This window comes from Pseudomonas gingeri (assembly GCF_013385425.1).
GTDB classification, from domain to species: Bacteria; Pseudomonadota; Gammaproteobacteria; order Pseudomonadales; family Pseudomonadaceae; genus Aquipseudomonas; species Aquipseudomonas gingeri_D.
The window spans coordinates 409,250-464,420 of record NZ_JACAQA010000004.1 but is presented as its reverse complement, the minus strand read 5'-3'; the positions used below and the strand labels follow the sequence as shown (position 1 = coordinate 464,420).

Here is a 55,171-nt window from a genome sequence, read left to right as displayed (position 1 = left end):
GGGAAATTAAACCACCACATCCCCTCCTGTAAGCCCCTGTTTGTGATGGTCAGCGCCAACGAGGGTTGGGCCAATGAGTTGATCCCCCGCAAGTCCGGCTGGGATGAATACATACCCAGCAGCACATCGACCCCATCGCCCACGGTTCTGTTGGCACTCGAAGCCCCCGCCGTCGCTGAGCGGACGGCGAGCTGGGGCATCTATGTAGCGGGGGTAAACGGTGAAATCGTGACCCAGTGCGGGCCCGCTGGCGTTGAAAGCAGCATCATCAATATCGAAGGCAATAGCCGTTTTCCCTACAGCGGACCTGGCGCACGCCATGGACAGCTTCTTTACAAGTGGGGGGAGAACGGTACGGCACTACCCGTGTGGAATATCAATGAGCTTGGCGCTGATACCCATAGCGGAAATTTATTCATGAGGATCAACGACTACGACATGACGGACAATCAATACGAGATCTACGCCATGGTCAACTGATCAGCGCTCCACTAGCCCGCGAAACCTTCGTCTCGCGGGCTAGTGCTCTGCGGCCCCAGCCGTTTCCCCTGCACCGGCAGGATCAGCCCTTGCCTTTCCACCGATCCACGGCAATCACCACCAGCGATATCACCACAAACGCCACCAGCACCATCACGGCATTGATAAACACCTGGGGATAACCCAGCTGGTCCACGTCGATAAAGGGATAGGGGTAAGAGCCGACAAAGTAGCCACGCACCAGGGCGTAAACGAAGTAGAGCGCCGGATAGATCAGCCACGGCCAGAAATCCCGCCATTGCAGGGTGCCCTTGGGCACGCAGAACCACCAATAGATCACAAACAGCACCGGCATCACGTCGTGCAGCAGCTCATCGGCCACCCACTGCAGGCCCTGGGGGTTCCACGTATGGCGCAACAGCAGGTTGTACGCCAGCCCGACCAGCACGATGGCGGCGGTCACACCGCCCTGGACCTTGGGGTTGAGAAAGAACCGCCGAAACGGCGAATCCCCTGATGTGGCCGCGCAGGTCAGCACGATCGCCACCAGGATATTGGTCAGCACCGTGAAATAGCTGAAAAAGATATCCACCCCGCCCAACAGGCTTTTGTCGCCCTGCCAGCGCGACATCAGGATCAGGTAGAGCTGGAGGGCTAATGCAAGCCATCCCAGCAGGGCCGCGATCTTCACGGCAATACCGCCCGTGCTCTGCGTTAATACCATTTCGTTGCTCATAAGCTGACTCCTGGCCACGCGGCACCTGCGACGGCAAAGCCCCAATCGATTGGACGCTTATAAACAGGCTGTCTATTGAGCAAAACCCTAGAAGAAAGCAGGACAAGACTCTACTGTCAGAAATGACAGTCCTGACCAGCGGTCATCGTCGTTCAACGCTGGCCTCGCCAGCGATCCACCGCAATCAGCAGCACCGACAGCAGCACGAATACCAACACCACCAGCCCGGCATTGATAAACATCCGGGGATAACCCAGCTCCCCCACATCGATGAAGTCATAAGGGTAGGCACCAATCAGGTATCCGCGCACCAGAAGGTAAACGCAGTAGACCAGCAGATAGATCAGCCACGGCAACGCATCCCGCCATAACAAGCGACCCCTTGGCGCACAGAACCACCAATAGAGCAAAAACAGCATCGGCATCACGTCGTGCATCAACTCATCGGGGACCCACTGGAACTCTTGGAAACTCAACGGAACGCGCAACAGCAGGTTGTACACCAGGGCAACAAGAATCATGCCGACCGCCGCGCCACCCTGAACCGAGGGCTGGAGAAAGAAACGCCGCAGGGTCGAATCTCCCGAGGTTGCCACGCAGGTCAACACCAGCGCCGCCAGGATATTGATCAGCACCGTGAGATAACTGAAGAAGTCATCCAGTCCACCCAACAGGCTCCCCGCGGCCTGACAGTTCTGGTAGAGCTGGATGCCCAATGTCGCCCAGCCCAGCAGTGCCGCGCCCTTCAGGGCAATCCCAGCCCAACCCCTGCCATCGCTCATGAGCTTGGTTCCTGACTCTCGTAACCTCTGCGATCCCAAAGATCCCCGTCGGCCGAGCACTCGATACAACACAGTGCCTTTGAGCATGACCCTAGAAGAACGCGAGATAAGGCTCTACTGTCAGAAATGACAGTCCTGACCAACGGCGCCCCCGCTCGCAGACACTTTGGAAAAGCGCTACCGACTGATAAGGCTGGTGCGGCGCGTTAGCGGTCCCTGGAAGGCTTGATGGATCAACCCCCCGAATACGACTTTGCTCTTTCATTCGTATGAAGTTTCCTAGAAAATCCTGACCGCTTGCGCCTGCCAAAACACGTGGCTAGTCTTCGTTGGTCACTGCCAATTCGGTGATCGGGTTTAGTCGCCCACTGTTGAGTTAAGGCGCATAGCGCCATCGTCCTGTTCAGGCGCTTTTTTGTTGCCTGCACTTTATGGTGGCTGTGCGCAGGGCGCCCTCGGGCGCGCCGGTTCCTTAGCTCGCCGGTCGACTAACCTGCGTACAGCTGCCACCCCCATCGTTTAGTCGCGACTCGGTAGCAGTTCAACCCATGTTGAGAGAGCTAGACCTATGTCGAAGATTACTCCCGATCCCCCCATCAACCCGCTGTACAAGCACGACAAGACCAGCGACCGGGTATTCGCCCATTACAACCTGCCGCCGCTTGAACCGCCTGAGCCTTACAAACTGCCGGAGAGCCTGTATCGGATCCGCACGGATGTGCGCGCGGAAGAATCGCTGAGCGCCGCCTATGAGCTGCTCGAATCTGCCGCCGCGACGGCCTATGAATCCGTGGAAAACCTGAGCGGCGCCAACCGCAAGGTGGTGCTGGGCGTGGTGCACCTGATCGAGTTGGCGAAGGCGTTGGTGGATTCGGCGTTGAATGAGCGTGCCGTAGAGCACCCATAAGATTTGTAGTGTCTGGGCCGGCCTCTTCGCGGGCAAGCTCCGCTCCCACATTAGATTTGTGTCGTGCACAACATCCAGGCTCAACGCAAATACTGTGGGAGCGGAGCTTGCCCGCGAAGAGGCCAGTAGCCGTTATGCAAACACTCAGGCAACTACACCTACACAGACAACACCAAATCGCAGCGACTCACCCTAGTGCTGAATAACCTCACCCCGCATCGGCGCCAGCCGTGCAATCAGGCGATTCTGCACCGGCACCGGAATACCCTGGGTATCCATCGCCGCAATCAGGTCTTCCACCAGCGCATTAAAATCGCTGCGGCTGACGTTCTGGCCCTTGTGGCTCTCGGCCATGGTATCTCCGGTGTACACGCAAGGCCCACCCGCTTCCACGCAGAACTGCTCGACCAACTTGTCCCGCAAACGCTGGATATCGATCTTGCGAAAACGCTCGACGATCCGCGGATCGTGGGCAATGTTCAACAGCATGCCCTCGACAATCCGGGTAATCCCCGCCCGCTCGCCCAGGTCACGATAGAGGCTGTCATCCTTGGGTGGCTGCTGGGCACAACCGGCCAGCAGCAGAACCACCAGCAGCAGTTTCAGGCCACGCATCAGAAACTCCCCTGCACGGACAGATAGGTGCCGTTCTGGTTATCCAGGGTCGCGATCTCTCCGAGCTTGGCGTAAGCCAGGACAAAGGACACATGCTTGTTGGGGAAGTAGCCGACAAACAGATCAGCCCAATCGCTCTCACCGGAAAACGACAGGTTGTCCGGCTTCTGCCGATACTCCACGCCCATGGCCCAGCGCGGGTTGAACAGCACCGCCACCGAGCCTTCCTTGAGCAGGCTGCGGGTATCGCGCCGATCGCCGCCGAAGCCCATCAGCCCCAGCTCGTTGGCCCGACTGTAGCGCACGCCGCCGTTGACCAGCAGGTTGTAACCGAAGGCCGCGCCCATGAACAGGCGGCTGACGGCCAGGTAGCCCTCCACATCCTGGTCACGCTTGGCGCCCACCAGTTGCGGAATCTCGAAGTTGGTCTGGTGCTTGTACTCAAGCCCCAGGGACACCTGGGGCAAGCGGTCGTAGATCACATCACCGAACAGGCGCACCTTCAGGCCAAGGATGTCCTGCCCCAGATGATCTTCCGGCAGGCTCAGCTTGCTGACCAGCGACCCGAGGTCGAAGCGCTGGCGGGCAAAGGAAACCTCCACGCGGTTGTCGTAGGACGACGCGACCCCGGCCACATCGAGCCGATAATCCGGGAGATTGACCGTGGTGGCGAACGCGGTGGCGCTCCACTCGTTCTGCTCGCCATAGCCGGTCAGCACCGCCCAGGGCGTGATCCCGCCGCCCGCCGGGCCTTCGAGGCTGCTGGCCCCGCCCGTGGCGATCAAACGGCCGTTGTCGGCCAGAACCGGTTGCGCTCCCAGGCAGGCCAGGCCGCAGAGCAAGAGAGATAAACGCTTCATGGCCGTCAATGAACCACAACGGACGGTGAACCCAAAGGTAAGGCAACCCAGGCCTCGAACGCTGCCGCGGTCAACGGGCGGCTGATCAGGTAACCCTGGGCGGTGTCACAATGCCAGCGCTCCAGCAGACGCAAGCTATGTGCATATTCGACGCCCTCGGCGACCACCTTCAGCCCCAGGTTGTGGCTCATTTCGATGGTCGAACGGACGATCACCGCATCCTCGCTGGTTTCATCCAGGTCGCGGACAAAGGATTGGTCGATCTTCAGTTCCTGCACCGGCAGACGCTTGAGGTGGGCCAGCGACGAGTAACCGGTGCCGAAGTCATCCACCGACAGGCTGATGCCGCACTCGCGCAGCCGGTGCAGGACCTTCAAGGCCTGCTCGGGCTCGCGCATCACGGCGCTTTCGGTGATCTCGAAAATCAATTGTTCGGCCGGCAGCCGGTATTGCTTGAGCAACGCCGAAACCCGGTCGGTCAGGTCGGGGCCGAGCAGGTCCTCCGCCGAAATATTCAACGACAGTTGCAAGCGCAGGCCCCGCTGGTTCCACTCCGACAACTGGCGTATGCCCTCCTCGATCACCCAGTGGGTGAGGATCTGGATGCTGCCGGTGCGTTCGGCCAGGGCGATGAACTCCGCCGGCGAAACCATGCCGAACTGCGGGTGTTGCCAGCGCAACAGGGCTTCGGCCTGACGCACGCGACCCTCACGGATATCCAGCTTGGGTTGATAATGCAACAGCAGCTCGCCGTTGGCGGCGGCATGGCGCAGGTCGCGAATCAGGGTGACCTGGCGGCGATGCGCGAGGTCGCGCCCCTGTTCGTAGATCTGGATGCGGCCGGGAATCTGCTCGGCATCTTTCATGGCGATGGCGGCGCGGCTGAGCAGCTCTTCGGCGGACAGGCCATCCCCCGGGAAGGCGGCAATCCCTATCCGGCAATCCAGGGCCACTTCATGCCCGGCAATCCGCTGGGGCTTGAGCAACAGCTGCTGGAGCTTGTCTGCGGTGGCGACCGCGCCGTCGCTGGCGGTACCCTGCAACAGCAGCAGGAACTCGCCGCCGATCAGGTGCGCGACGGTATCGCCGGCACGCAGGGCGCCCAGCAGGCGCTGGCCGACCTGTTGCAGCATCAGGTCCACCGCGTCGGGACCACCGGCTTCGCCGATCGCCCGCAGGTTGTCGATCTCCAGGTAGACCAGGGCCACCGACCGCCCGGCGCTGATCGCACTGCCCAGGCGTTCCATGGCCAGCGCCCGGTTGGGCAGCCCGGTGAGCCCGTCGTGCAAGGCATTGTGCGCCAGTTGCTGCTCGCGCTCGGCAATGCCGCTTTGCATGGAGTTGAAGGCGGTGGCCAGGAGTCCCAGCTCGTCACTGCGCTTGAGCGGCACCGGGGTCTGGTAATCGCCCTGGCCGATCCGTTCCGCCGCCTGGGCCAGCGCCCGCACCGGTTGCGAAACGCTGCGCGCCAGCAACAAGGCACCGGCCAGGGACGCCACGAGCGAGATCAGGGCGATCAGCAGAATGTTCTGGTCGAGGGGCGCGAATGCCTGCATCGCCGCATCCAGTGGACTTTGCAACAAGGCGATGACCTGGTTGTCATTTTCATCGGCGGTGCTGGCCAGCATCAGCGTCTTGCTCAGGAAACTGTGCTGCTCATATTCGGTCAGTTGCTGGATGTGTTTATCGGCGCTGGCGAGCATCAAGTGTTCAATGCTCTGCGCCATGGCCGGCGACTGGGTGCTCACCAATTGCCCGGGCTGCTGCATATCCACGGTCAGGAACGACACTTCCAGGTTGCTCAACGAACGCAGCTCGCGGGCAAACTCGGTGTCCATGGAAAAGCCCATCACTACCCGGGCGATCGGCAAGGGCGCCAGCACCGTTGCTTCCACCAGCAGGTGCGGATGGCCCTGCAACGGCACGATCAGGGTCGACTGCTTGGCCCGCCGCGCTTCGCGCAACGCGTGGTCATAACGGAACTGCGAACCTTCTGGCATATCGTCCAGGGTACTGGCGAGGACCTTGCCGTCCATGCTCAGGAGGATCATGTCAGTGGCGTTGATGCGCTTGCCGTGGTTGATCAGCACCGAGCGGATGGTCGCCGAATCGCCGCTGGCCACGGCATCGCGAAAGCCGAAGTCCGACGCCAACAGTTGCACGCCATCGCTCAGGCGTCGGCTCTGGACATCCAGCAGGCGTTCGAACACCCGGGTACCGAGCTGCAATTGTTCGCCAGCCTGGCTGCGGATCGCGCTGTTGGTGGCGGCCTTGACGCTGAAATACAGCGCGCCGACCACCACCAGCAACAGCAGGATCAGGACGCAGGCGACCCGCGCCTGAAAGCTACTTCGCAGTTTCACTGACAGCTTTATTGAAGGCATCGCCGAAAGCACTCGGAGCCGGCGCCGCGGGTGCATCCGGCGACAGGGGTTGGATCGACAGGCTGAAGCGTTGCTTCAGGTCCGTGGCGGACACACCGATTTCGCCTCCTGGCTGCGGCAGCATATCGGCCACCTGGGGATGCCAGAGCGTTATGTGGTAGCGGCCGGCCGGCAGTTTGTCGAAGCGGATCAAGCCCTTTTTATCACTGACCGCAAACCAGGGATCGTCGGTCACATAGACATAGCCAAGCATCCAGTCATGGATGTTGCAACCCAACACCACGATACCCGGCTTGTCGAACAGCACCGGGTCCGACGGCGTGCCTTCGTAAAGACGCAGCTCGAAGCGCTTGGGCGCCGAGAAGGAATAGACCTGATGGCGGATATTGTCACTGTTGGGAAAGCGGATCTGGGTGCCGGTATGTACCGCCAGCACATGGGGGGCGTACTGTTTGTCGCGCTGGTCCATATCGGCCTTGAGGCTGAAGATCGGCGGCGGCACATCGCCCTGCAAGGTCAAGACCGCGTTCGGCAAGGGCTTGCCGTCCTGATCGACGATCTCGGCCTGGAAACCGGCGGCCACACCCAGGCCGCTCGACAGCAGACATGCAACAAACAGAAACAATCCGGTCAACGAAGTTGGGCGGGCCATGCAGCAACTACTCATCAGTGTGTGATCGTGGGGGCCGACCTTGGCATGAAAATGTTCCGCGAATGCAGATTACCGGGGGTTGCAGAGAAGAGCACGCGGCAAATACGGCCATTAGCCACTATCCTGGCACAGCCGACGACCAACCGCTTGATCGGCAAAACCTTTACATGCAAAACACTTCTGTACAACGCTTATTGATCAACTATCGGCCGACTTTCGCAAAGCTATACTCCCGGCCATTGAAACCACCGGCGGCTCGCCCCATCTAACTGGCATATATCACTGTGCAGGTGCCCCATGAGCGAGCAGCAGGAATTCCCTGAACATCCGACCCTAGAGGCCGACACCGAACACACCCTTGACGACGCCAACGCCGCGAGCGCCTCCGGCACCGGCCTGGCCCTGCCCGGGCAGAACCTGCCGGACAAGGTCTATATCATCCCGATCCACAACCGCCCGTTCTTCCCGGCCCAGGTGCTGCCGGTGATCGTCAACGAAGAACCCTGGGCCGAAACCCTGGAACTGGTGAGCAAATCCGATCACCACTCCCTGGCGCTGTTCTTCATGGACACGCCCAGCGAAGACACCCGCCATTTCGACACCAAGGCCCTGCCCGAGTATGGCACTCTGGTGAAAGTCCACCACGCCAGTCGCGAAGGCGGCAAATTGCAGTTTGTCGCCCAGGGCCTGACCCGGGTGCGCATCCGCACCTGGCTCAAGCACCATCGCCCACCGTACCTGGTGGAAGTCGAATACCCGCACCAGCCGAGCGAGCCGACCGATGAGGTCAAGGCCTACGGCATGGCCCTGATCAATGCGATCAAGGAGCTCTTGCCGCTCAACCCGCTGTACAGCGAAGAGCTGAAGAATTATCTCAACCGTTTCAGCCCCAACGACCCGTCGCCGCTGACCGACTTCGCCGCCGCCCTGACTTCGGCCACCGGTAACGAGTTGCAGGAAGTGCTCGACTGCGTACCGATGCTCAAGCGCATGGAAAAAGTCCTGCCGATGCTGCGCAAGGAAGTCGAAGTCGCGCGGCTGCAAAAGGAAATCTCCGCCGAGGTGAACCGCAAGATCGGCGAGCACCAGCGCGAGTTCTTCCTCAAGGAGCAGCTCAAGGTCATCCAGCAGGAGCTGGGCCTGACCAAGGACGACCGCAGCGCCGACGTCGAGCAGTTCGAACAGCGCTTGCAGGGCAAGGTCCTGCCGGCCCAGGCGCAAAAGCGCATCACCGAGGAAATGAACAAGCTGTCGATCCTCGAGACCGGCTCGCCGGAGTACGCCGTCACCCGCAATTACCTGGAGTGGGCCACCGCCCTGCCCTGGGGCGTGTATGGCGAAGACAAGCTCGACCTCAAGCACGCGCGCAAGGTCCTCGACCAGCACCATGCCGGCCTGGATGACATCAAGGCGCGGATCCTCGAATTCCTCGCGGTCGGCGCCTACAAGGGCGAGATCAGCGGTTCCATCGTGCTGTTGGTGGGGCCGCCGGGGGTGGGCAAGACCAGCGTCGGCAAATCCATCGCCGAATCCCTCGGGCGGCCGTTCTATCGCTTCAGCGTCGGCGGCATGCGCGATGAAGCCGAGATCAAGGGCCACCGCCGCACCTATATCGGCGCCCAGCCGGGCAAGCTGGTGCAGGCCTTGAAAGAGGTCGAGGTGATGAACCCGGTGATCATGCTCGACGAGATCGACAAGATGGGCCAGAGCTTCCAGGGCGACCCGGCCTCGGCGCTGCTGGAAACCCTCGACCCGGAACAGAACGTCGACTTCCTCGACCACTATCTGGACCTGCGCCTGGACCTGTCGAAAGTGCTGTTCATCTGCACCGCCAACACCCTGGATTCGATCCCGGGTCCGTTGCTGGACCGGATGGAAGTGATTCGCCTGTCGGGCTATATCACCGAGGAAAAAATCGCCATCGCCAAGCGCCACCTGTGGCCCAAGCAGCTGGAAAAAGCCGGTGTCAGCAAAAGCAGCCTGAGCATCAGCGACGGTGCCTTGCGGGCGGTGATCGACGGCTACGCCCGGGAAGCCGGGGTCCGTCAGTTGGAGAAACAACTGGGCAAACTGGTGCGCAAGGCGGTGGTCAAGTTGCTGGACGCGCCGGACACGGCGATCAAGATCGGCAACAAGGACCTTGAAGCCTCGCTGGGCATGCCGGTGTTCCGTAACGAGCAGGTGCTCTCCGGGGTCGGTGTGATCACGGGGCTGGCCTGGACCAGCATGGGTGGCGCCACCTTGCCGATTGAAGCGACTCGCATTCATACGCTCAACCGGGGGTTCAAGCTCACCGGGCAACTGGGTGAGGTGATGAAGGAGTCGGCGGAGATCGCCTATAGCTACGTCAGTTCGCATCTGAAGCAGTTTGGTGGCGATCCGGAGTTTTTCGATAAAGCCTTTGTGCATTTGCATGTGCCAGAGGGCGCGACGCCGAAAGACGGTCCGAGTGCCGGGGTGACCATGGCCAGTGCGCTGCTGTCCCTGGCGCGCAACCAGCCGCCGAAAAAGGGCGTGGCCATGACCGGTGAGCTGACGCTGACCGGGCATGTGCTGCCGATTGGCGGGGTGCGGGAAAAGGTGATTGCGGCGCGGCGGCAGAAGCTGTTCGAGCTGATCCTGCCGGAAGCCAACCGTGGGCACTTCGAGGAATTGCCGGATTACTTGAAGGAAGGCATTACCGTGCATTTCGCCAAGCGCTTCTCGGATGCGGCGAAGATTCTCTTCTAAACAGCAGGCATCTGGCTCGCCCGTGAGATTTCCAGCGTTCTCACGGGCCTCTTCGCGGGCAAGCCCTGCTCCTACAGGATTATGTCGTGCACAAGTTTTGCGTTCGACGATGAACTGTAGGAGCAGGGCTTGCCCGCGAAGCTTTTGGCGGCAAGCACCGCGTCTACAGGACAGTACTCAGTCTTGCTTCACAGGCATTAGTGCAACCCCAGCTCCACAGGTTATGCTCGGTCATCGCTGTAACAACTGGAGACACTATGACCCCGACTCGCCTGCTGCTGCCGTTAAGCCTCGCCTTGCTCGCCGCCTGTGCCCAGCAACCGCGCCAGAACGTGACGCTGGAAAAACAAAGTGACTGCCCGATGCAACTCAAGACCGGGCAGAACATGATCCTCAGCCTGCCCAGCAACCCCACCACCGGTTTTCGCTGGGCCATCCAGGACTCGGCCGGCGGCGTGCTGAAAAGCCTCGGCCCGGAGGTCTACCACAATCCCGACGACAACGGCCTGGTGGGCAGCGGCGGACAATCGACCTGGCGCTTCCAGGCCTTCGCCGCCGGCACCGGGCGCCTGCGCCTGACCTACCAGCAACCCTGGGAACCGGAAGCCACGCCGGCACAAAGCTTCGACTGCCCGATCACGGTGAACTGACATGCCTTGGCTGATCCTCGCCCTGATGGGGGCTACCGCGTTCCTCTATGGCGTGAGCATCGAGCTGCCGATGTTGTGCCTGCTGACCAAGCCGGTACCGGTACTGGTCCTGCTCGGCTGGTTGCACGATGCGCCGGTAACCGATTATCGCCGCTGGATCGGCCTGGGTTTGATCTTTTCCCTGCTGGGAGACGTGCTGCTGGCCTGGCCGGGCGATCTGTTCGTGTTCGGCCTGGGTGCGTTTCTCGTCGCGCACCTGGCTTATCTCAAGGCTTACCTGGGCGACTGCCGTCGGTTAGCGCCATTGCCCTTGTTGCTGGCCCTGCTGATCGGCGTCGGGTTGCTGGGGATCCTGATGTCCAAGGGACTGGGCGACCTGCTGATCCCGGTCACGATTTATGCGCTGGCCATCAGCGCCATGCTTTGGCGCGCCCTGGCCCGCCTGGGTACCGATGTGCCCAAGCGCTCCGCGCTGTTGGCGGCGGCCGGCGCCCTGACCTTCGCCTTCTCCGACAGCCTGATCGGTATCGATCGTTTCGTGGTCAAGTTCGCCGCCGCGCCCTACCTGATCATCATTGCCTACTGGCTGGGACAATGGGGCATTGCGGCCTCGGCCTTCAGCCAGAAGCCGCGCTGAACGCAGCCTGCTCCTCTACTCCTCTACTCTTCTGCCCTTCTGCCCTTCTGTAGGAGCGAGCTTGCTCGCGATGAACGCAAGGACACCACTGGCATCCAGATACCCCGCGTTATCGTTGACGCCCATCGCGAGCAAGCTCGCTCCTACAGTTTTAGTTTTCGGGGCGTGCAGGCTTGGCGTTTTATCCGACAAAGCGCGCATCGCGGCGCCAACTTGGCTAAAATGCCGGCCTTTTCAGCATCCGCCGGAACCGTCGTGAGCAAAGAACCCGATCGCCTTTTCGCCCAGCCCCTGGCCCAGGTGCCGGACTTCGCCTTCAACGAAGACGTGGTGCGGGTCTTCCCGGACATGATCAAGCGCTCGGTGCCCGGCTACCCGACCATTGTCGAGAACCTCGGCGTGCTCGCCGCGCAGTTCGCCCAGCCCCACAGCGTGCTCTACGATCTGGGCAGCTCCCTCGGCGCAGTGACCCAGGCCCTGCGCCGTCACGTACGCAGCGACGGGTGCCGGGTGATCGCGGTGGATAACTCCGCGGCCATGGTCGAACGCTGCCGCCAATACCTCAACGGCCAGGACTCGATGTTCCAGGAGCTGCTGCCGGTGGACGTGATCGAGGGCGATATCCTCGCCCTGGAATTCCAGCCGACCTCGGTGGTGGCGCTGAACTTCACCCTGCAATTTATCGCCCCCGAACAGCGCCAGGCCCTGCTCGGGCGTATCCGCCAGGCCTTGCTGCCCGGCGGCGCGCTGATTCTCTCGGAGAAACTGCGCTTCAATGATCCCGAAGAACACGCGCTGCTCACCGACCTGCACGTCGCCTTCAAGCGCGCCAATGGCTACAGCGAACTGGAAATTGCCCAGAAGCGCAGCGCCATCGAAAACGTCATGAAACCCGACAGCCTCGAAGAGCACCGCGAACGCCTGCTGGCCGCAGGTTTCTCGAAAGTCGTGCCCTGGTTCCAATGCCTTAACTTTGCCTCGTTGATTGCCCTGCCATGATCGATCTGTCTCCCCTCGCCCGCCGTCTGGCTGGCACCCCTTTGGCCGAATGGGCCAACGGCCTGCAAGCGCAACTCGATGCCCGCATGGAAAAAGGTCATGGCGACCTGGAACGCTGGCAGAGTGCGCTCGATGCGCTGCCGAAGATCCAGCCGACCCAGGTCGATCTGCTGAATGGCCTGACCCTGGACACGGATTGCGACGAGGCCACCCGCGCGCAGATGCGCACGGCGCTGATGGGCTTGTGCCCGTGGCGCAAAGGCCCGTTCGATCTGTTCGGCGTGCATGTCGACACCGAATGGCGCTCGGACTGGAAGTGGTCGCGGGTCGCCCCGCACCTGGACCTCAAGGGCAAGCGCATTCTCGATGTCGGTTGCGGCAACGGCTACTACATGTGGCGCATGCTCGGGGCCGGCGCGGACACGGTGGTCGGCGTCGATCCGAACTGGCTGTTCTTCTGCCAGTTCCAGGCGGTGCAACGCTATTTGTCGGAGCCGTCGGCCTGGCACCTGCCGTTCCCATTCGAGGACCTGCCGGCCGAGCTGGAAGGCTTCGACACGGTGTTTTCCATGGGCGTGTTCTACCATCGGCGCTCGCCCATCGAGCATTTGCTGGCGCTCAAGGATTGCCTGGTCAAGGGCGGCGAACTGGTGCTGGAAACCCTGGTGGTGGAAGGTGACGAGCATCAGGTGCTGATGCCGGAAGATCGTTACGCGCAGATGCGCAATGTCTGGTTCCTGCCGTCAGTGCCGGCGCTGGAACGCTGGCTGCGGCGCGCCGGGTTCAGCGATGTGCGCTGTGTCGATGTGAGCGTGACCACGGTGCAGGAACAGCGCGGGACCGAGTGGATGAAGTATCAGTCGTTGAGTGACTTCCTGGATCCGGAGGATCACAGCAAGACCATCGAAGGGCTGCCGGCGCCGATGCGGGCGGTGATGGTCGCCCGCAAGTAGGCGGTGTCAGATCTGACGCCTTCGCGGGCAAGCTCCGCTCCCACAGGTTTTGTGTCGTACACAATATTCCGATTCGACTCAAATACTGTGGGAGCGGAGCTTGTCGGGACGCCGCACCGCCGCGAAAGGGCCCTCAAGACAGGCCCCCACAACAACCCTACTCAGGACTTGCTTCTGCGGGCCTTGAAGAACTCGCTGAGGATCGTCCCGCACTCCTCAGCCAGGACGCCGCCTTCGAACAACACCCGGTGATTGAGAAAGTCCTGGGTAAAGAACTGCCCCTGGCTCTGCACGATCCCCGCTTTGGGTTCCAGTGCACCATAGACCACCCGTGCAATCCGCGAATGCACGATCAACCCGGCGCACATGCTGCACGGCTCCAGGGTCACGTACAGCGTACTGCCCGGCAGCCGGTAGTTGTCGAGCGCCTGGGCGGCGGCGCGGATGGCGACCATCTCGGCATGGGCGCTCGGATCGCTGCCACTGATCGGGCAATTGAAACCGCGTCCGATGATCTCGCCGTCCTGCACCAGCACCGCGCCCACCGGCACCTCGCCCAACAGCGCGCCCTGGGCGGCCAGCTCCAGGGCGTCACGCATGAAGTCCTGGTCGCGGCTGCGGTCGATGATCGGCGCCGGCCGTATCTGACGCATCAGGCCACCTCGATGGCGGCCATCAGGCCGGTTTCCATATGGTCGATCACATGGCAATGGAACATCCACACCCCCGGGTTATCCGCCACCAACGCTACCCGCGCCCGCTCGTTCTTGCCCAGCAGGTAGGTGTCGGTGAAGTATGGCGTGATCGCCTTGCGGTTCGAGGCGATGACCTTGAAGCTCATGCCATGCAAGTGGATCGGGTGCTGATACTGGGTCATGTTCTTCAATTCGAAAATATAGCTCTTGCCCTTCACCAGCTTGGCGATGGGTCGGTCGGCGCAGGTCTTGTCGGTGATGTCCCAGGCCTTGCCATTGATCTGCCAGAGACTCGGCGGCTGGCCATTATCGACGTTCACCGAAACCGAGCCAACCCATTCGAAATTGAAGTTGAGCTTTTCTGCGTTCGCCAGGTCCGGCTCGGCTATCGGATTGGCCGGCAAGGCCTTCGGCCAGTCGGTCGCCATGCCGCTGTCGGCCACCGAACGAAAGGTCGCCAGACGCACCGGACCGTTACGCAGCGATAGCTCTTCACCAGCCGCCGGCGCCTTGATCGCCAGGCAGATGCGCATCCCCGGTCCCAGCCAGTATTCCTTGCCCAACGGACGCGGCTCCACCGGGTTGCCATCCAGCGCATAGATCCGCGCTTCGACACCGGGGATATTGAGGCGGTAAGTCAGGGTGTTGTCGAGGTTGAGCAGGCGAACCCGGGTGATCTGTCCGGCCGGTAAGTCGACCACGGCTTGCGACACGCCATTGACGGTCGACAGGCGCCCCGCCGTGCCCCCACGCGCGGCTTCACGGGGAATGCTGAAAGGCACGAAGGCGCCAGCGTCATCGACGTGCCAGCTTTTCAGGCTCAAGGTGCGTTCGTGCTGGAAACCGCTGGGCTCGCGCTCTTCGACGATCAGCGGGCCGACCAGCCCGCGCCCCAGTTCCTCACTGCTGTTGACGTGGGGGTGATACCAGTAGCTGCCGGCGTCCGGGACGCGGAACTTGTAGTCGAAGTATTCACCGGGCAATACCGGCAGTTGCGACACGTAGGGCACGCCGTCCATTTCCAGCGGCAGGCGGATACCGTGCCAGTGAATGGTGGTGGCCACCGGCAGGTGGTTGATAAAGCGCACCCGCAGCCACTCGCCCTGACGCACCCGCAACTCGGTGCCCGGCGCCGACGGGCCGAAAGCCCAGGCCGGGGTTTGATGCCCGGCCACCAGCTCGACGTCCAGGGGCGCGGCGATCAGCTCATAGTCATGGCCGGCATCGGCGTCGGCCATTTTCCCCAACCAGTAACGCGATGCACCGCCGGCGCCAACGCCCACCACTGCAAGACCGGCCAGTCCACCGAGTATCTGTCGACGGGTAAAGGACATGAACGCAACCACCTCACCTATTCAGCCGCGCACCAGGGCGCGCAAAAGGCGAATACGATACACCCGCAGTTGCGAAACCGTAAGAAAATCAGTCCAGGCCCAGCAACAAATGGGTCACGCCACCGGCCAATATCATCACCCCGGCGACACCCGCCGCCCGCAATGCCGACTGATCGATCCGGGCACTGTCATTCAAGGCCACACGCAGGCGTGTCAGGGCCACGCGCTGGTGGGACTTGAGATTGCCTTCGCCACCCAGGGCCGCGACGATCTCCGGGCGCAACGCCTCTTCTGCCGTGGCAACCGGCGTACTCGGTTGATCCGCCACCAGGTCCGGTGTCAGGGCTTTCCAGAATGCCCGCTGAAATTTCTCGAACATGTTCAGTTCTCCAGGACCCGCGGCTGCAGCGCCGTGGTGTGTTGATGATCGAGCAGGGCTTCACGCACCTGCCCGGCGTTTTCCAGGCCAAGAATTCGTTGGGCCAACACTTGGCACTCCGTCAACTCGACCTCGCGGACCGCCGCCTTGATCGCCGGAATCAGCGGTACGCTGACCGACAGCTCATCCACGCCCAGGCCCAGCAACACCGGCACCGCCAGCGCCTCGGAGGCCAGCGCGCCACACACGCTGACCGGCTTGCCATGGGCATGGGCGGCTTTCACGGTGGTGGCGATCAGGCGCAATACCGCCGGGTGCAGGCTGTCGGCCTGGCTCGCCAGTTGCGGGTGATCACGGTCCATGGCCAGGGTGTATTGGGTCAGGTCATTGGTGCCGATGGAAAAGAAGTCCACCTCGGGGGCGAACAGATCGGCCATCAGGGCCGCCGCCGGCACTTCGATCATGATCCCCAGTTTCGGCAACGCCTTGAGGCCCAGGGCCAGGGCCTCATCCTCGAGGAACTGGCGCGCCTGCCGCAACTCGGACAGTTGGGTAATCATCGGCAGCATGATGTGCAACTGGGTCAGGCCGGCACAGGCGAGAATCCCCCGCAATTGCTGACGCAGCAGTTCCGGGCGTTGCAGGCACAGGCGAATCCCGCGCATACCGAGGAAAGGGTTGGCTTCAGTATCCATCGGTACGTAGGCCAGGGGCTTGTCGCCGCCGACGTCGAGGGTCCGCACCACCAGGTTGCGCTGCGGCCCCAGAGCCCGGGCAATAGCCGAATAGGTCGCGGCCTGCTCCTCGACACTCGGCGCGCTCTGGCGCTCCAGATAGAGAAACTCGGAACGCAGCAAGCCGACCCCCTCACCGCCCAGGGTCAACGACTGCTCCACCTCTTGCAGCGAGGCGACGTTGGCGGTCACCTCGAAATGGTGACCGTCACGGGTACGCGCCGCCTCGGACGCCTGCTCCTTCTCGCGCTGGTGACGCTGGCGTTGCTCCTGGCGCTTGACCAGCAGGCGTTGCACATCCGCCTCTTCCGGCATCAGGTGCAGGCGCCCGAGGTCGGCATCGAGCAGCACCTGGGTACCGGCGGGCACCTTCAGGACCTCAGCGGGCAAACCACAGAGCGCCGGCAAACCGAATGCCCGGGCCAGGATCGCCACATGGCTGGTCGCCCCACCACCGACGGTGACGAAGCCGAGGACCCGACGGGTATCGAGTGCGGCCGTTTGCGACGGGGTCAGTTGCTCGGCAATCAGGATGGCGTCGTCCGGCATCTCGGTGACCCGCTCCTCGACCCCGAGAATCAGCCGCAGCACACGCTGGCCGACGTCCTTCAAATCCAGCGCGCGCTCCGCCAGCAAGCTGCTGCCCAGGCGTTCGAACAGCGCGCAGGTGTCCTCGGTGACCTGGCGCCAGGCGAACGCCGCGCTTTTACCCTGGGCGAGCAGGACCCGGGCCTGCTCCAGCAGGCTCGGGTCTTCCAGCAATTCCTGATGCGCGCGGAAAATCTGCGCCTGGGCGCTGCCCTCGGTGTTGTCCCGCAGCCGCTGCAAGGCCTGGGTCGCCTCGTCCAGAGCCCGTTCGAGCGATGCGCGCTCATGGGGCTCGTCGGAACCGAATTCCGGAACTTCCAGCCGCTGTTCAGCCACCTGCACCACCCGACCGAACGCCGAACCCGGCGAAGCACAAACGCCGCGCAACAGGCTCGGCGAAGACGCCTCGACCACCACGGGGATATCGATCACCGCCGCAGGCTCGACCGACTCACCACACCCCTCGGCCAGCAAGGCCGCCAACGCGTCGATGGCGGCCTGGGCATCCTCGCCCACCGCACTGACCTGCAACACATCGCCACGCACCGTCTGCAAGGCCATGATCGCCACCAGGGACTTGGCATTCGCGCTGTCCTGGCGCCGATGCACCACGATGCTCGCGGCAAAACCCTTGGCCGCCTGGGCCAGCACCGCCGCCGGACGGGCGTGCAGACCGTTGGCGTTGGGCAAGGTCACCGGGCTTGAGAACAACGCCTCGCCTTCCTCTTCCACCACCGGGCCCGCCGATGCGCCGTTGTGCTCGATCCGCAACAGTGGCGCGCCGCTTTCAATCAAACCACTGGCCGGAGCCAGCCGGGTGAACGTCTCGCCACTGACCACCAACACCAGGGTCAACAGACTGCGGGCGTGCAAGGCGATGTAGTCGACATCGAACTCGATCAACGCCTGCCCGGCCGTCACCCGCTCACCTTCGCGGACCAGGGCGGTGAAGCCCTTGCCCTGAAGCTGCACGGTGTCCAGGCCGATATGCATCAGCACCTGCACACCCTGGTCGTCGGTAATGCTGATGGCATGGCCGCTGGCCTGGACATTGCTCACCACCCCGGCCAACGGTGCGCAGAGCACCGAAGACGTCGGGTCGATGCACAGGCCATCGCCGATCATGCGACTGGAGAACACCGGATCAGGCACCTGATCCAGTTCGATCAGCACCCCGGACAGGGGCGCGAGCAGTTCCAGGGAAGAGGTTGCGGTCATGACATCACCTTTATCATTGTTCTTTGAAGCGCCGGCGCGGCGAAGGCCACGCCAGCATAGGACTTATTCCCACCAATACTCGACCTGCACACCGAAATTGGAGCCATGCAGGGCGCTGCCGAAACTACCGGTATCGGACAACGCCGACCCCGCATCGAACTGATTGGCCGCACGCTGGGCCGCCGCGTTCCAACTGGCATAGGTGTAGTAGAGGCGTATCTCGGGCCGAGTCCAGAAATCCGGACCTCTGGGTGACCAGGTAGGGGCGAAGGTAAACTTGCTGAGCTTGCGGGTACCGCCCGGCGCCTCGATCTGGTCATGGCCCAGTTCGGTCACCAACTTGAACTGCTCGGTAATGGCGTAGGTCGGACGTACCCCCAGGGAGATCCAGTTCTGGCCCTGGCCGTCGGGACGAATGTCCTTCTGGTACACGGCCTCGATCTGCCCGCCGAATTGTCGGGTGATCTGCCAGTCGAAAAACTCGACCGCGCGGTAGCTCTTGTTGCTGGTGTCCAGGGTCGGATCGCCGGTGTAGCCCAGCCCGGTACCCGGCCCCTCGCCGTATTGCAGGGCGAACTTGTTCTTGCCGCCGAGGAAGTTCTTCTGCACATGCTGCGCGGTGATGGCCCAACCCTGATGGGTATCGCGGCGATTCGGCGCGTCGAGGTAACTGGCACCGAGCTCCACTTCGCCATCGGTATTGGTCTTGAAGCCGGCGACGTTGAAGTCGTGACGATTGATATAGTCCTTCTGGTACAGGTTGTCCTTGCGCGAGAAGGCATAGCTGTATTTCAGGTCGCCGATCTTCACATTCTCGATACCACCGCCCGTGGCGCTCTGGTTCCAGTAGTAGAAGTCGGAGATATGGATGTCGTTACGCTTGTAGTAACGCCGCCCGGCCCACACCGAGCCGCCATTGAGCGAGGGCAGGTTCGACCACTTGGCGAACATCTGCGGCATCCGCACCGTGCCGTTGTCACCGTCGAAACTGGGATTGTGATCGTACTTGTTGTACAGCGACGCCATCCCGTCGACGCTGACCACCGACCCGTCATCGAGTTTCAGCACGTCCTGGCGCAACTCAAGCTCCCCGTACTGTTCACACTCGTTACCCAGGCGATACTTGGATTGCGCACCAGGCAAATGGAAACAGCTTTGCGAGCCGCCGCCGGTCGAACCGCCCAGGCCGCTACGCAAGTAACCGGCGAACTCCAGGGCCTGGGCCGAGAATGGCAATCCCAGGCATACACAAGACACCACAAGACCGCGATTTATTGTTGTTTTCATTGGCTCCCCCATTATTTTTATTCTGTAGTGCTTGTTGATTATCGGGCGCGGCTCTCCCGCGCACGATTTGATGCGAACGGCATTTAATGAATGAAACGTCTTACTTTTCTGACAGGTGCAATACAAAAGATTCGTAAGGTTTCAGCGACAGATATCGGCTACGCGGCACGTCGTCGATGTAGTTGCCGATCACCAGACGCTGGCTCTGGCCGTCGATGAAAACGCCTTCGGGCAACGCCATTTCGCAAGGCTCGGCATAGAAGTTGTTCACCACCAACAGTCGCTCGCCCTGCCCTTCCCGCACATAGGCCCAGACCCGTGGATGATCGGGCAACAACTGGCGGTAGACGCCGTCCACCATCAGCGCTTCGCTGCGCCGCAAACCGACCAGGTCGCGGTAGTGATGCAGCACCGAGCCGGCATCGTCGAACTGCTTGTCGACGTTGATCCAGGCCGCATTCGGCGGCACATCGATCCAGGGTTGGGCCGTGCTGAAACCGGCATTCGGCTGCGCATTCCATTGCATCGGCGTGCGACTGTTGTCGCGGGATTTCTGCATGATCGCCGCCATGCTCCGGGCTTCGGACTCGCCGGCCTCGCGCTTGAGCCGGTAGATGTTCAGGGTCTCGACATCGCGGTACTGCTCGATGGACTCGAAGCCCGGATTGGTCATGCCCAGCTCTTCGCCTTGATAGATGTACGGCGTGCCCTGGAGGAAATGCAACGCGGTGGCGAGCATCTTCGCCGACACGTCCCGGTATTCACCGTCATGACCGAAGCGCGAGACCACCCGCGGCTGGTCGTGGTTACACCAGAACAGCGCATTCCAGCCACCACCGGCCTGCATGCCGGTCTGCCAGTCGGAGAGGATGCGCTTGAGTTCGAGGAAATCGAAATCGGCGCGAACCCATTTCTCCATGTTCGGATAATCGACCTTCAGGTGATGGAAATTGAAGGTCATCGACAGCTCGCGGGACTGCGGATGCGAATAGCGGATGCAGTGCGCAAGGCTGGTGGAGGACATTTCGCCGACATTGATCAGGTCATGGCCTTCGAAGACTTCGCGATGCATTTCCTGCAGGTAATCGTGCACGTTCGGACCGTCGGTGTAGAAACGGCGGCCGTCGCTGGCGTCCTCGGGAAAGTCGGCGGGCTTGGAGATCAGGTTGATCACATCCAGGCGGAAACCACCGACACCCTTGTCGCGCCAGAAGCGCATCATCTTGAACACTTCCTGGCGTACCTGGGGATTGTCCCAGTTCAGGTCGGCCTGGGTGTGGTCGAACAGGTGCAGGTAATACTGGCCGGTCTGGGCCTCGTACTCCCAGGCATTGCCGCCGAACTTCGACTCCCAGTTGTTCGGCTGGTCGCGCCAGATGTAGAAGTCCCGGTACGGGTTGTCGAGGCTGCTGCGGGCCTGGCGGAACCATTCGTGCTCGATGGAGGTGTGGTTGACCACGATATCGAGCATCAGCGTGATGCCACGCTTGCCGGCTTCGGCGATCAGCAGGTCGCAGTCGGCCATGGTCCCGTAGCTCGGGTCGATGGCGTAGTAGTCGCTTATGTCGTAGCCGTTGTCACGCTGCGGCGAACGCAGGAACGGCGTGATCCACAGGCAATCGACGCCCAGCCACTTGAGGTAGTCGAGCTTGTCGACCACCCCCAGCAGATCGCCGGTGGCCTGGCCTGAGTGGCTGTAGAAACTTTTCGGGTAGATCTGGTAGATCACCGAACGCTGCCAGTCTTGCATGGGGATTCCTTGGTAGTGCCAGTGGTAGCTGTGTGGTGTTTTGCGGCGTCAGCGCGAGCACCCTCGCGCTGACGCTGCCGGATCAGGCGACGCGGTAGCCGGGCCGGACGATTTTCAGGCTCAACCCGCAGGTCAGCACGAACGGCACGACCATGGCGATGACCATGCCGACGATAAACATCGGGATGTATTGCGGAATAATCGAGATAAAGCCCGGCAGGCCACCCACGCCGATGGCCGAGGCCTGGACCTTGTTCAGCGAGAGGAAGATGCTGCCCAGCGCCGAACCGATCAGCGCGGCATAGAACGGAAACTTGTAGCGCAGGTTGACGCCGAACATCGCCGGCTCCGTGATGCCGAAGTAGGCGGAGATCGCCGAGGTCGACGCCATGCTGCGGTCCCGTGCATTGCGGCTCATGTAGAACACCGCCAGTGCCGCGCTGCCCTGGGCCAGGTTGGACATGACGATCATCGGCCAGATAAAGGTGCCGCCCTGGGTGGCGATCAGTTGCAGGTCCACCGCGAGGAACATGTGGTGCATGCCAGTGATCACCAGTGGCGCGTAGAGCAGGCCGAAGATCGCGCCGCCGAGCACCGGGGCCACATCGAACAGCATGACCACGCCTTCGGTGATCAGGATGCCCAGGTGACGGGTCACCGGGCCGATGACCGCCAGGGCCAGCACGCCGGTCACGACGATGGTGGTAATCGGCACCACCAGCAGTTGAATGGCATTCGGCACCCGCGCCCGCAGCCATTTCTCGATGACGCTCATGACATAGGCGGCCATCAGGATCGGCAGGATCTGCCCTTGGTAGCCAACCTTCTCGATCCGGAACCAGCCGAAGATGTTGAAGTACGGCAGGCTCTGGCCGTCCAGGCCGGCGACCGCCTTGCCGTAGTTCCAGGCATTGAGCAGGTCGGGGTGCACCAGCATCAGGCCGAGCACGATGCCGAGGATTTCACTGCCGCCAAACCGCTTGGCCGCCGACCAGCCGACCAGGGCCGGGAGGAACACGAAGGAGGTGTTGGCCATCAGGTTGATCAGGCTCCACACACCATCCAGGGACGGATAGGCCTCCAGCAGGGTCTTGCCGTCGATGAACATGCCCTTGGCGCCCATGAGGTTGTTCACCCCCATCAGCAGGCCGGCAATGATCAGCGCCGGCAGGATCGGCATGAACACATCGGAGAACACCCGCACCAGACGCTGTACCGCGTTGATCTTGTCGGCGCTCTTCTGCTTGACGTCGGCGATGGTCGAGGCGGCCAGCCCGGTGATTTCGCGCAAGGCGGCGTAGACCCGCTCCACTTCCCCCGGACCGATGACGATCTGGAACAAGCCGCCGGTGAAGAAGGTGCCTTTCACCAGGTCGATATTGGACAACGCGGCCTTGTCGACCAGGCTCGGGTCCTTGAGGGCCAGACGCAGACGGGTGACACAGTGAGCGGCCTGCTCGAGGTTTTCAGCGCCACCGAGGCCTTGCAGCAGCTCGCGGGCGATATTCGGATAGTCGTGGCTCATGCTTTTCTTCCACTGTTTCTTGTTATTGGAGGGTGTTGGCAGCACACAGGAATGAAAAATACTCGTCTGTACGAGTTAAAGCAATAACTCGTACAGACGAGTTATGGATTTATCGGTAAAAGATCCGACAAATGGACAAAGTTTCGGCCTGCCCTTAAGGTTCAGGATCACAGCACATAGCGTCGGCTACCCTGTTGGCGAGTACTTTCGATCCAGAGCGACCAGCATGAGCAAATACAACCAGATCTACAGTGATCTGCTTGCCAGCATTACCACAGAGCAATTGGAAAAAGGCGCCCGACTGCCGTCGGAAACCGAACTGATGGACAGCTACCAGGCCAGCCGCGGCACCGTGCGCAAGGCCATCGAGCAACTGCAGGAACGCGGTTTCGCCCAGAAGATCCATGGCAAGGGCACCTTCGTGCTGTCACGCAGCCCGATCGAGTTTCAATTGGGCGGCATCGTCAGTTTCCAGGAGGCCCACTCCAGTCTTGGCAGCAATATTGGCACCGAAGTGGTGGAGTTCAGCGAGATCGCCCTTGAGGGCTCGCTTCAGGAACGCCTGGATGCCGAACCGGGCAGTTCGGTGATTCGCATCAAGCGGGTGCGGCGGATCGACGGCAAGCGGATCATCCTCGACATCAACTATTTCGTCGCCGACCTGATCCCCGGCCTGACCCGGGAGATCGCCGAACAGTCGATCTATGCCTATATCGAGAAAACCCTGCAACTGAGCATCAGCTTTGCCCAGCGCACCATCGAGGCGGCCCGTTGCAGCCGGGACGATGTGCTGCACCTGGACCTGGATGGGGCCAGCCATGTGATCGTGGTGAAGAACCAGACGTTTTTGCAGGACGGCCGGCAGTTCGAATACACCGAGTCGCGGCACACCCTGGACAAGTTCTACTTTTCGGATGTGGCAAGACGCTGAGCCGTTGATGACGGGGAATTCATGACACCAGCGCCATCCACTCGGGGTTGACCACGCCGAGCTTGCTGGTGGCTTTGGTGAGATTGATGTCCTGGGCCGCCCGCGCGGTTTCAATCATAAGAGGCTCAAGGTCATATCCCCGACCTTCGAGCCAGCCCAGGACTTCCGCCAGGTGCCAGACGGAAGCGCTGCCTTCGTGGACCGCCAACGGAAATGACGCGCCATGACTGAGCATGAGCTTGCGCATGTTCTGCCGCGAAACACCGACGATATCGGCGATATCTGAAAGGCCGACCAGATCCGGCACGACCTCGATAAGTCGGGCATCGGGGATAGCGCGCTTGACGTCCTGCAAAGCGCTAAGCAATGCCTGAGCGGCGCTGTCGGCATCCCGGGAGAACTTCAGCGCCAGCCTTCCAGGGATTCCGCAGCCGATCAGTGAGTCATCGCAACCGCACTCAAACAAGAGCTCAATCAATACATCCGGATCGTTGTTCTGCTCCGAGAGCTGGTACCTCAGGGTGAATTCATACTCCATGGTTCTACTCCTTGGGAGAAGCGATCAGGGGATCGCCATTAGCGTGGTTGATGACACAACCATCAACCACCCGCTGCAAATTGCGGGCATGACTGATCAGGTCACGCGGCGTACTCCATATGCTGGTGATACAGTGATCCTGGCAACGGCACAGCCCACTGTTAAGCGGGCAGTACATCCTGCCCCAGGCATGCGAACCACCTACTTTGATTCGCCAGCCAAATTCCTCTGCATAACGCAGTACGTTCTCGATCTCCTTGATCGGGTGTCTTGTTCTAGCCATCCATAGCCTCCAGTCTTGCGCCACGCGCAATGGTTGTCAACTGACAACCAAATCCATTTGTCGACAAAAAATGACACTCCCGGCACTTCAGTTCAGTGCCGGTTTCTTGAGTGTAGGGAGGGATGGCGTCGAGGCTCAGCGAGGTATTTACGAGGTGTTGCGAGGGCTGGATGAACGCTTCAAACCGCATCCCAATAAGGAGGGCTCCCAAATGCCTCACGAAGCCAGTCCGCCAGCGCCCTGAGCTTCGCCGAGGGGCGCTGACCGTCAGGATGTGCGATATAGATGAACTCCTGCTCAGCCTCTATGCCGATATCGATCTTCACCAGGGAGCCGGCCTTGAGAGCCTCGCCGACAATGAACTGCGGCAGCAAGGTAATGCCCAGACCGGCCACCGCCGCATCCCGCATCAGGTCCCCATTGTTGAGCACCAAATCGGACCGGCCATGGACGATGAGGGTGTGTCCTTGCTGCATGAAACGCCAATCCGCACCACCGCGATTCGAGTAGAAAATACCTCGATGCCCTTCCAGCTCAGCAGGGGTGGTCGGTTTGCCATTGCGCGTCAGGTATTCCGGCGACGCGACAAGGACACGCCGGCTGGTGGCCAACGTCCAGGCCACAAGATAGCGGTCCTGGATCACGCCGTGCCGCACGATGGCGTCAAACCCGTCAGCGGAGGGGTCCACCCGACGATCATTCAAATCCAGCGTGATCTGTATATCCGGGTGCTGCGCCATAAAGGGGTACAAGGCCGGCCCAAGATGCATTCGCCCAAATGTCACAGGAGCCGAGATCCGCAGCGAGCCGGAAAGCGTATCCCGGCGCTTGGACATGGCGGCTGACGCCTCCTCGACCTCCTTTACGATTCGGATTGCGCGCCGCAGAAACTCATGCCCGTCTTCAGTCACTGAAATCTTGCGGGTCGTTCTCTGCAGCAGGCGGGTGCCCAGTTCTTTTTCGAGCTCGGCAATTCGATCGCTCACCACGGATCGGGATACACGGAGCCTGAGAGCGGCCTCAGTCAGGGACTTGCATTCGGCGACCATCACAAAGGTCGCAATTCCATCGAGCTTCATGATTGTTCGGTTTTTCCGAAATCCTGATCAGGAATTCGAAGGCTACTCCTTCGAATTGCCCGGGGCCACACTGGCGTCACTCCCTCGGGCTAACAGTGATTGCCAAGTGGCCATCCCCGCAGGGTCAGGAGTCCATCATGCTCAAATACTTTGCCGCGACTGCGATCGCATTGGCTCTGGCCCTGCCGGCAGCCGCCGAAGTCCGGCCATTCCCCAAGTCCTTCCACGCCCAAGAGATTCAAGCCAACGGCGCGACCCTCCATGTCGTGACTGGCGGACAAGGCTCAGCGGTCGTACTGATCCACGGCTTTGGCGACACTGGCGATATGTGGTCTCCGTTGGCGGCCGAGTTGGCCAAGACCCATACCGTGGTCGTACCCGACCTGCGTGGCATGGGGCTGTCGTCTCATCCTGAAGGGGGTTACGACAAATGGAACCAGGCGGCGGATATCCGCGCCGTGCTGGGCAAGCTGGGGATCGACCATGCCGCGATAGTCGGGCATGACATCGGCACCATGGTCGCCTACGCCTATGCTGCTCGCTACCCGGACAAAACTGATCGCCTGGTCGTGATGGATGCCCCGGTACCGGGTATCCCACCGTGGGATCAGATCGTACGGATGCCTGCGCTGTGGCATTTCAATTTCGGTGGGAAGGATGCCGAACGCCTGGTTGCTGGTCGCGAACGCATTTATCTGGATCGATTCTGGAACGAGTTCGCTGGCAATCCCGCGAAAATCGACGAAGCGACCCGCCAGCACTACACCCGGTTCTATGCTCGCCCAGGTGCAATGCATTCGGCATTCGCGCAGTTCCTGAGTATCAACCAGGACGCGGAGCAGAACCAGAAGGTGATGGGCAACAAGCTGAACATGCCGGTGCTGGCAATAGGGGGCGCCAAGTCCTTTGGCGCGAACGAAGCCATCGTGATGCGCAATGCCGCCACCGATGTCACCGAGGTGGTGATTCCCGATGCGGGTCACTGGCTGATGGAAGAGGCGCCGGTGCCGACGATTGCGGCGATCAGAGGCTTTATCAAGTAAGGCCTTTGCCTCTCACCCGATGGGAACCCATTTTCAAAGAGATAACGCGCGCGCCTCAAACCTCGCAGCGGCACGCTTGATCCGACGAGCCTTCTCCTGGCGAACTATTAGGATTTTCCTAATAGTTGCGTCAGCCTGGATTTCCCTCTCGGGATAGCATGTTGTAAAAATCAGCAGACGCGCCGCTCTGCCATCAGGCCACGCCGTTGAATCACCGCGAAGACATCATTGACGTCCTGCAACAGGATTCGACTGATGTTGGCGATAGAAGCAATGTCGCGTGGATCGCTGTCATTCAAGCTACAACAAGAAAAAAGACTCAGGATATTACCCAAGGCACCGATGCGCTCGCTGACGCAGGCATGCAGGTCGACCAAGGGCGCATGGCTATCGAGAAACGAAATGGGTGGCAACTGTGCGCGGGTTCGCAGACCGGTAATTCCAACCATAAACCCGGCAGACCCGAAGGTCTCCCACGCACAGTCGCCATGGAAGCTTATTGGAGGCGAGAGAAAACGCCAACAACAGGCTTGCGGCGCTGCTGGTTAGAATGTGTACGGACTGCGAAATCCGTTCGCTGATTTAGCAGCGAAGCACAGACTATAAGCGCCTATCAGCTCACCAGGCGATCAGAGTAATGAGTGCAATTTTGTCGGAGTGTGATGCCTCCAAAGACCATCAGACTTGAATCCCCGAAGCATCCGAGCACAAATGAAAATGCCAGTCAGCGTGACTGACTGGCATTGGGCTAAAGCGCCTATTCTTCACCCCACTGACGCGAGGATGAAGCCATCATTCCCACTCAATCGTCGCCGGCGGCTTGCTCGACACGTCGTAGGTAACGCGGGAGATGCCTTCGATTTCGTTGATGATCCGGCCGCTGACGGTTTCCAGCAGCTCGTACGGCAGGTGCGCCCAACGGGCGGTCATGAAGTCGATGGTTTCCACCGCACGCAGGGCCACGACCCAGGCGTAACGACGGCCATCACCGACCACACCCACCGATTTCACCGGCTGGAACACCACGAACGCCTGGCTGACCTTGTGGTACCAGTCGGCCTTGCGCAGTTCTTCGATAAAGATATGGTCGGCGCGACGCAGCAGGTCGGCGTATTCCTTCTTCACTTCACCGAGAATCCGCACGCCCAGGCCCGGGCCCGGGAACGGGTGGCGGTAGACCATGTCGTACGGCAGGCCGAGCTCCAGGCCAAGGCGACGGACCTCGTCCTTGAACAGCTCGCGCAGCGGCTCGACCAGCTTGAGGTTCATCTCTTCCGGCAGGCCACCGACGTTGTGGTGGGACTTGATCACGTGGGCCTTGCCGCTTTTCGCGCCAGCCGACTCGATCACGTCCGGGTAGATGGTGCCCTGGGCCAGGTACTTGATGTTGTCCAGTTTGTTGGACTGGGCATCAAACACGTCGATGAAGGTGCGACCGATGATCTTGCGCTTCTTCTCCGGATCGGACTCGCCGGCCAGGTTGTTCAGGAACTGCTCTTCGGCGTTGGCGCGGATCACCTTGACGCCCATGTTCTCGGCGAACATGGCCATCACTTGCTCGCCTTCGTGCAGGCGCAGCAGGCCGTTGTCGACGAAGACGCAGGTCAGCTGGTCGCCGATGGCCTTGTGCAGCAACGCCGCAACCACCGAGGAGTCAACACCGCCGGACAGGCCCAGCAGGACGTTGTCGGTGCCGACCTGGGCACGGACGCTGGCGATGGCGTCTTCAGCGATTTTCGATGGCGTCCACAGTGCTTCGCAGCCGCAGATATCGAGGATGAAGCGCGACAGGATGCGACCGCCCTGCTTGGTGTGGGTCACTTCCGGGTGGAACTGCACGCCGTAGTAACGCAGGTCGTCGTTGAACATGCCGGCAATCGGGCAGCTCGGAGTGCTGGCCAGGATGTGGAAGTCTTCCGGCATCCGGGTGACCTTGTCGCCGTGGCTCATCCAGACGTCGAGGCCGAACAGGCCGTCGGCGTCGACGTGGTCTTCGATACCCTCGAGCAGGAGGCTCTTGCCGACCACATCAACGCGGGCATAACCGAATTCACGCAGCTCGGAACCTTCGACCTTGCCGCCCATTTGCTCGGCCATGGTCTGCATGCCGTAGCAGATACCGAAGACCGGAACGCCCAGGTCAAACACGGCTTGCGGGCAGCGAGGGCTGTTGGCTTCGTGCACGGACTCGGGACCGCCGGCGAGGATGACGCCTTTTGGAGCGAATTCGCGAATCGCTTCGTCGTCCATGTCGAACGGATGCAGTTCGCAGTACACGCCGATTTCACGCACGCGGCGGGCAATCAGCTGGGTGTACTGGGAACCGAAGTCGAGGATCAGGATGCGGTGGGCGTGAATGTCGAGGGCCATGAGTCATTCTCGTCAGTGAAGTCAGAAACAACACGGGGCTGTCATCAACAGCCCCGGTTCAAATTCGTCAATCGCCTCCCGACCTCGGCCAGGAGGCGATCACTATCAACCTACGCGATAGTTTGGAGCTTCCTTGGTGATCTGCACGTCGTGAACGTGAGATTCGGCCATGCCGGCGCCGGTGATACGCACGAATTCAGGCTTGGTGCGCATTTCTTCGATATCGGCGCTACCGGTGTAGCCCATCGAGGAGCGCAGGCCGCCCATCAGTTGATGGACGATGGCGCTCAGGCTGCCCTTGTAGGGGACGCGCCCTTCGATGCCTTCCGGTACCAGCTTCTCGGCACCCGCGGAGGAGTCCTGGAAGTAGCGGTCGGAAGAACCCTGGGACTGCGACATCGCACCCAGCGAACCCATGCCGCGATAAGCCTTGTAGGAACGGCCCTGGAACAGTTCGATTTCGCCCGGCGCCTCTTCGGTGCCGGCGAACATCGAGCCCATCATCACGCAGGAAGCACCGGCCACGATGGCCTTGGACAGGTCACCGGAGAAACGGATGCCGCCGTCGGCGATCAAGGGTACGCCAGTGCCTTCAAGGGCGGCGGCGACGTTGGCGATGGCACTGATTTGCGGTACGCCGACACCGGCGACGATACGGGTGGTGCAGATCGAGCCAGGGCCGATACCGACCTTGACCGCATCCGCGCCCGCTTCGGCCAGTGCCTTGGCGGCAGCGCCGGTGGCGATGTTGCCGCCGATCACCTGGACCTCAGGGAAGTTCTGCTTGACCCAGCGCACGCGGTCGATCACGCCCTTGGAGTGACCGTGGGCGGTGTCGACCACCACCACGTCGACACCGGCATGGACCAGTGCGGCCACACGATCGGCGGTGTCTTTACCGGTGCCGACCGCGGCGCCGACACGCAGACGACCCTGGTCGTCCTTGCTGGCCAGCGGGTAGGCCTTGGATTTTTCGATGTCCTTGACGGTCATCATGCCCTTGAGGGCGAACTTGTCGTCGACGATCAGGACTTTTTCCAGACGGTGCTTGTGCAGCAACTCGCGGACTTCGTTCTTGTTCGCGCCTTCACGGACAGTGACCAGACGCTCTTTGGGCGTCATCACTTCGCGAACCGGGACATCCATGCGGGTTTCGAAACGCACGTCACGGGAGGTGACGATACCGACCAGGTCGCCGTCATGCAGCACCGGCACGCCGGAGATGTTGTGCATGCGGGTCAGTTCGAGCAGTTCACGCACCGTGGCATCGGCCTCGATGGTGATCGGGTCCTTGACCACGCCGGCTTCGAACTTCTTGACCTTGCGCACTTCGGCAGCTTGCTGCTCGATGGTCATGTTCTTGTGGATGATACCGATACCGCCTTCCTGGGCCATGGCAATGGCCAGACGGGCTTCGGTCACGGTATCCATGGCGGCGGAAACCAGCGGAATATTCAGCTCGATGCCACGGGTAAGGCGGGTCTTGAGACTGACTTCGTTAGGGAGTACCTCGGAATAACCGGGCACTAGGAGAATGTCGTCGAAGGTCAGAGCTTCTTGGCTGATACGCAGCATCGCGGGGGCTCCCGAGCGGGAAAATGGAAGCGCGCCATTATACTCAGATGACCCCCTGGGCTCAATGTAAACCTTGGCTTATTTAAAGCTCCACTTTTACCCAGGCCACCGGCTGATCCAGCCAGTCGGCGAACTCGTCGAGAAAGCTCTGCTTGAAGCCGGCTTCGGCCCAGTTGTTGAAGATAAATCCGAGGTTGGAAAAAGCGCACTCCTGCAGGAACAGAAAGCCGTTGATATCGTCTTCATGGCCGCACAGCGGGCAGATAAAGTTCTCGGTGCGCCCCGGCATCCACTCTTCGAGGCTGTCGAACAACGCCTCGCCGACTTCCTTGCGGCACTCGGCGCAGCCCGCCTCTTCGAGAAAGCCCTTGGCCGGGGTATAGATGCAGCGCTTGGTGACGATCTCCAGACCGTTGATCGGCTCATTGAACGGCAGCGCATCCGGGTGCAGGACCACGCTGGCGGCGCCCGGGGCGATGGCATGGGCCATGCGGTTGCCGGTGCGACCGCAGGTGCTCAGTTGCTCCTCGATGATGTTCTTGCGCACCAGCCAGCGCACGACGGCCCGGGCCCGGGGTTCATGGACCGGCAAGGTGGAAATCTTCGGGACGATGATGCTTTGCGAATTCATGGGGACGGCCTGGAGCGTTTGCGACCCGGCAGCTTAATCCCTGAAACCCCGAGGTCAAGTGCTGAAGTAACGGGTGATCAGGGCAATTCCACTGGCCAGCACCAACCAGGTCACCAGGCGCACGAAGGCCTCACGCGATAGCCGGCGGGTCAAACGCCTGCCGATCCAGAGACCCAGCGCCATTGCCGGCAGCAAACAGACCGCCAACATCAATAAGGGTAGCTCGGCATAGACCCCGGCGATCACGAATAGCGACAGACGCACCACCGTGCTGCAACTGATCAACGCACTTTGGGTGGCGCGGGCCGCGTCCTTGGGCAAGCGGCTGTTGAGGTAGATCGCGTAAAGAAAGCCGCCGCTGCCAAACAGCGCGCCGAACATTCCGCCCACCGTGCCCATGGGCACCGCCCAACCCGCCGCCAGTTGGGTCGGTCGCGCCTTGACCAACAGGCTGTAGACCGCATAGGCGCTGATAAACAAGCCCATCAGCAGCAACAGGATGTCGGACTTGAGGTTCAACAGGAAGATCACCCCCAGGGTGCAGCCCACCGCCATGCACGGCAGCAACCGCAGCAACTCGGGTTTGGCGACATCCTTGCGCGAAGGCAGCAGATTGCCAAAGGCCGCGACGAAATCCAGCAGCACCAGCAAGGGCACGATTTTCGACAGCGGCATAAACAGGATCAGGATCGGCCCCGCCACCAGCGCCGTGCCAAAACCGGCCACGCCGAAAACGATATAGGCCAAGGCCACGCCCAGCTCCACCACCAGCCAATCGGTGGCACTGAACGGCCACTGGTTCAATAGGGCAACAAGACTCATGAAGAACACTTCCACAATGGGTTCGATTGACTTTAGCCAGTGGCGAGCCTTGCGACTAATATATTCAAAGCCCGCCACCCATCTCGAAAAGGCATGACTCGTGATTTCCACCCGCCAACTGCGCTACTTCGTTGAAATCGCCGAATCCGGCAGTTTCAGCGCCGCCGCCGAACGCCTGTTTATCGCGCAGTCGGCCTTGAGCCGGCAGATCAAGGAACTGGAAAATCATTTGCAGACGCCCTTGTTCGAACGTACGGCGCGCCAGCCAAGACTGACCGCGGCAGGCGAGGCGTTTTATCCGCGGGCAAGAAATCTGTTGAGCGAACTGAACAAGGCCAGCGAGTTGGCGACCCAGGTGGGCAAAGGACAACTGGGAACCTTGCGTCTGAGTCATTCCAGCACGGTGCCGATGAGCGGTCGATTGCTACGGGCAATCAGTCATTTTCTGGAGCAGAGTCCGGGGGCGTCGATGGATATCGTCAAGCTGTCCTCCGAAGCCCAACTCGAAGAACTGGCCGAGGGGCGACTGGACATCGGCCTGCTGCGCCTGCCGGTACTGCGCCAGCGCGAGGGTGTGCAGATCCTGCCGCTGTTCAGCGAGCGCCTGCTGCTGGCGGTGCCGCCGAATCATCCGTTGGCGGGCTCGACCGAGGGCATCGACCTGGCGGTGCTGAAGGACGAAGCCTTTATTTCCATTCCGCATCCGCAGCGGGGTGGCTTGAGTTATCTCTCGGCCGAGCTGTGCATGCGCCAGGGTTTCTTTCCCCGGGCGGCGCGGGTGGTGTCGCGCAAGACCACTCAATTGCAGTTGATCCAGGCTGGGTTCGGTATTGCGCTGCTGCCCGAGTCGATGCGGGACATCGCACCGACGAATATCCATTTCCTGCCCCTCAAGGACCCGGATTGTCAGAGCACCCTGGCCTTGGCCTGCCGCCAGGAGCCGACGCCGCTGGTGGCGCAGTTTGTCGAGAGGTTCAGCGAAGATCTGCGACGCCCTTGAAAACACCGCGAAACTCATAGGAGCAGGGCTTGTGTGGGAGCGGAGCTTGCCCGCGAAGCTTTTAGCGCCCTCGCGGCCGCCTTCGCGAGCAAGCTCTGCTCCCACATTAGATTCGGGCAGGAGACAAAATCTGCGTTCGACGACATAACGTAGAGATTGCCGGTCGAATGCCTTTATCATGCCCCCCATGATTAAAGATCCCTTTTCACGCCTGGGCCTCGACCGCGAAGTCCTCACTGTCAGCCAGCTCAACGGCCGCGCCCGGGTGCTGCTCGAAGATGTGTTCAGCAATATCTGGGTCGAAGGCGAAATCTCCAACCTCGCCCGCCCGGCATCCGGCCATATCTATTTCACCCTCAAGGACAGCGGCGCCCAGGTGCGTTGCGCACTGTTCCGGCAGAACGCCGCCCGGGTGCGCCAGGCGCTGAAGGACGGTTTGGCGGTCAAGGTCCGGGGCAAGGTCTCGCTGTTCGAAGGCCGTGGCGACTACCAACTGATCCTCGACACCGTGGAGCCGGCCGGCGATGGCGCCCTGCGCCTGGCCTTCGATGCCCTGAAGGAAAAGCTCAGCGCCGAAGGCCTGTTCAGCGCCGAGCGCAAGGTCCCGTTGCCCGCCCATCCGCAACGCATCGGCATTATCAGTTCGCCCACCGGTGCGGTGATCCGCGACATTATCAGTGTCTTTCGCCGCCGAGCTCCGCAGGTCGAACTGACGCTGATCCCCACCGCCGTGCAGGGCCGCGAAGCCATCACGCAAATCGTCCGGGCGCTGAAGCTGGCCGATGCCAAGGGCTTCGACGCGCTGATCCTGGCCCGTGGCGGCGGCTCGCTGGAAGACCTCTGGTGCTTCAACGAAGAAGCCGTGGCCCGGGCGGTGGACGCCTGTATCACGCCCATCGTCAGCGCCATCGGCCATGAAACCGATGTGTCCATCAGCGATTTTGTCGCCGACGTCCGCGCCCCCACTCCCTCCGCCGCCGCAGAACTGCTGGCCCCGGACTCCAGCGACCTGCAACGCCGGGTCGAGAGCCTGCACCGCCGCCTGGTGATGCGTATCCGCGACCGCCTGATGCGCGACCGCCTGCGTCTCGACGGCCTGGCCCGACGCCTGCGCCACCCCGGTGAACGCCTGCGCCAGCAGGCCCAGCGCCTGGATGACCTGGACATGCGCATGCGCCGGGCGTTCGAGCGCCAGCTCAATACCCGCCGGGAAAAACTGATCCGCCTGGAAACCCGCCTCGCCGGGCAACATCCGGGGCGGCAACTGGCGCTTCTGCGTCAACGCCTGGACAGTCTCTCCGAACGCCTGCCCCGAGCCATGCGCGAGGGCCTGAAAGCCCGGCGCCTGCAACTGCAAAGCCAGATGCAGACACTTCATGTAGTAAGTCCCCTGGCCACACTCGGCCGTGGCTACAGTATCCTGCTGGACGAACGTGGCCAGGCGATCCGCAGTGCCGAGCAGACCCACACCGGCCAACGCCTCAAGGCGAAACTCGGTGAAGGGGAATTGCAGGTGCGGGTCGAGGACAATCACCTGACGCCCGTCACCCTTTCTTTACTGGACTGATTTTCAAGGGATCCGAGCATGCCCCGTTTTCTTGGTGCCCTGCTGTTGCTGGGCCTCGCCTTCAACGCCCACGCCGACAGCTATCTCACCCGCCTGCTGAACAAGCCGGTGCCCGGCGGCGTGGCCGTGGTCGATCTCGGAGCAAACGCCCAGGCGCCCAAGGCCAGTTACCAGGGCAAGCCGGTGCTGGTGGTCAAGGAACAGAATAGTTGGTTGGCGATTGTCGGTATTCCCCTCAGCGTGAAACCCGGCAGCCAGCAAATCAACTCGGCGGGGCGCAACCTGAGTTTCAACGTTACTAGCAAGAAATACCCGGAACAGCACATCACCTTGAAAAACACCCGCCAGGTCAACCCGAATCCGGCCGACCTCAAGCGCATCGATGAAGAACTGGCGGTGCAGATTCGGGCCTATCGCAGCTTCAGCCCCGGTACGCCGAGCAACCTGCTGTTGGACAAGCCGGTCAACGGGCCACTGTCGAGCCGCTTCGGCGTGCGTCGGTTCTTCAACGGCGAGGAGCGCAACCCACACGCCGGGCTGGACTTCGCGGTGCCAGCAGGTACGCCGATCAAGACCCCGGCAGCGGGCAAGGTGATTCTGATCGGCAATTACTTCTTCAATGGCAATACGGTGTTCGTCGACCACGGCCAGGGCTTTATCAGCATGTTCTGCCATATGTCGAAGATCGACGTGCAGGTGGGCCAGTCACTGGCCCGTGGTGCGGTGGTGGGCAAGGTCGGCTCCACAGGGCGGGCGACCGGCCCCCATATGCACTGGAACGTCAGCCTGAATGACGCGCGGGTCGATCCGGCGATCTTTATCGGCGCGTTCCAACCCTGATCCCCGGAACACCACCGCCCCCCCCTGTAGGAGCGAGCTTGCTCGCGATGGTAGTCCAGGCACCACTGGGTATCAGGTGCCCCCGCGTTATCGTTGACGTCCATCGCGAGCAAGCTCGCTCCTACAAGGACCTCGTTCGGTCTGGGCGACCGATGTTGCAGCCAACCATCCCAGCGGCAAAGATTGCGCAGGTCCAAAATAGTGCGCAATTGTTCTAGATTTTTAGTCGTTCAAGCAGAATAAAATATCGTAAAAGCCGATTTTCCGAGTATTTCTCTCAATTTTTCCCACAGGCTTGCCATCTTTCACCCCAGTGGTTAGGGTTGAAGACATGAAAACTTCTCACACCCTCATTCAGCGACGTCAACATCGCAGCCTCTGCCTCGTCAGCGCACGACTGCCAGGCTGAATCGAACGACCTCGTCCCCGGTTTTCTCCCTGATAACGCATTACCGGCTGGCCGCCTTTTTTCGGCCCTGACCCCAAGGAATTTCCCCATGAGCATGCTCAAAGACCCGTCTTCGAAGTACCGCGCGTTTCCGACCATCGATCTCCCTGATCGCACCTGGCCGTCGAAAACCATCACCAGCGCGCCGATCTGGTGCAGCTCCGACCTGCGCGACGGTAACCAGTCGCTGATCGAGCCGATGGACGCGGTGAAAAAACTGCGCTTCTGGAAAACCCTGGTCAGCGTCGGCGTGAAGGAAATCGAAGCCTCGTTCCCGGCCGCTTCGCAAACCGACTTCGACTTCGTCCGTACCCTGATCGAAGACAACCACATCCCCGAGGACACCACCATCCAGGTGCTGACCCAGGGCCGTGAAGACTTGATCGAGCGCACTTTCGAATCCCTGCGCGGGGCGAAGAAAGCCATCGTTCACCTGTACAACGCCACCTCGCCGTCCTTCCGCCGCATTGTCTTCAACCAGGACAAGGACGGGATCAAGGCCATCGCGGTCAACGCCGCCAAGCTGTTCGTCAAATACGCCGCCCAGCAGCCGGACACCCAGTGGCAGTTCGAGTACTCGCCGGAAACCTTCAGCGCCACCGAGCTTGAGTTCGCCAAGGAAGTCTGCGACGCGGTCATCGAAGTCTGGAACCCGACGCCCGAGCACAAGGTGATCCTCAACCTGCCCGCCACGGTCGAGTGTGCCACCCCGAACATCTATGCAGACCAGATCGAGTGGTTCGGTCGCCATATCAACCGTCGTGACAGCGTGATCATCAGCCTGCACACCCACAACGACCGTGGCACCGGCGTGGCCGCCACCGAACTGGGCCTGATGGCCGGCGCCGACCGTGTCGAAGGCTGCCTGTTCGGCAACGGCGAGCGTACCGGTAACGTCGACCTGGTCACTGTGGCCCTGAACATGTACACCCAGGGTCTCGACCCACAGCTGGACTTCTCCGATATCGACGGCGTGCGCAAGGTGGTCGAGGAGTGCAACCAGATTCCGGTGCACCCACGTCACCCGTATGTCGGCGACCTGGTCCATACCGCCTTCTCCGGCTCCCACCAGGATGCGATCCGCAAGGGCTTCGCCCAGCAGCAAGCCGACGCCCTGTGGGAAGTGCCGTACCTGCCGATCGACCCGGCCGATATCGGCCGCAGCTACGAGGCGGTGATCCGCGTCAACAGCCAGTCGGGCAAGGGCGGTATCGCCTACCTGCTGGAGCAGGAATACGGCATCAGCCTGCCGCGTCGCATGCAGATCGAGTTCAGCCAGGTGGTGCAGCGTGAAACCGACCGCCTCGGCCTGGAAATGACCGCGCAGCAGATTCATGCCCTGCTGCACAGCGAGTACCTGCAAGCCAACACCCCGTATGCGCTGGTCAGCCATCGCCTGCAGGAAGAAAACGGCAACAGTGCCGTGGAAGTGGAAGTGTCCGGCAAGGGCCAGGGCGAGACCAATCTGCACTGGCGCGGCAAGGGCAACGGCGCCCTGGAAGCACTGGTGGCCGGTCTGCCGATACCGGTGGAAATCATGGACTACAACGAGCACGCCATCGGTGCCGGGACCAACGCCAAAGCCGCGGCTTATATCGAGCTGCGGGTGAACGGTGAACGTGCGGTGCACGGCGTGGGGATCGATGAAAACATCACCACCGCCAGCTTCAAGGCACTGTTCAGCGCGCTGAACCGCTCGCTGAGCCAGCTGGATACCAGCAAGGCGGCGTAAGCGTCGGCAGAAATAAAAAGGCCCCGGCGGTGTGAACCCCCGGGGCCTTTTTGTGCGTCTGAGTCCGTCATCGCCGGCTTGCTGGCGATGAACGATAACGCGGTGTTACTGATTCAACTCAAAGCTGTCGGCATCCAGGTAGGCCGGAAACCGCGTCCGATAGGCCGCCAGTTCCGCCGCACTCAAGGTGACCTGGAACACACCGTCGGCCTCCCCTGCCCCCAGCAACGACTCGCCCTGGAAATCCAGCACCTGGCTGTCGCCGGTATAGGCGAAACCCTTGCCATCGGTGCCGACCCGATTCACCGCCACCACATAACACAGGTTTTCAATTGCCCGCGCCGGCAACAATCGGTTCCAGTGCAAGCGCCGCGCGCCCGGCCAGTTGGCGGTGTACAGCAGCAGGTCGGTGTCCTGGGCATCGCGGCTCCACACCGGAAAACGCAGGTCGTAGCAGATCAGCGGACGCACCCGCCAGCCCTTGAGCTCGAACTGCATCTGGCGCTCGCCCGGGGTGTAGTGGTTATGCTCGCCGGCCATGCGGAACAGGTGGCGCTTGTCGTAGTGCAACACCTCGCCATCCGGCCGCGCCCACAACAGACGATTGCGGTGACTGCCATCGGTGGCGCGGACGATCACGCTGCCGGTGATCACCGCATCAAGCTTTTTCGCCTGCTCACGCAGCCAATCGCTGGTCGGGCCGTTTTCGGCTTCGGCCAGGGTCTGCGACGCCATGGAAAAACCGGTGGTGAACATCTCCGGCAGGATCACCAGATCAGCCCCCGCAGCCTGCTCCAGCAGCACGTCGAAGTGCTCGAGGTTGGCCTGACGGTCATGCCAGGCCAAGGTGGTCTGCACCAATGCGAGTTTCAGGTCCGGCAACGCACTCAGATCACGCATAGTTTTGCCGCTGCTTCACGCAGCGTCTCCTCGCGCTTGGCAAAACACAGGCGCACCAGGCGCTGTCCTTCCGGCGGGTTCTGGTAGAAGACCGACACCGGAATGCTTGCCACGCCATGTTCGCGGGTCATCCACACGGCCATGTCGACGTCGTTCAGGTCCGGGCGGATCTGCGAGTAGTCGACCAATTGGAAATAGGTCCCCGCCGCCCGTTTGAAGCTGAATCGCGACTCGCCCAGCAGGTCGCAGAACAGATCGCGCTTCTCCTGATAGAACGCCGGCAGTTCCTCGACATGCTCCGGACGCATCGCCATAAAGTCGGCCAGTGCATACTGCAACGGCGTCACGCCGCAGAAGCTGACGTACTGGTGCACTTTGCGCAGTTCGGCGGTGAGGGCCGGCGGCGCTACCACATAGCCAGTTTTCCAGCCGGTGACGTGGTAGGTCTTGCCGAACGAGCTGACCACGAACGCACGCTGATACAGCGCCTCATGGGCCAAGACACTGGCATGGGGCACGCCGTCGAACACCAGGTGTTCGTAGACTTCGTCGCTGACCAGATAGATGTCGCGGTCGGCGATCAGTTTTGCCAGTTGGTCCAGTTCGCCATGACTGATCAGCGCACCGCTGGGATTGTGCGGGCTGTTGAGGATGATCATGCGGGTGCGCGGGCTCAGCGCGTCGCTGAGCTTCTGCCAATCGATGGAGAAGTCTTCCAACCCGAGCTGCACATGCACGCAACGCCCACCGGCCAACTCCACCGAAGGTTCATAACTGTCGTAGCAAGGGTCGAAAACGATCACCTCGTCGCCGGGGTGGATCACCGCCTGGATAGCACAGAAGATCGCCTGGGTCGCGCCGGGGGTGATGGTGATCTCTGCATCGGCGTTCACGTGCACGCCGTAGCTGCGGGCGATTTTCGTCGCCACCTGCTGGCGCAGGGCCGGCAGCCCGGTCATGGGGGCGTACTGGTTATGGCCGTTGTTCACATGCCGGCAAACCGCATCACGCAGGGCCTGCGGGCCCTCGAAATCCGGGAAGCCCTGGGACAGGTTGAGCGCACCGGTTTCCACCGCAAGCGCAGACATACGGGTAAAGATGGTGGTGCCGACATTCGGCAACTTACTGCTGATCATGGGGGCGTTTTCCCTGCTGAACATCCGGCTCTACGGGGCACGGGAGCGTTCGAGGATAACGTAAACGCCAGGCATGAAAAAGGGCGCCGAGGCGCCCGTTTTCATGATCCGAATCAGCGTTTCTTGTCGCGACGCTTTTTATCGGCCTGCTTGTGGTGCGACATCATCCGACGCTTCTTGTTGACCTGACGGTCAGTCAGCGCGGTCTTCTTGCCTTCGTACGGGTTCTCGCCGCCCTTGAATTCGATGCGGATCGGCGTCCCCACCAACTTCAGTACACGGCGATAGGTGTTTTCCAGGTAGCGGACATAGGACTTCGGCACCTTCTCCACCTGGTTACCGTGGATCACGATCAGCGGCGGGTTGGCCCCGCCCAAGTGCGCGTAGCGCAGCTTGATCCGACGGCTGTTGACCATCGGAGGCGCGTGCTCGGTCACCGCATCTTCGAGGATCTGGGTCAGGCGGCTGGTCGGCCAGCGGGTCACCGCCGACTTGAAGGAGTTCTGTACCGACTGGTACAGGTTACCCACGCCGGTGCCGTGCAAGGCCGAGATAAAGTGGATGTCGGCGAAGTCGACGAAGAACAACCGGCGCTCCAGCTCGATCTTCACGAAATCACGTTCGCCCGGGGTCATGCCGTCCCATTTGTTCAGGGCGATCACCAGCGCACGACCCGACTCCAGGGCAAACCCGAGCAGGTTGAGGTCGTGATCGACCACGCCTTCGCGGGCGTCCATGACGAAGATCACGACGTTGGCGTCCTTGATCGCCTGCAAGGTTTTCACCACGGAGAATTTTTCGACTTCCTCGTGGATCTTGCCGCGCTTACGCACACCGGCGGTGTCGATCAGCGTGTACTTCTCGTCGTTACGCTCGAACGGGATGTAGATACTGTCGCGGGTGGTACCGGGCTCGTCATAGACGATAACCCGGTCTTCACCGAGCATGCGGTTGACCAGGGTCGACTTGCCGACGTTCGGGCGACCGATAATGGCGATCTTGATGCCATCTTTTTCGCTCGGGCCGGGAATGCGCTTGGCTTCTTCACCTTCGGCAACGTCTTCGATCTCGCCGTCTTCCGGCTCGTCTTCGTCGTCTTTCGGGAAGTCGCTCAGGGCGATTTCCAGCATCTGGGTGATGCCGCGACCGTGGGCACCGGCGATCGGGATCGCGTCGCCCAGGCCCATCGGGCTGAATTCGGCGCGGGCCATATCCGGGTCGATGTTGTCGACCTTGTTCGCCACTACGTAAGAACGCTTGTTACGTTTGCGCAGGTGCTCGCCGATCATCTGGTCAGCGGCGGTGAAGCCGGCTTTGGCGTCCACCAGGAACAGCACGACATCGGCTTCTTCAATGGCCAGCAGCGACTGCTCGGCCATTTTTTCGTCCATGCCATGCTCGTCGCCGGAAATACCGCCGGTGTCGATCAGGATATAGGTGCGCCCTTGCCACTTAGCCTCACCGTATTGGCGATCACGGGTCAGACCGGACAAGTCGCCGACAATGGCGTCACGAGTCCTGGTCAGGCGGTTGAACAGGGTGGATTTACCGACGTTCGGTCGGCCCACCAGGGCGATTACGGGAACCATGCGGCTCTCCACTTCGTTATTTCAGAAAATACAAAAGCCGCTGCAAGGCAGCGGCTGGTGCTCGGGGCAGCACCGGGAGGTGCCGCAAACCTCATGAAACGAGGCCGCCTGTGGGATCAACGCCGAACCTGTAGGAGCGAGCTTGCTCGCGATGGTCGTTAACGATAACGCGGGGCACTGGTTCTTTCGCGGTGCCCTTACGTTCATCGCGAGCAAGCTCGCTCCTACAAGTGATGCGTTGGGGTACCCCCAAGCATAGTCAAACCTTTACTTGATGGTCAGGGCTTCCAGTTTGCCGCTGTTGCCATACACGTAAATCATGTCACCCATCACCAGCGGACGTGCACGCAGGCCGTCGCTGTCAATGCGCTCGCGACCGACGAAGCGACCGTCCACCTGGCTCAGCAGGTGCAGGTAGCCTTCGAAGTCGCCGACTGCGACGTAGCTGGAGAACACTTCCGGTGCCGTCAGCTGGCGACGAGCCAGGGCGTCATTGCTCCAGATCGCCGTGGTGGAACGTTCGTCAACGCCTTCAACCGTGCCGGACGCCAAGGCGACATAAACACTGCCGAAGCCCTGGGCAACGCCCGAGTAGCTGGAAGCATCACGCTGCCAGAGCACTCGACCGCTTTCCAGCTCCAGTGCCGCCATGCGGCCCTGGTAGCTGGCGACATAGAGGTTGCCGCCGGACAACAGCAGGCCGCCGTCAATGTCGACGATGCGCTCCAGCTCCGAACGCCCTTGCGGAATGGCCACACGGGTTTCCCACGCCGGCACGCCGTTATGGGTATCCAGGGCGACCACCTTACCGCTGGACAGACCCGCCACCGCCAGGTGGTTGGTCACCAAGGGTGCACCCGTACCACGCAAGGTCAGAACCGCCGGGCTGCTGTCGTACAACCAGCGCTGGTTGCCGGTGTCGGCATCGAGGCCGATCACACGGTCGTCCTGGGTCTGCACAACCACCACGTCACCGTTGGTGGCCGGCGGCGCCAGCACTTCGCTGGTCACCTGGGCGCGCCATTTCTGCTCGCCGCTGCTGGCATCCAGGGCAATCACTTCGCCCTTGAGGGTGCCCATCAACACCAGGCCGTAGCCGACGCCGATGGCGCCGGAAACCGGCACTTCCAGGTCTTTCTTCCACTTCACGTCGCCGTTCATGCGATCCATCGCGATCACGACGCCAGTGTCATCGGCCGCGTAGATGGTATCGCCGTCAATCGCCGGCACCAGCATGTTGTAGATCTTGCCCTGGCCGTCACCGATGGAACGGCTCCACTCTTTGTGCAGAACCACTTCTTCCTTGAAGGAGGTCAGTTCGGCCGGTGGCAGTTCTTTCTTGCTGTTGCTGCTGCAACCCGCGGCCAGAATGGCCAGAGCCAGCAATGCTGCATGTTTCCAACGGATCACGTCACGCATCCCCTTTGGCCAGGTCGTCCAGCTTGATTTGTAAGCCACCGACCGCTGCTTCATCAGACAGCGCCGCTTTGGCCTTTTGGTACGCGGCATGAGCTTCATCGGTCCGACCCAGTTGAACCAACAGGTCCCCCTTGAGTTCTTCGCGACTGGCCAGGAACGCCTTGTCAGCATCGCCGTCGAGCAGTTTCAGTGCGTCGTCGACTTTGTTCTGTGCCGCCAGCACCTGGGCCAGGCGCTGACGCGCGACTTCGCCGAGGGTGATGTTGGCCGGTTTGTCGGTAATGGCTTTCAGCTCACGCGCGGCGTCGTCGAGTTTACCGGTATCGACCGCAACTTTCGCTACGAACAGACTGCCGTACTGCGCATAGGCGCTGCCGGCGAAATCGGTGTTGAGCTTGTTGGCCAGGTCCGCCACACGTCCAGGGTCGGGCTTGCCGTCCGGCGTCAGCGTGGTTTCCAGCAGTTGCTGATAAAGCATCGAGGCGCCCTGCGCCTGGTTGCTCTGGTATTTGTGCCAGGCCTGCCAGCCGAACACCACCACCAGGGCCAGCAAGCCGCCAGTGACCAAGGGTTTGCCGTTACGCTGCCACCAGTCCTTCAACTCCGCCAACTGATCATCTTCGGTACTCGACACCCCAATACTCCTTATTCTCTAAATCGGCTGTTTTACAGCTTCAACCCTGCACGACGCAGGTGGCCAAGTGCTCGGAAAGAGCCTCCCAGGCAATGCTTTGTTGCTCGCCCTGGCCACGCAGGGGTTTGAAACCTACCACTTGCTGAGCCAATTCGTCGTCACCGAGAATCAAGGCGTACAGCGCACCGCTTTTGTCAGCTTTCTTGAACTGGCTCTTGAAGCTGCCGGCACCGGCGTTGACCTGCAAACGCAGGTTCGGCAGCTGGTCGCGGACCTTCTCGCTCAGGGCCAGGGCCGCGAGCTCGGCGGCTTCGCCGAAGGCGCACAGGTAGACGTCGACCTGACGGGCGATTTCTTCCGGGACCTGCTCCAGGGTTTCCAGCAGCAGGATCAACCGCTCGATACCCATGGCAAAACCCACGCCGGGAGTCGGCTTGCCGCCCATCTGCTCCACCAGGCCATCGTAGCGACCACCGGCACAGACGGTGCCCTGGGCGCCCAACTGGTCGGTGACCCATTCGAAAACGGTCTTGCTGTAGTAATCCAGCCCGCGCACCAGCTTGGGATTGATCACGTACGGGATGCCGGCCGCATCGAGACGGGCCTTGAGGCCTTCGAAGTGCAGGCGCGATTCCTCGTCGAGGTAATCGGCGAGTTTCGGCGCATCCACCAGCGCGGCCTGGGTGTCCGGATTCTTGGTGTCGAGCACCCGCAGCGGGTTGGTCTTCAGGCGGCGTTGGCTGTCTTCGTCCAACAGCTCGAGACGCGCGCTGAGGAACTCCACCAGGGCCTCGCGATAACGGCCACGGGACTCGCTGGTGCCCAGGCTGTTGAGTTCGAGCTTGACCGCGCCGCGGATGCCCAGCAGGCCCCACAGGCGCCAGGTCAGCACGATCAGCTCGGCGTCGATGTCCGGGCCGTCGATATTGAAGACTTCGCAGCCGATCTGGTGGAACTGGCGATAACGGCCTTTCTGCGGACGCTCGTGGCGGAACATCGGGCCGATGTACCAGAGCTTCTGCGGCTGGCCACCACCGGTGATGCCGTGTTCCAGCACGGCGCGCACGCAGGCCGCGGTGCCTTCCGGACGCAGGGTCAGGGAATCGCCGTTGCGGTCCTCGAAGGTGTACATCTCTTTTTCGACGATGTCGGTCACTTCACCGATGGAGCGTTTGAACAGCTCGGTGAACTCGACGATCGGCATGCGGATCTGCTTGTAGCCGTAGTTATCCAGCAGGCGCGCGACCGTGCCCTCGAAATAGCGCCACAGGGGCGTCTGCTCGGGCAGGATGTCGTTCATGCCACGAATGGCTTGCAAAGACTTGCTCACAAAATATCCTTAAATTCTTCGATCAGCCGCGGGCGATCAGCGCCGCGTCGGCTTCGACCTTTTCGGCCGCCTTCTGCCGGATCAGCCTTTCGAGCTCATCCACCAGATTGTCATTCGTCAGTTTCTGTGCCGGCTTGCCGTCGATGTAGATCAGGTTCGGCGTGCCACCGGTCAGGCCGATATGGGCCTCTTTGGCCTCACCCGGTCCGTTGACCACACAACCGATCACGGCCACATCCAGCGGCACCAGCAGATCTTCCAGGCGCCCTTCCAGCTCGTTCATGGTCTTGACCACATCGAAGTTCTGCCGCGAGCAGCTCGGGCAGGCGATGAAGTTGATACCACGGGAGCGCAGGTGCAGGGACTTGAGGATGTCGTAGCCGACTTTCACTTCCTCGACCGGGTCGGCCGCCAACGAGATGCGAATAGTATCGCCAATCCCTTCGGCCAGCAGCATACCGAGGCCGACGGCGGATTTCACTGTGCCTGAACGCAAACCACCGGCTTCGGTGATCCCCAGGTGCAGCGGCTGGACGATTTCCTTGGCCAGCAGGCGGTAGGCGGCTACCGCCATGAACACGTCGGAAGCCTTTACGCTGACCTTGAAGTCCTGGAAGTTCAGGCGCTCCAGGTGCTCGACATGGCGCAGGGCGGACTCCACCAGCGCCTCTGGCGTGGGCTCGCCGTACTTTTTCTGCAGGTCTTTTTCCAGGGAACCGGCGTTGACGCCGATACGGATCGGGATACCACGATCACGGGCGGCATCGACCACCGCGCGCACGCGGTCTTCGCGACCGATATTGCCCGGATTGATCCGCAGGCAGTCGACACCCAGTTCGGCCACGCGCAGGGCGATCTTGTAGTCGAAGTGGATATCGGCGACCAGCGGTACCTTGACCAACTGCTTGATCCGACCGAAGGCCTCGGCGGCGTCCATGTCCGGCACGGAAATGCGCACGATATCGACGCCCGCGGCTTCCAGGCGATTGATCTGCGCCACGGTAGCCGCGACGTCATTGGTGTCGCTGTTGGTCATGCTCTGCACCGCGATCGGTGCATCACCGCCTACGGGTACCGAGCCGACCCAGATTTTACGGGACTCGCGACGCTTGATAGGAGATTGGCCGTGCATGACTTATTGACCTAGCTTCAGGCGAGCGGTCTCGCCACTGGTGAACGGGGCGATATCGACCGGCTGACCGTTGTATGTGATCTGGGCACCGCGGGCATAGCCCAGGCGCACGGCAAACGGCGGCTTGCCGCTGAGCTCAAGGTTCTCGCCCTTGCGCTTGAGGCCGCTGACCAGCACCTTGCCGTTGCCGTCGGTGACCTGGGTCCAGCAATCGGCGACGAAGGTCAGGTGGACCTGGCCGGCGCCGGCCACGGGCTCGGCGGCAGCGGGTGCACCGCTGACCGGAGCGCCTGACGCGACTGTCGACACCGGGGCTGGGGCTTGCGTCGGGGCCACCACCAGGGTCTGCGCCGAATGCGGCACAGGCACCACAGCCGGGGTCGCCGGAGTACTGGCCGCAGCCGCCGGGGCCGCAGGCTGGGCCTCGGCCGCGCCTTCAGGTGCCGGCGCCTCGGAGGCCGCCTGGTTCTCGGTCACGGCCTGGTCTTCCGGCTCGTCGATCGGATGAATCTGCGTGGTGCCGTCGGCGCTTTCGACTTCGACGTGCTCCATATTGACCGCCGCCTGATCCTTGGAGCGCAGGCTGGCCTGGTCCTGCCACCAGACGAAGCCGCCGCCGATCACGGCGATCAGCAACAGCAGGCTGACAATACGCAACAGGGTGTGGGAAAACCGCACCGGCTCTTCGATCCGCCCCAGGGCCTGGACACTGCTGCCCTGGGAATCGGTACCGGTGCTCTGGTCGAACTGCTGGACCAGGACGGCCTGGTCCATGCCGAGCAACTTGGCGTAGGCGCGGATATAACCCCGAGCAAAGGTATGCCCCGGCAGCTTGTCGAAGGCACCGGCTTCCAGGTTGCTCAAGGACGACACCGTGAGGTTGAGCTTCACGGCCACCTCGGCCAGCGTCCAACCATTGCTTTCGCGGGCCTGACGCAGGGTCTCACCGGGGTTGACGCGAGTCGCTGCTACAAATTCGGGTTGCGCCGCTTTCATCTTTGCTCCGACAGGTATTGCTGATATTCCGGCGTACCGGGATAGAGTCGTTTTAGTTGCAAGCCGTAACTGGCGGCCTTGTCACGATCTTCGTAGATTTTCGCCAGGCGGATACCGAGCAATAGACTACGTGCATTTTGCTCGCTCAGCAGGCTGAAGCGCGCGTAATAATCGCGTGCGGGCACATAATGCCTGTCTTCGTAAGACAACTCAGCCATTTCCAGCAAGGCACGTGGCTGTTGGCGGTTCAGGCGCAGGGATTTGTCGAAATGCTGCAGGGCCAGATCGCGCTGGCCGAGGGCCAGGGCAGTCAGGCCGAGGTTTTCGAAAACCCGCGAACGTTCGGTATAGAGGCTGTCGTTGGCGGCCTGTTCAAAGCGCTCGTAGGCGTCCTTGTAACGCTTGAGCTCAAACAGGAAGCTGCCGTAATTGTTGAGCGTGCGCGCGTCGTTCGGACGCGAGGACAGGGCCTTGTGGAAATGCTCCTCGGCCAGTTGCGTTTCGCCTTCGGCCTGGAACACCAGCGCCAAGGCGCCGTTGGCATCCGGATCGGAGCTGTCCATCTCCAGGGCTTTCTTGAGCGGCACCTTGGCCTGCTCGGTCTGGCCTTGCTGCAGATAGCCGATGCCCAGTTGCACATAGGCCGTGCGCGCTTCATCGCGCCCCTTGCTGGTACTCAGCGGGTCGACATTACCCGTTGAAACGCAGCCGGCCAGCAGGCCGACGAATACGACAAGGAGCGCAGCGCGCAGGGTCATGGAGGTCCTCTCTCAGTTTCGGTTCGCGGCGCTTTGCCCACTTTCGGCATCGGCGCTCAGCTCACGTACGGCAATGTAGCGTTCGCTGCGACGGGTGCGATCCAGCACCTGCCCCACCAGTTGACCACAGGCCGCGTCGATGTCTTCACCGCGGGTGGTGCGTACCGTGACGTTATAGCCGGCCTGATGCAACAGATCCTGGAAACGCCGGATCGCATTGTTGCTCGGGCGCTCGTAGCCCGAATGCGGGAACGGGTTGAACGGAATCAGGTTGATCTTGCACGGCGTGTCCTTGAGCAGCTCGATCATCTCGACGGCATGCTCGACCTGGTCGTTGACATCCTTGAGCAGGGTGTACTCGATGGTCAGGACGCGCTTCTCGCCGAGGGTCGCCATGTAGCGACGGCACGACTCGAGCAACATCTTAAGCGGATACTTCTTGTTGATCGGCACCAATTGGTTACGCAATGCGTCATTCGGTGCGTGCAGCGACAGCGCCAGGGAGACGTCGATGTGCTCGGCGAGCACGTCGATCATCGGAACCACGCCGGAGGTCGACAGGGTCACGCGGCGCTTGGAGATGCCGTAGCCCAGGTCGTCCATCATCAGGTGCATGGCCGCGATGACGTTGTCGAAGTTCAGCAGCGGCTCACCCATGCCCATCATCACCACGTTGGTGATGGCACGGTCGACGGTCGCCGGGACGCTGCCAAAGGATTTGTTGGCAATCCACACCTGGCCGATGACTTCGGCGGCGGTGAGGTTGCTGTTGAAGCCTTGCTTGCCGGTGGAGCAGAAACTGCAGTCCAGGGCACAGCCCGCCTGGGACGAAACGCACAAGGTGCCACGTTTGCCCTGGGGAATGTAGACGGTCTCGACGCAGCTGCCGGACGCCACGCGCACCACCCATTTACGGGTGCCGTCGGTGGAAATGTCCTCGCTGACGACTTCAGGACCGCGTACTTCAGCAACAGTCTTGAGCTTTTCACGCAAGGCCTTGCTGACGTTCGTCATGGCGTCGAAATCATCGACGCCAAAGTGGTGAATCCACTTCATGACCTGACCGGCACGGAAACGCTTCTCCCCGATTGAGTCGAAGAATTTTTCCATTTCCGGCTGAGTCAGACCCAACAGGTTTATTTTGCCGATTGATACAGTCATGGATTCACCCTCACTCGAAAGCCTTTGCTTAGCGAGCGGTTACTTCGGTAGCTGCGAAGAAGTACGAGATTTCGCGAGCGGCAGCGGCTTCGGAGTCCGAACCGTGTACAGCGTTGGCGTCGATGGAATCAGCGAAGTCAGCACGGATGGTGCCGGCGGCGGCTTCTTTAGGGTTGGTAGCGCCCATCAGCTCACGGTTCAGAGCGATGGCGTTTTCGCCTTCCAGAACCTGGACAACAACCGGGCCGGAGATCATGAAGGCAACCAGGTCGCCGAAGAAACCACGAGCGCTGTGCTCAGCGTAGAAGCCTTCGGCTTCGGCTTTGGACAGTTGCTTCATTTTCGAAGCAACAACGCGCAGGCCGGCGTCTTCGAAACGGGAAACGATCTTGCCGATCACGTTTTTTGCAACGGCGTCAGGCTTGATGATGGAGAAAGTGCGTTGAACAGCCATGGTGTAACTCCAGAAACAGTGATTTGCCAAAAATTAAACCCGCGAATTATACGCGGGTTCCCAAGTATTGCCTAACCTGCCGCGCTGCTCAGTCGCGTTCTTCGATCCACTGGGCCTGAATGGCCTCCAGAATCTTCTCGCCGCAGTGCTCCGGCTTGTCGTCGAACTCGGGCAATTCCATCACCCACTTGCGTAGATCGACGAAGTTGACCGACATTGGATCGACTTCCGGCTTGCTTTCAGCCAGTTGAATTGCGATCTCCAGCACATCAACCCATTTCAGGCTCATGATAATTCCTTGAATCAATGCGGCGCTTCGGCGGCGTGGTTGAGCGAGTACTTCGGAATCTCGACGGTCAGGTCCTCGGTCCCGACTTTGGCCTGACAGGCCAGGCGCGACTGGGCTTCCAGCCCCCAAGCCTTGTCAAGGTAGTCCTCTTCCAGCTCATCGGCCTCTTCCAGCGAGTCGAAACCTTCGCGAATCAGGCAATGGCAAGTGGTGCAGGCGCAGACACCGCCACAAGCACTTTCCATTTCGATATGGTGCTCATGGGCCAATTCGAGGATCGAGATCCCCGTTTCCGCCTCCACGACCAAGCCCTCAGGACAAAACTTCTCGTGAGGCAGAAAAATCACCTGCGGCATCGTTATTCCCCAATCTCATTCAGGTTGCGCCCCGCCAGCGCGGCTTTCACCGTCGAATCCAGGCGGCGTGCAGCAAAAGCATCGGTCACTTGCGACAGACGCTTGGTCTGCTGCTCGATGGCGTAACCATCGGTGCCTTTCATCAGTTCGGTCAGTTCCTGCACCTGCAGGTCGATGACCATGCGTTCATCGGCATCCAGCAAGCGTTCGCCATCGGCCTCCAAAGCCGCTTGCACGGCTTCGACCAGGCGTTGGGCATCGACCTGCTGCTCGCGCAGCACGCGAGCGACCTTGTCGTCACCGGCATACTGGAACGAATCCTTGAGCATCCTGGCGATTTCGCCGTCGGTCAGGCCGTAGGACGGCTTGACCTGGATGCTCGCCTCGACGCCCGAACCCAGTTCGCGGGCCGAGACATCGAGCAGACCGTCGGCATCGACCTGGAAGGTCACGCGGATCTTCGCCGCACCCGCGACCATGGCCGGAATGCCGCGCAGTTCGAAACGCGCCAGGGAGCGGCAGTCACTGATCAATTCACGCTCGCCTTGCAGCACGTGAATCATCATGGCCGACTGGCCGTCTTTATAAGTAGTGAAGTCCTGGGCACGGGCGACCGGGATGGTGGTGTTACGCGGAATCACCTTCTCCATCAGGCCGCCCATGGTTTCCAGGCCCAGGGACAACGGAATCACGTCCAGCAGCAGCAATTCGCCGCCATCGCGCTTGTTGCCGGCCAGGGTATCGGCCTGGATCGCGGCACCAATGGCCACCACCTGATCCGGGTCGATCTCGGTCAACGGCTGACGGCCGAACATTTCGGCGACCGCCTCGCGAACACGCGGCACACGGGTCGAGCCGCCGACCATGACCACGGCCTGGACCTCGTCGAGCTCCACGTTCGAGTCACGCACGGCGCGTCGGCAAGCCTTGAGGCTGCGCGCAACCATGGGCTCGATCAGCGCATCGAAGACTTCACGGCTCAAGGCCGCACGCCAGTCGCCATAGACCACCTCGACCGAAGTCGCATCGGTCAGGGCTTCCTTGGCGGCGCAAGCGGTTTGCAGCAGATGACGCTGCGCACCCGGATCGAGATCGGCGGACAACCCTGCCTGCTCGATGATCCAGCCGGCAATCGCATGGTCGAAGTCATCGCCACCCAGGGCGCTGTCGCCACCGGTGGCCAGTACCTCGAAGACACCACGGGTCAGGCGCAGGATCGAAATATCGAAAGTACCGCCGCCCAGGTCATAGATGGCAACCACGCCTTCGGCGTTCTGATCCAGACCGTAAGCCACCGCCGCCGCCGTCGGCTCATTGAGCAGGCGCAGCACGTTGAGTCCAGCCAGCCGTGCCGCGTCCTTGGTTGCCTGGCGCTGGGGCTCGTCGAAATAAGCCGGCACGGTGATCACCGCGCCCACCAGTTCGCCGCCCAAGCTTGCCTCGGCGCGCAGACGCAGCACCTTGAGGATCTCGGCGGACACTTCCACCGGGCTTTTCGGGCCCTGCACGGTATCGATGAACGGCATGTGCGACTCACCGCCGACAAAGCGGTAAGGCAGCTGTTCGCCCAGTTGCTTGACGTCCGCCAGGCCACGGCCCATCAGGCGCTTCACCGACATCACGGTATTGAGCGGATCACCGGCGGCAGCCAACTTGGCCGACTGGCCGACTTCAACGCGGTCGGCGTGATAGCGCACCGCGGACGGCAGGATCACCTGCCCGTCGGCATCGGGCAACGGCTCGGAAAGACCACTGCGTAATGCAGCGACCAGCGAATTGGTAGTGCCCAAGTCGATCCCCACAGCCAGGCGACGCTGGTGCGGTTGAGGACTCTGGCCGGGTTCGGCGATCTGCAGTAGGGCCATCGTTATCTGGACTTATCTGAATATCAGGCGTGCGACCGAGGCGGCACTGGGTTAATCGTCGAGGCGCTCTTCTAACTGGCGCACTTCGTAGGTGAGCTTGTCGAGAAACTGCATGCGCCGCATCAGGCGTTCGGCCTGTTCGCGTTGCGCGGCATCGTTCCAACAAGCTGCGAAGCTGTCGTTCAATTGATCCTGGGCGACTTTCAAGCGGCGCTTGAACGTGGCGATACCGGGCAGGTTCGCTTCGTCCTGCAACTCCTCGAGCTCCTCGCGCCATTGCATCTGCTGCATAAGGAAATCGGGGTCGTGCACCGTGACCTCCAGCGGCAACTCGCGACCGCCCATGGCGAGCAGGTAGCGCGCGCGTTTGGGAGGACTCTTGAGGGTCTGGTAGGCCTCGTTGAGGCTGGCGGACTGCTCCAGGGCCAGGCGTTGCTCACGCTCGGAAGCGTCGGCAAAGCGGTCCGGGTGCACACCGCGCGCCAGTTCTCGATAGCGCGCGGCCAACTGTTCGAGATCCAGCGTAAAGCTCGGCTGCAACTCGAATAAAGCGAAATGACAAGGAGTACCCACAACAAGAAGCCTCAGATGTTGAAGCTTTCGCCGCAGCCACATTCACCGCGCACGTTGGGGTTGTTGAACTTGAAGCCTTCGTTCAACCCTTCCTTGACGAAATCCAGCTCGGTGCCGTCCAGGTAGGTGAGGCTTTTCGGGTCGATGATCACTTTTTCGCCGTGACTCTCGAACACCTGATCTTCCGCCACCACTTCGTCGACGAACTCCAGCACATAGGCAAGGCCGGAACAGCCTGTGGTGCGAACACCCAGACGAATCCCTTCACCTTTGCCGCGCCCGTCAAGGGAGCGTCGCACGTGTCGAGCAGCCGCTTCTGTCATGCTGATAGCCATCGGTGACTCCTTACTAATCGCTTGAACGCCAGATCGTTTAGATCAGGCCTTTCTTCTGCTTGTAATCGCGAACGGCGGCCTTGATGGCGTCTTCGGCGAGGACCGAGCAGTGGATCTTCACTGGCGGCAGGGCCAGTTCTTCAGCCAGCTGAGTGTTCTTGATGGTCTCTGCTTCATCCAGAGTCTTGCCTTTCATCCACTCGGTAGCCAGGGAGCTGGAGGCGATAGCCGAACCGCAACCGTAGGTCTTGAACTTGGCGTCTTCGATGATGCCTTGCTCGTTGACCTTGATCTGCAGGCGCATCACGTCGCCGCACGCCGGAGCGCCGACCATGCCGGTGCCGACATCCGGGTCTTCGGCGTCCATCTTGCCGACGTTGCGCGGGTTTTCGTAGTGGTCGATGACCTTTTCGCTGTAAGCCATGGTACTTAATCCTCACTCATCAGGGCCGCTCTCGGTCCTGTCGTTACGTCAGCCGTTGATTGCCGCGTCGCTACAGGACCTGTATGTGGCGGCTTCTTTATTTAGTGTGCCGCCCACTCGATCTTCGAGATATCGACGCCGTCTTTGAACATGTCCCACAGCGGCGACAGAGCGCGCAGCTTGGTGACGGCCTCGCAGACTTTCTGCGCGGCATAATCGATTTCTTCTTCGGTGGTGAAGCGACCGAAGGTGAAGCGGATCGAGCTGTGGGCCAGTTCGTCGTTGCGGCCCAGGGCGCGCAATACGTACGAAGGCTCCAGCGAAGCCGAGGTACAAGCGGAACCGGAGGAAACCGCGAGATCCTTGAGCGCCATGATCAGCGACTCGCCTTCGACGTAGTTGAAGCTCAGGTTCAGGTTGTGCGGTACGCGGGCGGTCATGCTGCCGTTGATGTACAGCTCTTCCAGATGCTCGACCTGCTTGTAGAAGCGCTCGCTCAAGGCTTTGATGCGCAGGTTCTCGGCAGCCATGTCTTCCTTGGCCACGCGGAACGCTTCGCCCATGCCGACGATCTGGTGGGTCGCCAGGGTACCGGAACGCATGCCGCGCTCGTGACCGCCGCCGTGCATGGTCGCTTCGAGGCGAACACGCGGCTTGCGGCTGACGTACAGCGCGCCGATGCCTTTAGGGCCGTAGGTCTTGTGGGCCGAGAAGGACATCAGGTCGACTTTCAGCTTCTGCAGGTCGATATCGACCTTGCCGGTGGACTGAGCGGCATCGACGTGGAACAGCACGCCACGGGAGCGGGTCAGCTCGCCGATGGCGGCGATGTCGTTGACGGTGCCGATCTCGTTGTTCACGTGCATGATCGAGACCAGGATGGTGTCGTCGCGCAGGGCGGCTTCAACCATGGCCGGAGTGATCAGGCCATCTTCACGAGGCTCGATGTAGGTGACTTCGAAACCTTCGCGCTCCAGTTGGCGCATGGTGTCGAGGACCGCCTTGTGTTCGATCTTGCTGGTGATCAGGTGCTTGCCCTTGGTGCCGTAGAAATGCGCAACCCCCTTGATCGCCAGGTTGTCGGACTCGGTGGCACCGGAGGTCCAGACGATTTCACGCGGGTCGGCATTGACCAGGTCGGCCACCTGGCGACGTGCGTTTTCCACGGACTCTTCGGCTTTCCAGCCGAACACGTGGGAACGGGACGCCGGGTTACCGAAGTTTCCGTCGACCAGCAGGCATTCACTCATTTTTTGCGCGACACGCGGATCAACCGGGGTAGTCGCTGAGTAATCAAGGTAAATCGGCAATTTCATGGATACTCTCCTAAATCAGGCTGGCTGGCGCACCGTTGGCTCTTTGGCTGTCATTCGACGGTGGACGCTTCGATCTTGTCCAGGTGTAGCGCCCTGCTATTACCGCGGCGCTGATCCTGACGCTGGGCGACTTCTTGCACTTCACGGCGAGTGACAAGGTCCGCCAAGCTGATACCGCTGAGAAATTCGTGGATCTGCAGGCTGAGGTCGCACCACAGATGGTGGGTCAGGCAGGTATCGCCGCCATGGCAATCGCCCAGCCCCTGGCATTTGGTGGCATCGACCGATTCGTTCACGGCATCGATCACCTGGGCGACCTGGATCCCCTGCATGTCACGCGACAGCTGGTAGCCGCCGCCGGGACCGCGCACACTGGACACCAGGTTGCTGCGGCGCAACTTGGCGAAAAGCTGTTCGAGGTAGGACAGGGAGATGCCTTGGCGCTCGGAGATATCGGCCAGAGACACCGGCCCGCGTTGCGCGTGCAACGCCAGGTCGAGCATGGCGGTCACGGCGTATCGGCCTTTTGTAGTCAGTCGCATGGACAGGTACCACGGAGTTACGGGATCGGGATGGGGAAGAGTATGCTATTCCCGAGTATTTAAGTCAACTATAAGACCTAGTGCTTTAGTCGGGTTTACCGCGAAAAGCGCGCGCAAATTGTAGCAAAGTCTGGGGCGTAATGGCATCACCGCCGTCGTGACTGACTGGTGGTTCCTTGGCGCCCTTCAGGACGTCTTCGCGGGCAAG

At 61.4% G+C, this 55,171-nt stretch carries 52 protein-coding genes; 13 read left to right on the top strand and 39 right to left on the bottom strand.

Translation table 11 applies throughout. From position 1 onward, the window contains the following. Window positions 1–480 (top strand): hypothetical protein (locus HX830_RS07725; protein ID WP_177099600.1); only part of this gene is annotated, 480 nt, incomplete at its 5' end. A gap of 82 nt (window positions 481–562) precedes the next feature. On the opposite strand, the gene HX830_RS07720 is transcribed toward HX830_RS07725, so the two are convergent. Together HX830_RS07720 and HX830_RS07715 are read right to left on the bottom strand one after the other, a co-directional pair. After that, window positions 563–1,216, bottom strand: coding sequence for a Pr6Pr family membrane protein (locus HX830_RS07720; protein WP_177099598.1), 654 nt, complete (start codon window positions 1,214–1,216; stop codon window positions 563–565). Between the two features lie 152 nt (window positions 1,217–1,368). Further along, entirely contained in the window at window positions 1,369–1,998 is a 630-nt protein-coding gene (locus HX830_RS07715) for a Pr6Pr family membrane protein (protein ID WP_152740942.1), read from the bottom strand. Window positions 1,999–2,566: 568 nt separating this feature from the next. Between HX830_RS07715 and HX830_RS07710 the strand changes: the two genes are divergently transcribed. Further along, on the top strand, window positions 2,567–2,905 hold the full coding sequence (locus HX830_RS07710) for a DUF6124 family protein (RefSeq protein WP_177099256.1): 339 nt from the start codon (window positions 2,567–2,569) through the stop codon (window positions 2,903–2,905). A 192-nt stretch (window positions 2,906–3,097) separates the two neighbouring features. Here the strand turns inward: HX830_RS07710 and HX830_RS07705 are convergent, their stop codons facing one another. From HX830_RS07705 to HX830_RS07690, 4 genes are read right to left on the bottom strand one after another with little or no spacing between them, the layout of a single operon-like run. Continuing rightward, the gene (locus HX830_RS07705) at window positions 3,098–3,520 is read right to left on the bottom strand and encodes a group I truncated hemoglobin (RefSeq protein WP_103494377.1); all 423 of its coding nucleotides are present in this window, start codon (window positions 3,518–3,520) and stop codon (window positions 3,098–3,100) included. Then, window positions 3,520–4,380 (bottom strand): DUF3034 family protein, encoded by an 861-nt coding sequence (locus HX830_RS07700; RefSeq protein ID WP_177099596.1) that lies wholly within the window; start codon window positions 4,378–4,380, stop codon window positions 3,520–3,522. Before HX830_RS07700 ends, HX830_RS07705 begins: the two co-directional genes overlap by 1 nt. A 5-nt stretch (window positions 4,381–4,385) precedes the next feature. Then, window positions 4,386–6,743 carry a putative bifunctional diguanylate cyclase/phosphodiesterase gene (locus HX830_RS07695; RefSeq protein ID WP_177099594.1) on the bottom strand — a complete coding sequence of 786 codons (2,358 nt, stop codon included), beginning with the start codon at window positions 6,741–6,743 and terminating at the stop codon, window positions 4,386–4,388. After that, window positions 6,727–7,416, bottom strand: a complete 690-nt coding sequence (locus tag HX830_RS07690; RefSeq protein ID WP_247263213.1) for a methylamine utilization protein — start codon at window positions 7,414–7,416, stop codon at window positions 6,727–6,729. Before HX830_RS07690 ends, HX830_RS07695 begins: the two co-directional genes overlap by 17 nt. A gap of 297 nt (window positions 7,417–7,713) precedes the next feature. On the opposite strand from HX830_RS07690, the gene lon reads away from it, so the two are divergent. From lon to cmoB, 5 genes are all read left to right on the top strand, one after another. Next, the gene (gene lon / locus HX830_RS07685; protein ID WP_103494380.1) at window positions 7,714–10,146 is read left to right on the top strand and encodes an endopeptidase La; all 2,433 of its coding nucleotides are present in this window, start codon (window positions 7,714–7,716) and stop codon (window positions 10,144–10,146) included. A gap of 257 nt (window positions 10,147–10,403) precedes the next feature. Further along, on the top strand, window positions 10,404–10,796 hold the full coding sequence (locus HX830_RS07680) for a protease inhibitor I42 family protein (protein ID WP_103494381.1): 393 nt from the start codon (window positions 10,404–10,406) through the stop codon (window positions 10,794–10,796). Between the two features lies 1 nt (window position 10,797). Beyond that, the gene (locus tag HX830_RS07675; RefSeq protein WP_177099592.1) at window positions 10,798–11,433 is read left to right on the top strand and encodes a lysoplasmalogenase; all 636 of its coding nucleotides are present in this window, start codon (window positions 10,798–10,800) and stop codon (window positions 11,431–11,433) included. Between the two features lie 222 nt (window positions 11,434–11,655). Beyond that, on the top strand, window positions 11,656–12,432 hold the full coding sequence (gene cmoA, locus HX830_RS07670) for a carboxy-S-adenosyl-L-methionine synthase CmoA (RefSeq protein ID WP_177099630.1): 777 nt from the start codon (window positions 11,656–11,658) through the stop codon (window positions 12,430–12,432). Beyond that, on the top strand, window positions 12,429–13,385 hold the full coding sequence (gene cmoB, locus HX830_RS07665) for a tRNA 5-methoxyuridine(34)/uridine 5-oxyacetic acid(34) synthase CmoB (RefSeq protein WP_177099590.1): 957 nt from the start codon (window positions 12,429–12,431) through the stop codon (window positions 13,383–13,385). The genes cmoA and cmoB overlap by 4 nt, the downstream gene beginning before the upstream one ends. 161 nt (window positions 13,386–13,546) lie before the next feature. Here cmoB and tadA read toward each other — a convergent pair whose 3' ends face one another. The 7 genes from tadA to treP all read right to left on the bottom strand — a co-directional run bounded on the left by tadA (window position 13,547) and on the right by treP (window position 22,895). Beyond that, the gene (tadA, locus tag HX830_RS07660; protein ID WP_177099588.1) at window positions 13,547–14,038 is read right to left on the bottom strand and encodes a tRNA adenosine(34) deaminase TadA; all 492 of its coding nucleotides are present in this window, start codon (window positions 14,036–14,038) and stop codon (window positions 13,547–13,549) included. Continuing rightward, the gene (locus HX830_RS07655) at window positions 14,038–15,414 is read right to left on the bottom strand and encodes a multicopper oxidase family protein (RefSeq protein WP_177099586.1); all 1,377 of its coding nucleotides are present in this window, start codon (window positions 15,412–15,414) and stop codon (window positions 14,038–14,040) included. The genes tadA and HX830_RS07655 overlap by 1 nt, the downstream gene beginning before the upstream one ends. 88 nt (window positions 15,415–15,502) lie before the next feature. Continuing rightward, window positions 15,503–15,793 (bottom strand): PTS transporter subunit EIIB, encoded by a 291-nt coding sequence (locus tag HX830_RS07650; protein WP_152740950.1) that lies wholly within the window; start codon window positions 15,791–15,793, stop codon window positions 15,503–15,505. Between the two features lie 2 nt (window positions 15,794–15,795). Continuing rightward, window positions 15,796–18,333 carry a phosphoenolpyruvate--protein phosphotransferase gene (gene ptsP / locus HX830_RS07645; protein WP_177099584.1) on the bottom strand — a complete coding sequence of 846 codons (2,538 nt, stop codon included), beginning with the start codon at window positions 18,331–18,333 and terminating at the stop codon, window positions 15,796–15,798. 63 nt (window positions 18,334–18,396) lie between these two features. After that, the gene (locus HX830_RS07640) at window positions 18,397–19,620 is read right to left on the bottom strand and encodes a maltoporin (protein ID WP_103498520.1); all 1,224 of its coding nucleotides are present in this window, start codon (window positions 19,618–19,620) and stop codon (window positions 18,397–18,399) included. A 100-nt stretch (window positions 19,621–19,720) separates the two neighbouring features. Further along, window positions 19,721–21,370, bottom strand: coding sequence for an alpha,alpha-phosphotrehalase (treC, locus tag HX830_RS07635; protein ID WP_177099582.1), 1,650 nt, complete (start codon window positions 21,368–21,370; stop codon window positions 19,721–19,723). An 82-nt stretch (window positions 21,371–21,452) separates the two neighbouring features. Next, complete coding sequence (gene treP / locus HX830_RS07630; RefSeq protein ID WP_152740953.1) at window positions 21,453–22,895, bottom strand: PTS system trehalose-specific EIIBC component; 1,443 nt, start codon at window positions 22,893–22,895, stop codon at window positions 21,453–21,455. A 226-nt stretch (window positions 22,896–23,121) separates the two neighbouring features. Here treP and treR point away from each other — a divergent pair, with 226 nt between their 5' ends. Continuing rightward, window positions 23,122–23,826: a trehalose operon repressor gene (gene treR / locus HX830_RS07625; RefSeq protein ID WP_152740954.1), complete on the top strand. Its 705-nt coding sequence runs from the start codon at window positions 23,122–23,124 to the stop codon at window positions 23,824–23,826. 19 nt (window positions 23,827–23,845) lie between these two features. Here the strand turns inward: treR and HX830_RS07620 are convergent, their stop codons facing one another. Further along, window positions 23,846–24,364: a helix-turn-helix transcriptional regulator gene (locus HX830_RS07620; protein WP_177099580.1), complete on the bottom strand. Its 519-nt coding sequence runs from the start codon at window positions 24,362–24,364 to the stop codon at window positions 23,846–23,848. 462 nt (window positions 24,365–24,826) lie between these two features. Continuing rightward, on the bottom strand, window positions 24,827–25,726 hold the full coding sequence (locus HX830_RS07615; protein WP_218171218.1) for a LysR family transcriptional regulator: 900 nt from the start codon (window positions 25,724–25,726) through the stop codon (window positions 24,827–24,829). Between the two features lie 137 nt (window positions 25,727–25,863). Between HX830_RS07615 and HX830_RS07610 the strand changes: the two genes are divergently transcribed. Further along, entirely contained in the window at window positions 25,864–26,769 is a 906-nt protein-coding gene (locus HX830_RS07610) for an alpha/beta fold hydrolase (RefSeq protein WP_177099578.1), read from the top strand. A gap of 170 nt (window positions 26,770–26,939) precedes the next feature. Here HX830_RS07610 and HX830_RS07605 read toward each other — a convergent pair whose 3' ends face one another. From HX830_RS07605 to HX830_RS07585, 5 genes are all read right to left on the bottom strand, one after another. Continuing rightward, window positions 26,940–27,218: a fructose-bisphosphate aldolase gene (locus HX830_RS07605; RefSeq protein WP_177099576.1), complete on the bottom strand. Its 279-nt coding sequence runs from the start codon at window positions 27,216–27,218 to the stop codon at window positions 26,940–26,942. A gap of 343 nt (window positions 27,219–27,561) precedes the next feature. Next, a complete protein-coding gene (gene guaA / locus HX830_RS07600; protein ID WP_103498526.1) occupies window positions 27,562–29,139 on the bottom strand; it encodes a glutamine-hydrolyzing GMP synthase in 1,578 nt (525 codons plus the stop codon). 105 nt (window positions 29,140–29,244) lie between these two features. Next, window positions 29,245–30,714: an IMP dehydrogenase gene (gene guaB, locus HX830_RS07595; RefSeq protein ID WP_103498527.1), complete on the bottom strand. Its 1,470-nt coding sequence runs from the start codon at window positions 30,712–30,714 to the stop codon at window positions 29,245–29,247. An 82-nt stretch (window positions 30,715–30,796) separates the two neighbouring features. Continuing rightward, complete coding sequence (locus HX830_RS07590) at window positions 30,797–31,345, bottom strand: sugar ABC transporter ATPase (RefSeq protein ID WP_103498528.1); 549 nt, start codon at window positions 31,343–31,345, stop codon at window positions 30,797–30,799. Window positions 31,346–31,399: 54 nt separating this feature from the next. Continuing rightward, on the bottom strand, window positions 31,400–32,167 hold the full coding sequence (locus HX830_RS07585; RefSeq protein WP_177099574.1) for a sulfite exporter TauE/SafE family protein: 768 nt from the start codon (window positions 32,165–32,167) through the stop codon (window positions 31,400–31,402). A 100-nt stretch (window positions 32,168–32,267) separates the two neighbouring features. Here HX830_RS07585 and HX830_RS07580 point away from each other — a divergent pair, with 100 nt between their 5' ends. The 4 genes from HX830_RS07580 (at window position 32,268) to leuA (ending at window position 37,754) form a co-directional block, all read left to right on the top strand. Continuing rightward, window positions 32,268–33,167 (top strand): LysR substrate-binding domain-containing protein, encoded by a 900-nt coding sequence (locus tag HX830_RS07580; RefSeq protein WP_177099573.1) that lies wholly within the window; start codon window positions 32,268–32,270, stop codon window positions 33,165–33,167. A gap of 187 nt (window positions 33,168–33,354) precedes the next feature. Further along, window positions 33,355–34,734, top strand: a complete 1,380-nt coding sequence (gene xseA / locus HX830_RS07575; RefSeq protein ID WP_152740962.1) for an exodeoxyribonuclease VII large subunit — start codon at window positions 33,355–33,357, stop codon at window positions 34,732–34,734. An 18-nt stretch (window positions 34,735–34,752) separates the two neighbouring features. After that, the gene (locus HX830_RS07570; protein ID WP_177099571.1) at window positions 34,753–35,574 is read left to right on the top strand and encodes a peptidoglycan DD-metalloendopeptidase family protein; all 822 of its coding nucleotides are present in this window, start codon (window positions 34,753–34,755) and stop codon (window positions 35,572–35,574) included. Window positions 35,575–36,071: 497 nt separating this feature from the next. Continuing rightward, window positions 36,072–37,754 (top strand): 2-isopropylmalate synthase, encoded by a 1,683-nt coding sequence (leuA, locus tag HX830_RS07565; protein WP_103498533.1) that lies wholly within the window; start codon window positions 36,072–36,074, stop codon window positions 37,752–37,754. 105 nt (window positions 37,755–37,859) lie between these two features. On the opposite strand, the gene HX830_RS07560 is transcribed toward leuA, so the two are convergent. The 19 genes from HX830_RS07560 to iscR form a co-directional block, all read right to left on the bottom strand. Then, window positions 37,860–38,654 carry an amidohydrolase gene (locus HX830_RS07560; RefSeq protein ID WP_177099569.1) on the bottom strand — a complete coding sequence of 265 codons (795 nt, stop codon included), beginning with the start codon at window positions 38,652–38,654 and terminating at the stop codon, window positions 37,860–37,862. After that, window positions 38,642–39,790: a pyridoxal phosphate-dependent aminotransferase gene (locus tag HX830_RS07555; RefSeq protein WP_177099567.1), complete on the bottom strand. Its 1,149-nt coding sequence runs from the start codon at window positions 39,788–39,790 to the stop codon at window positions 38,642–38,644. The genes HX830_RS07560 and HX830_RS07555 overlap by 13 nt, the downstream gene beginning before the upstream one ends. Before the next feature lie 113 nt (window positions 39,791–39,903). Next, window positions 39,904–41,379 carry a ribosome biogenesis GTPase Der gene (gene der / locus HX830_RS07550; RefSeq protein ID WP_103498536.1) on the bottom strand — a complete coding sequence of 492 codons (1,476 nt, stop codon included), beginning with the start codon at window positions 41,377–41,379 and terminating at the stop codon, window positions 39,904–39,906. Window positions 41,380–41,646: 267 nt separating this feature from the next. After that, window positions 41,647–42,798: an outer membrane protein assembly factor BamB gene (bamB, locus tag HX830_RS07545; protein WP_152740966.1), complete on the bottom strand. Its 1,152-nt coding sequence runs from the start codon at window positions 42,796–42,798 to the stop codon at window positions 41,647–41,649. Then, window positions 42,791–43,432, bottom strand: a complete 642-nt coding sequence (locus HX830_RS07540; protein WP_103498538.1) for a YfgM family protein — start codon at window positions 43,430–43,432, stop codon at window positions 42,791–42,793. The genes bamB and HX830_RS07540 overlap by 8 nt, the downstream gene beginning before the upstream one ends. A gap of 40 nt (window positions 43,433–43,472) precedes the next feature. Next, window positions 43,473–44,762 (bottom strand): histidine--tRNA ligase, encoded by a 1,290-nt coding sequence (hisS, locus tag HX830_RS07535; protein ID WP_103498539.1) that lies wholly within the window; start codon window positions 44,760–44,762, stop codon window positions 43,473–43,475. A 22-nt stretch (window positions 44,763–44,784) separates the two neighbouring features. Then, on the bottom strand, window positions 44,785–45,894 hold the full coding sequence (gene ispG / locus HX830_RS07530; RefSeq protein ID WP_100943102.1) for a flavodoxin-dependent (E)-4-hydroxy-3-methylbut-2-enyl-diphosphate synthase: 1,110 nt from the start codon (window positions 45,892–45,894) through the stop codon (window positions 44,785–44,787). 3 nt (window positions 45,895–45,897) lie between these two features. Beyond that, complete coding sequence (locus tag HX830_RS07525; protein WP_152740968.1) at window positions 45,898–46,890, bottom strand: RodZ domain-containing protein; 993 nt, start codon at window positions 46,888–46,890, stop codon at window positions 45,898–45,900. Beyond that, window positions 46,887–47,648 carry a type IV pilus biogenesis/stability protein PilW gene (gene pilW / locus HX830_RS07520; RefSeq protein WP_103498541.1) on the bottom strand — a complete coding sequence of 254 codons (762 nt, stop codon included), beginning with the start codon at window positions 47,646–47,648 and terminating at the stop codon, window positions 46,887–46,889. The genes HX830_RS07525 and pilW overlap by 4 nt, the downstream gene beginning before the upstream one ends. Window positions 47,649–47,660: 12 nt before the next feature. Beyond that, window positions 47,661–48,809, bottom strand: coding sequence for a 23S rRNA (adenine(2503)-C(2))-methyltransferase RlmN (gene rlmN, locus HX830_RS07515; RefSeq protein ID WP_103498542.1), 1,149 nt, complete (start codon window positions 48,807–48,809; stop codon window positions 47,661–47,663). Between the two features lie 28 nt (window positions 48,810–48,837). Then, entirely contained in the window at window positions 48,838–49,263 is a 426-nt protein-coding gene (ndk, locus tag HX830_RS07510) for a nucleoside-diphosphate kinase (RefSeq protein WP_103498543.1), read from the bottom strand. An 88-nt stretch (window positions 49,264–49,351) separates the two neighbouring features. Further along, on the bottom strand, window positions 49,352–49,552 hold the full coding sequence (iscX, locus tag HX830_RS07505) for a Fe-S cluster assembly protein IscX (RefSeq protein ID WP_103498544.1): 201 nt from the start codon (window positions 49,550–49,552) through the stop codon (window positions 49,352–49,354). Window positions 49,553–49,566: 14 nt separating this feature from the next. Then, window positions 49,567–49,908, bottom strand: coding sequence for an ISC system 2Fe-2S type ferredoxin (gene fdx, locus HX830_RS07500; RefSeq protein ID WP_103498545.1), 342 nt, complete (start codon window positions 49,906–49,908; stop codon window positions 49,567–49,569). 2 nt (window positions 49,909–49,910) lie between these two features. Further along, on the bottom strand, window positions 49,911–51,773 hold the full coding sequence (gene hscA, locus HX830_RS07495; protein ID WP_103498546.1) for a Fe-S protein assembly chaperone HscA: 1,863 nt from the start codon (window positions 51,771–51,773) through the stop codon (window positions 49,911–49,913). A 51-nt stretch (window positions 51,774–51,824) separates the two neighbouring features. Continuing rightward, window positions 51,825–52,346 carry a co-chaperone HscB gene (gene hscB / locus HX830_RS07490; RefSeq protein WP_103498547.1) on the bottom strand — a complete coding sequence of 174 codons (522 nt, stop codon included), beginning with the start codon at window positions 52,344–52,346 and terminating at the stop codon, window positions 51,825–51,827. An 11-nt stretch (window positions 52,347–52,357) separates the two neighbouring features. Further along, window positions 52,358–52,681 carry an iron-sulfur cluster assembly protein IscA gene (gene iscA / locus HX830_RS07485; RefSeq protein ID WP_010565230.1) on the bottom strand — a complete coding sequence of 108 codons (324 nt, stop codon included), beginning with the start codon at window positions 52,679–52,681 and terminating at the stop codon, window positions 52,358–52,360. 37 nt (window positions 52,682–52,718) lie between these two features. Continuing rightward, window positions 52,719–53,105 carry a Fe-S cluster assembly scaffold IscU gene (iscU, locus tag HX830_RS07480; protein WP_003443374.1) on the bottom strand — a complete coding sequence of 129 codons (387 nt, stop codon included), beginning with the start codon at window positions 53,103–53,105 and terminating at the stop codon, window positions 52,719–52,721. A 101-nt stretch (window positions 53,106–53,206) separates the two neighbouring features. Beyond that, the gene (locus HX830_RS07475) at window positions 53,207–54,421 is read right to left on the bottom strand and encodes an IscS subfamily cysteine desulfurase (RefSeq protein WP_177099565.1); all 1,215 of its coding nucleotides are present in this window, start codon (window positions 54,419–54,421) and stop codon (window positions 53,207–53,209) included. 50 nt (window positions 54,422–54,471) lie between these two features. After that, window positions 54,472–54,963, bottom strand: coding sequence for a Fe-S cluster assembly transcriptional regulator IscR (gene iscR, locus HX830_RS07470; protein WP_103498549.1), 492 nt, complete (start codon window positions 54,961–54,963; stop codon window positions 54,472–54,474). Window positions 54,964–55,171: the final 208 nt, after the last annotated feature.

Bases quoted from the DNA above. Each gene is read 5' to 3' on its own strand.
- HX830_RS07680 (WP_103494381.1), top strand. From the start codon at position 10,404: ATGACCCCGACTCGCCTGCTGCTGCCGTTAAGCCTCGCCTTGCTCGCC.
- leuA (WP_103498533.1), top strand. From the start codon at position 36,072: ATGAGCATGCTCAAAGACCCGTCTTCGAAGTACCGCGCGTTTCCGACC.
- treC (WP_177099582.1), bottom strand. From the start codon at position 21,370: ATGCAAGACTGGCAGCGTTCGGTGATCTACCAGATCTACCCGAAAAGT.
- bamB (WP_152740966.1), bottom strand. From the start codon at position 42,798: ATGCGTGACGTGATCCGTTGGAAACATGCAGCATTGCTGGCTCTGGCC.
- HX830_RS07705 (WP_103494377.1), bottom strand. From the start codon at position 3,520: ATGCGTGGCCTGAAACTGCTGCTGGTGGTTCTGCTGCTGGCCGGTTGT.
- guaA (WP_103498526.1), bottom strand. From the start codon at position 29,139: ATGGCCCTCGACATTCACGCCCACCGCATCCTGATCCTCGACTTCGGT.
- HX830_RS07620 (WP_177099580.1), bottom strand. From the start codon at position 24,364: ATGGAGTATGAATTCACCCTGAGGTACCAGCTCTCGGAGCAGAACAAC.
- rlmN (WP_103498542.1), bottom strand. From the start codon at position 48,809: ATGACTGTATCAATCGGCAAAATAAACCTGTTGGGTCTGACTCAGCCG.
- HX830_RS07640 (WP_103498520.1), bottom strand. From the start codon at position 19,620: ATGAAAACAACAATAAATCGCGGTCTTGTGGTGTCTTGTGTATGCCTG.
- iscR (WP_103498549.1), bottom strand. From the start codon at position 54,963: ATGCGACTGACTACAAAAGGCCGATACGCCGTGACCGCCATGCTCGAC.
- ispG (WP_100943102.1), bottom strand. From the start codon at position 45,894: ATGCACGGCCAATCTCCTATCAAGCGTCGCGAGTCCCGTAAAATCTGG.
- HX830_RS07570 (WP_177099571.1), top strand. From the start codon at position 34,753: ATGCCCCGTTTTCTTGGTGCCCTGCTGTTGCTGGGCCTCGCCTTCAAC.
- HX830_RS07475 (WP_177099565.1), bottom strand. From the start codon at position 54,421: ATGAAATTGCCGATTTACCTTGATTACTCAGCGACTACCCCGGTTGAT.
- HX830_RS07560 (WP_177099569.1), bottom strand. From the start codon at position 38,654: ATGCGTGATCTGAGTGCGTTGCCGGACCTGAAACTCGCATTGGTGCAG.
- HX830_RS07615 (WP_218171218.1), bottom strand. From the start codon at position 25,726: ATGAAGCTCGATGGAATTGCGACCTTTGTGATGGTCGCCGAATGCAAG.
- xseA (WP_152740962.1), top strand. From the start codon at position 33,355: ATGATTAAAGATCCCTTTTCACGCCTGGGCCTCGACCGCGAAGTCCTC.
- HX830_RS07590 (WP_103498528.1), bottom strand. From the start codon at position 31,345: ATGAATTCGCAAAGCATCATCGTCCCGAAGATTTCCACCTTGCCGGTC.
- iscU (WP_003443374.1), bottom strand. From the start codon at position 53,105: ATGGCTTACAGCGAAAAGGTCATCGACCACTACGAAAACCCGCGCAAC.
- cmoA (WP_177099630.1), top strand. From the start codon at position 11,656: ATGCCGGCCTTTTCAGCATCCGCCGGAACCGTCGTGAGCAAAGAACCC.
- HX830_RS07555 (WP_177099567.1), bottom strand. From the start codon at position 39,790: ATGATCAGCAGTAAGTTGCCGAATGTCGGCACCACCATCTTTACCCGT.
- iscA (WP_010565230.1), bottom strand. From the start codon at position 52,681: ATGGCTATCAGCATGACAGAAGCGGCTGCTCGACACGTGCGACGCTCC.
- treR (WP_152740954.1), top strand. From the start codon at position 23,122: ATGAGCAAATACAACCAGATCTACAGTGATCTGCTTGCCAGCATTACC.
- cmoB (WP_177099590.1), top strand. From the start codon at position 12,429: ATGATCGATCTGTCTCCCCTCGCCCGCCGTCTGGCTGGCACCCCTTTG.
- pilW (WP_103498541.1), bottom strand. From the start codon at position 47,648: ATGACCCTGCGCGCTGCGCTCCTTGTCGTATTCGTCGGCCTGCTGGCC.
- hscA (WP_103498546.1), bottom strand. From the start codon at position 51,773: ATGGCCCTACTGCAGATCGCCGAACCCGGCCAGAGTCCTCAACCGCAC.
- HX830_RS07650 (WP_152740950.1), bottom strand. From the start codon at position 15,793: ATGTTCGAGAAATTTCAGCGGGCATTCTGGAAAGCCCTGACACCGGAC.
- iscX (WP_103498544.1), bottom strand. From the start codon at position 49,552: ATGAGCCTGAAATGGGTTGATGTGCTGGAGATCGCAATTCAACTGGCT.
- der (WP_103498536.1), bottom strand. From the start codon at position 41,379: ATGGTTCCCGTAATCGCCCTGGTGGGCCGACCGAACGTCGGTAAATCC.
- HX830_RS07675 (WP_177099592.1), top strand. From the start codon at position 10,798: ATGCCTTGGCTGATCCTCGCCCTGATGGGGGCTACCGCGTTCCTCTAT.
- HX830_RS07525 (WP_152740968.1), bottom strand. From the start codon at position 46,890: ATGAAAGCGGCGCAACCCGAATTTGTAGCAGCGACTCGCGTCAACCCC.
- fdx (WP_103498545.1), bottom strand. From the start codon at position 49,908: ATGCCGCAGGTGATTTTTCTGCCTCACGAGAAGTTTTGTCCTGAGGGC.
- HX830_RS07715 (WP_152740942.1), bottom strand. From the start codon at position 1,998: ATGAGCGATGGCAGGGGTTGGGCTGGGATTGCCCTGAAGGGCGCGGCA.
- lon (WP_103494380.1), top strand. From the start codon at position 7,714: ATGAGCGAGCAGCAGGAATTCCCTGAACATCCGACCCTAGAGGCCGAC.
- guaB (WP_103498527.1), bottom strand. From the start codon at position 30,714: ATGCTGCGTATCAGCCAAGAAGCTCTGACCTTCGACGACATTCTCCTA.
- HX830_RS07700 (WP_177099596.1), bottom strand. From the start codon at position 4,380: ATGAAGCGTTTATCTCTCTTGCTCTGCGGCCTGGCCTGCCTGGGAGCG.
- ptsP (WP_177099584.1), bottom strand. From the start codon at position 18,333: ATGACCGCAACCTCTTCCCTGGAACTGCTCGCGCCCCTGTCCGGGGTG.
- tadA (WP_177099588.1), bottom strand. From the start codon at position 14,038: ATGCGTCAGATACGGCCGGCGCCGATCATCGACCGCAGCCGCGACCAG.
- HX830_RS07690 (WP_247263213.1), bottom strand. From the start codon at position 7,416: ATGGCCCGCCCAACTTCGTTGACCGGATTGTTTCTGTTTGTTGCATGT.
- HX830_RS07610 (WP_177099578.1), top strand. From the start codon at position 25,864: ATGCTCAAATACTTTGCCGCGACTGCGATCGCATTGGCTCTGGCCCTG.
- treP (WP_152740953.1), bottom strand. From the start codon at position 22,895: ATGAGCCACGACTATCCGAATATCGCCCGCGAGCTGCTGCAAGGCCTC.
- HX830_RS07720 (WP_177099598.1), bottom strand. From the start codon at position 1,216: ATGAGCAACGAAATGGTATTAACGCAGAGCACGGGCGGTATTGCCGTG.
- ndk (WP_103498543.1), bottom strand. From the start codon at position 49,263: ATGGCTGTTCAACGCACTTTCTCCATCATCAAGCCTGACGCCGTTGCA.
- HX830_RS07710 (WP_177099256.1), top strand. From the start codon at position 2,567: ATGTCGAAGATTACTCCCGATCCCCCCATCAACCCGCTGTACAAGCAC.
- HX830_RS07655 (WP_177099586.1), bottom strand. From the start codon at position 15,414: ATGTCCTTTACCCGTCGACAGATACTCGGTGGACTGGCCGGTCTTGCA.
- HX830_RS07585 (WP_177099574.1), bottom strand. From the start codon at position 32,167: ATGAGTCTTGTTGCCCTATTGAACCAGTGGCCGTTCAGTGCCACCGAT.
- HX830_RS07605 (WP_177099576.1), bottom strand. From the start codon at position 27,218: ATGGTTGGAATTACCGGTCTGCGAACCCGCGCACAGTTGCCACCCATT.